The sequence below is a fragment of the Actinomyces radicidentis genome, assembly GCF_001553565.1.
In the GTDB taxonomy this organism is placed as follows: domain Bacteria; phylum Actinomycetota; class Actinomycetes; order Actinomycetales; family Actinomycetaceae; genus Actinomyces; species Actinomyces radicidentis.
In genome coordinates, this window is the sequence record NZ_CP014228.1 from 1,551,168 (window position 1) to 1,608,838 (window position 57,671).

General features: G+C 73.2%; 49 protein-coding genes and 1 pseudogene. 38 read left to right on the forward strand and 12 right to left on the reverse strand.

The window, feature by feature from the left end:
• The first annotated feature begins 111 nt into the window (after positions 1-111).
• The 3 genes from pstB to AXF14_RS06530 all read left to right on the forward strand — a co-directional run bounded on the left by pstB (position 112) and on the right by AXF14_RS06530 (position 2,596).
• Entirely contained in the window at positions 112-891 is a 780-nt protein-coding gene (pstB, locus tag AXF14_RS06520) for a phosphate ABC transporter ATP-binding protein PstB (protein WP_067941832.1), read from the forward strand.
• A gap of 198 nt (positions 892-1,089) precedes the next feature.
• Positions 1,090-1,494, forward strand: coding sequence for a PadR family transcriptional regulator (locus AXF14_RS06525; RefSeq protein WP_067941834.1), 405 nt, complete (start codon positions 1,090-1,092; stop codon positions 1,492-1,494).
• 64 nt (positions 1,495-1,558) lie between these two features.
• Positions 1,559-2,596 (forward strand): hypothetical protein, encoded by a 1,038-nt coding sequence (locus tag AXF14_RS06530; RefSeq protein WP_150118436.1) that lies wholly within the window; start codon positions 1,559-1,561, stop codon positions 2,594-2,596.
• 70 nt (positions 2,597-2,666) lie between these two features.
• Here the strand turns inward: AXF14_RS06530 and AXF14_RS06535 are convergent, their stop codons facing one another.
• Both AXF14_RS06535 and AXF14_RS06540 read right to left on the reverse strand, forming a co-directional pair.
• Positions 2,667-3,542 (reverse strand): hypothetical protein, encoded by an 876-nt coding sequence (locus AXF14_RS06535; RefSeq protein WP_150118437.1) that lies wholly within the window; start codon positions 3,540-3,542, stop codon positions 2,667-2,669.
• Positions 3,543-3,953: 411 nt separating this feature from the next.
• Complete coding sequence (locus tag AXF14_RS06540; protein ID WP_236755309.1) at positions 3,954-4,826, reverse strand: tellurium resistance protein TerC; 873 nt, start codon at positions 4,824-4,826, stop codon at positions 3,954-3,956.
• An 85-nt stretch (positions 4,827-4,911) separates the two neighbouring features.
• Between AXF14_RS06540 and AXF14_RS06545 the strand changes: the two genes are divergently transcribed.
• From AXF14_RS06545 to AXF14_RS06610, 14 genes and pseudogenes are all read left to right on the forward strand, one after another.
• The gene (locus AXF14_RS06545) at positions 4,912-5,583 is read left to right on the forward strand and encodes a response regulator transcription factor (protein WP_067941839.1); all 672 of its coding nucleotides are present in this window, start codon (positions 4,912-4,914) and stop codon (positions 5,581-5,583) included.
• A 605-nt stretch (positions 5,584-6,188) separates the two neighbouring features.
• Positions 6,189-6,809 carry a DUF47 domain-containing protein gene (locus AXF14_RS06550; RefSeq protein WP_236755312.1) on the forward strand — a complete coding sequence of 207 codons (621 nt, stop codon included), beginning with the start codon at positions 6,189-6,191 and terminating at the stop codon, positions 6,807-6,809.
• Between the two features lie 6 nt (positions 6,810-6,815).
• On the forward strand, positions 6,816-7,772 hold the full coding sequence (locus tag AXF14_RS06555; RefSeq protein WP_067941841.1) for an inorganic phosphate transporter: 957 nt from the start codon (positions 6,816-6,818) through the stop codon (positions 7,770-7,772).
• A gap of 80 nt (positions 7,773-7,852) precedes the next feature.
• On the forward strand, positions 7,853-8,599 hold the full coding sequence (locus tag AXF14_RS06560; protein WP_067941843.1) for a heme-binding beta-barrel domain-containing protein: 747 nt from the start codon (positions 7,853-7,855) through the stop codon (positions 8,597-8,599).
• Positions 8,599-9,801 (forward strand): CAF17-like 4Fe-4S cluster assembly/insertion protein YgfZ, encoded by a 1,203-nt coding sequence (gene ygfZ, locus AXF14_RS06565; RefSeq protein ID WP_067941846.1) that lies wholly within the window; start codon positions 8,599-8,601, stop codon positions 9,799-9,801. The genes AXF14_RS06560 and ygfZ overlap by 1 nt, the downstream gene beginning before the upstream one ends.
• 28 nt (positions 9,802-9,829) lie before the next feature.
• Positions 9,830-10,228, forward strand: a complete 399-nt coding sequence (locus AXF14_RS06570) for a DUF2516 family protein (RefSeq protein WP_067941848.1) — start codon at positions 9,830-9,832, stop codon at positions 10,226-10,228.
• Positions 10,228-10,698: a D-aminoacyl-tRNA deacylase gene (dtd, locus tag AXF14_RS06575; protein WP_067941850.1), complete on the forward strand. Its 471-nt coding sequence runs from the start codon at positions 10,228-10,230 to the stop codon at positions 10,696-10,698. The genes AXF14_RS06570 and dtd overlap by 1 nt, the downstream gene beginning before the upstream one ends.
• Before the next feature lie 84 nt (positions 10,699-10,782).
• Positions 10,783-11,685 (forward strand): ABC transporter ATP-binding protein, encoded by a 903-nt coding sequence (locus AXF14_RS06580; RefSeq protein WP_067941852.1) that lies wholly within the window; start codon positions 10,783-10,785, stop codon positions 11,683-11,685.
• Between the two features lie 59 nt (positions 11,686-11,744).
• Positions 11,745-12,602, forward strand: a complete 858-nt coding sequence (locus AXF14_RS06585) for an ABC transporter permease (protein WP_067941854.1) — start codon at positions 11,745-11,747, stop codon at positions 12,600-12,602.
• 29 nt (positions 12,603-12,631) lie between these two features.
• Positions 12,632-13,744 carry a sensor histidine kinase gene (locus AXF14_RS06590; RefSeq protein WP_067941856.1) on the forward strand — a complete coding sequence of 371 codons (1,113 nt, stop codon included), beginning with the start codon at positions 12,632-12,634 and terminating at the stop codon, positions 13,742-13,744.
• Entirely contained in the window at positions 13,741-14,442 is a 702-nt protein-coding gene (locus AXF14_RS06595) for a response regulator (protein ID WP_067941858.1), read from the forward strand. Before AXF14_RS06590 ends, AXF14_RS06595 begins: the two co-directional genes overlap by 4 nt.
• A gap of 84 nt (positions 14,443-14,526) precedes the next feature.
• Complete coding sequence (locus tag AXF14_RS06600) at positions 14,527-14,943, forward strand: hypothetical protein (RefSeq protein ID WP_067941860.1); 417 nt, start codon at positions 14,527-14,529, stop codon at positions 14,941-14,943.
• A 238-nt stretch (positions 14,944-15,181) separates the two neighbouring features.
• Positions 15,182-16,370, forward strand: a pseudogene (locus tag AXF14_RS06605) (ISL3 family transposase); the annotation flags it as partial.
• Between the two features lie 300 nt (positions 16,371-16,670).
• The gene (locus tag AXF14_RS06610) at positions 16,671-17,744 is read left to right on the forward strand and encodes an IS110 family RNA-guided transposase (protein WP_067938828.1); all 1,074 of its coding nucleotides are present in this window, start codon (positions 16,671-16,673) and stop codon (positions 17,742-17,744) included.
• Between the two features lie 302 nt (positions 17,745-18,046).
• Here the strand turns inward: AXF14_RS06610 and AXF14_RS13650 are convergent, their stop codons facing one another.
• Positions 18,047-19,369 (reverse strand): competence protein CoiA family protein, encoded by a 1,323-nt coding sequence (locus AXF14_RS13650; protein ID WP_150118438.1) that lies wholly within the window; start codon positions 19,367-19,369, stop codon positions 18,047-18,049.
• 421 nt (positions 19,370-19,790) lie between these two features.
• Between AXF14_RS13650 and AXF14_RS06615 the strand changes: the two genes are divergently transcribed.
• The 5 genes from AXF14_RS06615 (at position 19,791) to AXF14_RS06635 (ending at position 23,338) form a co-directional block, all read left to right on the forward strand.
• Entirely contained in the window at positions 19,791-20,399 is a 609-nt protein-coding gene (locus AXF14_RS06615; RefSeq protein WP_067941862.1) for a TetR/AcrR family transcriptional regulator, read from the forward strand.
• Entirely contained in the window at positions 20,387-20,950 is a 564-nt protein-coding gene (locus AXF14_RS06620) for an HXXEE domain-containing protein (protein ID WP_067941864.1), read from the forward strand. The genes AXF14_RS06615 and AXF14_RS06620 overlap by 13 nt, the downstream gene beginning before the upstream one ends.
• A gap of 129 nt (positions 20,951-21,079) precedes the next feature.
• Positions 21,080-21,814, forward strand: coding sequence for an NAD(P)H-binding protein (locus AXF14_RS06625; RefSeq protein WP_067941865.1), 735 nt, complete (start codon positions 21,080-21,082; stop codon positions 21,812-21,814).
• Positions 21,815-21,846: 32 nt separating this feature from the next.
• Positions 21,847-22,884 (forward strand): NADP-dependent oxidoreductase, encoded by a 1,038-nt coding sequence (locus AXF14_RS06630; RefSeq protein ID WP_335338911.1) that lies wholly within the window; start codon positions 21,847-21,849, stop codon positions 22,882-22,884.
• A complete protein-coding gene (locus tag AXF14_RS06635) occupies positions 22,871-23,338 on the forward strand; it encodes a MarR family winged helix-turn-helix transcriptional regulator (RefSeq protein WP_067941867.1) in 468 nt (155 codons plus the stop codon). The genes AXF14_RS06630 and AXF14_RS06635 overlap by 14 nt, the downstream gene beginning before the upstream one ends.
• Positions 23,339-23,477: 139 nt before the next feature.
• On the opposite strand, the gene AXF14_RS06640 is transcribed toward AXF14_RS06635, so the two are convergent.
• Positions 23,478-24,086: a TetR/AcrR family transcriptional regulator gene (locus AXF14_RS06640; RefSeq protein WP_211260065.1), complete on the reverse strand. Its 609-nt coding sequence runs from the start codon at positions 24,084-24,086 to the stop codon at positions 23,478-23,480.
• Between the two features lie 10 nt (positions 24,087-24,096).
• Positions 24,097-25,611 (reverse strand): MFS transporter, encoded by a 1,515-nt coding sequence (locus AXF14_RS06645; protein ID WP_067941871.1) that lies wholly within the window; start codon positions 25,609-25,611, stop codon positions 24,097-24,099.
• An 81-nt stretch (positions 25,612-25,692) separates the two neighbouring features.
• Here AXF14_RS06645 and AXF14_RS06650 point away from each other — a divergent pair, with 81 nt between their 5' ends.
• Complete coding sequence (locus tag AXF14_RS06650; RefSeq protein ID WP_067941873.1) at positions 25,693-26,274, forward strand: GNAT family N-acetyltransferase; 582 nt, start codon at positions 25,693-25,695, stop codon at positions 26,272-26,274.
• Positions 26,275-26,295: 21 nt separating this feature from the next.
• Here AXF14_RS06650 and AXF14_RS13655 read toward each other — a convergent pair whose 3' ends face one another.
• Positions 26,296-26,976 (reverse strand): helix-turn-helix transcriptional regulator, encoded by a 681-nt coding sequence (locus tag AXF14_RS13655; RefSeq protein ID WP_169798255.1) that lies wholly within the window; start codon positions 26,974-26,976, stop codon positions 26,296-26,298.
• Between the two features lie 18 nt (positions 26,977-26,994).
• On the opposite strand from AXF14_RS13655, the gene AXF14_RS14455 reads away from it, so the two are divergent.
• From AXF14_RS14455 to AXF14_RS14680, 11 genes are all read left to right on the forward strand, one after another.
• Positions 26,995-27,258 (forward strand): transposase, encoded by a 264-nt coding sequence (locus AXF14_RS14455; protein ID WP_169798256.1) that lies wholly within the window; start codon positions 26,995-26,997, stop codon positions 27,256-27,258.
• 148 nt (positions 27,259-27,406) lie between these two features.
• On the forward strand, positions 27,407-27,616 hold the full coding sequence (locus tag AXF14_RS14890) for an IS3 family transposase (protein ID WP_417861630.1): 210 nt from the start codon (positions 27,407-27,409) through the stop codon (positions 27,614-27,616).
• Between the two features lie 220 nt (positions 27,617-27,836).
• Complete coding sequence (locus AXF14_RS13670; RefSeq protein WP_150118440.1) at positions 27,837-28,145, forward strand: hypothetical protein; 309 nt, start codon at positions 27,837-27,839, stop codon at positions 28,143-28,145.
• A gap of 341 nt (positions 28,146-28,486) precedes the next feature.
• Positions 28,487-31,099, forward strand: a complete 2,613-nt coding sequence (locus tag AXF14_RS06665) for an ATP-dependent Clp protease ATP-binding subunit (RefSeq protein ID WP_084355419.1) — start codon at positions 28,487-28,489, stop codon at positions 31,097-31,099.
• Between the two features lie 285 nt (positions 31,100-31,384).
• On the forward strand, positions 31,385-32,797 hold the full coding sequence (locus AXF14_RS06670) for an MFS transporter (protein WP_067941876.1): 1,413 nt from the start codon (positions 31,385-31,387) through the stop codon (positions 32,795-32,797).
• A 32-nt stretch (positions 32,798-32,829) separates the two neighbouring features.
• Complete coding sequence (locus AXF14_RS06675) at positions 32,830-33,285, forward strand: universal stress protein (protein WP_067941878.1); 456 nt, start codon at positions 32,830-32,832, stop codon at positions 33,283-33,285.
• A gap of 379 nt (positions 33,286-33,664) precedes the next feature.
• Positions 33,665-35,572, forward strand: coding sequence for an MFS transporter (locus tag AXF14_RS06680; protein ID WP_084355420.1), 1,908 nt, complete (start codon positions 33,665-33,667; stop codon positions 35,570-35,572).
• A gap of 679 nt (positions 35,573-36,251) precedes the next feature.
• Positions 36,252-38,975 (forward strand): pyruvate, phosphate dikinase, encoded by a 2,724-nt coding sequence (ppdK, locus tag AXF14_RS06685; RefSeq protein ID WP_067941880.1) that lies wholly within the window; start codon positions 36,252-36,254, stop codon positions 38,973-38,975.
• Positions 38,976-39,203: 228 nt separating this feature from the next.
• Complete coding sequence (locus AXF14_RS06690; RefSeq protein WP_084355421.1) at positions 39,204-40,205, forward strand: AAA family ATPase; 1,002 nt, start codon at positions 39,204-39,206, stop codon at positions 40,203-40,205.
• Between the two features lie 161 nt (positions 40,206-40,366).
• Entirely contained in the window at positions 40,367-41,560 is a 1,194-nt protein-coding gene (locus AXF14_RS06695; protein ID WP_150118441.1) for a DUF58 domain-containing protein, read from the forward strand.
• Complete coding sequence (locus tag AXF14_RS14680; protein WP_067941884.1) at positions 41,557-43,959, forward strand: transglutaminase domain-containing protein; 2,403 nt, start codon at positions 41,557-41,559, stop codon at positions 43,957-43,959. Before AXF14_RS06695 ends, AXF14_RS14680 begins: the two co-directional genes overlap by 4 nt.
• A gap of 125 nt (positions 43,960-44,084) precedes the next feature.
• Here the strand turns inward: AXF14_RS14680 and AXF14_RS06705 are convergent, their stop codons facing one another.
• The 5 genes from AXF14_RS06705 to AXF14_RS06725 form a co-directional block, all read right to left on the reverse strand.
• Complete coding sequence (locus AXF14_RS06705) at positions 44,085-44,975, reverse strand: alpha/beta hydrolase (RefSeq protein WP_150118442.1); 891 nt, start codon at positions 44,973-44,975, stop codon at positions 44,085-44,087.
• Positions 44,968-47,460: a bifunctional lysylphosphatidylglycerol flippase/synthetase MprF gene (locus tag AXF14_RS06710; protein ID WP_084355422.1), complete on the reverse strand. Its 2,493-nt coding sequence runs from the start codon at positions 47,458-47,460 to the stop codon at positions 44,968-44,970. The genes AXF14_RS06705 and AXF14_RS06710 overlap by 8 nt, the downstream gene beginning before the upstream one ends.
• A gap of 91 nt (positions 47,461-47,551) precedes the next feature.
• Positions 47,552-48,703, reverse strand: a complete 1,152-nt coding sequence (locus tag AXF14_RS06715) for an alpha/beta hydrolase (protein ID WP_084355423.1) — start codon at positions 48,701-48,703, stop codon at positions 47,552-47,554.
• 1 nt (position 48,704) lies between these two features.
• Positions 48,705-49,913 carry a homoserine O-acetyltransferase MetX gene (gene metX, locus AXF14_RS06720; RefSeq protein WP_067941888.1) on the reverse strand — a complete coding sequence of 403 codons (1,209 nt, stop codon included), beginning with the start codon at positions 49,911-49,913 and terminating at the stop codon, positions 48,705-48,707.
• 29 nt (positions 49,914-49,942) lie between these two features.
• A complete protein-coding gene (locus tag AXF14_RS06725) occupies positions 49,943-51,298 on the reverse strand; it encodes an O-acetylhomoserine aminocarboxypropyltransferase/cysteine synthase family protein (protein ID WP_067941890.1) in 1,356 nt (451 codons plus the stop codon).
• A 521-nt stretch (positions 51,299-51,819) separates the two neighbouring features.
• Here AXF14_RS06725 and AXF14_RS06730 point away from each other — a divergent pair.
• Positions 51,820-53,400: a C40 family peptidase gene (locus AXF14_RS06730; protein WP_417862767.1), complete on the forward strand. Its 1,581-nt coding sequence runs from the start codon at positions 51,820-51,822 to the stop codon at positions 53,398-53,400.
• 239 nt (positions 53,401-53,639) lie between these two features.
• Here the strand turns inward: AXF14_RS06730 and AXF14_RS06735 are convergent, their stop codons facing one another.
• Positions 53,640-54,140: an inorganic diphosphatase gene (locus AXF14_RS06735; protein WP_067941892.1), complete on the reverse strand. Its 501-nt coding sequence runs from the start codon at positions 54,138-54,140 to the stop codon at positions 53,640-53,642.
• Between the two features lie 263 nt (positions 54,141-54,403).
• Here AXF14_RS06735 and dacB point away from each other — a divergent pair, with 263 nt between their 5' ends.
• The 3 genes from dacB to hpt are packed head-to-tail and all read left to right on the forward strand — an operon-like array spanning position 54,404 to position 57,576.
• Positions 54,404-55,801, forward strand: coding sequence for a D-alanyl-D-alanine carboxypeptidase/D-alanyl-D-alanine endopeptidase (gene dacB, locus AXF14_RS06740; protein WP_067941894.1), 1,398 nt, complete (start codon positions 54,404-54,406; stop codon positions 55,799-55,801).
• Between the two features lie 17 nt (positions 55,802-55,818).
• Complete coding sequence (locus AXF14_RS06745) at positions 55,819-56,982, forward strand: zinc-dependent metalloprotease (protein WP_236755324.1); 1,164 nt, start codon at positions 55,819-55,821, stop codon at positions 56,980-56,982.
• Between the two features lie 39 nt (positions 56,983-57,021).
• Complete coding sequence (hpt, locus tag AXF14_RS06750) at positions 57,022-57,576, forward strand: hypoxanthine phosphoribosyltransferase (protein ID WP_067941898.1); 555 nt, start codon at positions 57,022-57,024, stop codon at positions 57,574-57,576.
• Positions 57,577-57,671 lie beyond the last annotated feature (95 nt).

Sequence of the window (57,671 nt, forward strand, 5' to 3'; positions counted from 1 at the left end):
CCGGGGCCGAGCGCCCTCACCTCGAGCCCCTCACCACTGAGCCCCCGGCCGTGCCCCGCCCTGCCGAGACCTCGGCCGTGCCCCGCCCAGCCGTCACCTGAAAGGAACCCCGTGTCCAAGCGCATCGACGTCAAGCACGAGAACATCTACTACGGCGACTTCCTCGCCGTGCAGGACGTCAACGTCACCATCGAGCCCAAGACCGTCACGGCCCTCATCGGCCCGTCGGGCTGCGGCAAGTCCACCTTCCTGCGCACGCTCAACCGCATGCACGAGGTCATCCCCGGTGCCCGCGTCGAGGGCGAGGTCGTCGTCGACGGCGTCAACCTCTACGGCCCCGGCGTCGACGCCGTCCAGGTGCGCCGCGCCATCGGCATGGTCTTCCAGCGCCCGAACCCCTTCCCGACGATGTCCATCGCCGAGAACGTCCTCGCCGGCGCGAAGCTCAACAACAAGCGCATGAGGAAGTCCGAGGCGGACGAGCTCGTCGAGTCCTCGCTGCGCGGCGCGAACCTGTGGGACGAGGTCAAGGACCGCCTCGACCGCCCCGGCTCGGGCCTGTCCGGCGGCCAGCAGCAGCGCCTGTGCATCGCCCGCGCCATCGCGGTCAAGCCCTCCGTGCTCCTCATGGACGAGCCCTGCTCCGCCCTGGACCCGATCTCGACGCTGGCCATCGAGGACCTCATCAGCGAGCTCAAGACGGACTACACGATCGTCATCGTCACGCACAACATGCAGCAGGCGTCCCGCGTCTCGGACATGACGGGCTTCTTCAACCTGGAGGCGACCGGCAAGCCCGGCAAGCTCGTCGAGTTCGACACGACCGACACGATCTTCTCCAACCCGCACGAGAAGGCCACCGAGGACTACATCTCCGGTCGCTTCGGGTGATCCCCGCCGACCCCCTCGCGAGATCGGGACATCCTGACCTCGAGATCGGGACGTCCTGGTCCGGACGGCGCCTTCCCCGCACCCGCGGGGAGGGCGCCGTCGTGCGAGGAGGGGTCCGGCGCGCGCGACGGCGGACCCCGTCGAGGAATCGTCCTCGAGGAGGAGGGCGCCTCAACTAGTCATGTTTACGATTTAGTCATGGGACCTGACAAGATCGCGGCCGCCGACGTCGCCGGCTACCCGAGCACCTGGCTGCGCGGCTTCCTGCCCGCCGCCGTCCTCGCCGTCGTCGCCCGCGGCGAGACCTACGGCTACGCCATCGCCCAGGACCTCGAGGCCGCCGGCCTCGGACACGTCAAGGGCGGCGCCCTCTACCCCGTCCTCGCCACCCTCGAGAAGGACGGCCTCATCACCGCCACCTGGGCGGCCGGCGACGGCGGACCCGGCCGCAAGATGCTCGCCATCACCCCGCAGGGCCTGTCCCGCCTCCTCGCGCACCGCGAGCAGTGGAACGCCTTCGCCGACGCCGTCGGGGGAGTGCTCGCGCCCGACCCGACGGGCGCACCGGCGCCGGCCCCCGGAGACGGTGCCGCCCGCCCCTGAGCGGCCGGCCCCGACCCCGCCGCCCACCACCGACCCTGAACCCGTTCCACGAAGGAGTCCGATGATGCCCCCCCGACCCGACCTCTCCGCCCTGTCCCAGGCCGACCGCGCCTGGTACGACGAGCTCGGCGTTGAGCTCCTCCGCCGCGACGACGTCTCCGCGGAGACCGCCGGCCGCTTCATGACCGCGCACCGTGAGGCGATCCTTGCCCTGCGCGCCGACGAGGCCGCCGACGGCCGCGCCCCCGAGCCCCTCGACCAGGCCTTCGGCTCACCGGAGTCCGTCGTGGACGGGCTCGTCGCCGAGCACCCCGACGATGTCGCCCTCGACGCCGAGGAGCGGCAGACCGCGAACGTCCTCGCCCAGTGCTCCGGCGTCGCCGTCACGGTCGGCCTGTGCCTCGTGCTCGTCTGGCCCTTCCAGCACTTCCTCGGCGACGGCGCCCGGGAGGGCTTCGGTCTCGGCCTGCTCGTGCTGCTCGCGGGTCTCATCGCGCTCGCCGGAGGCTTCTGGTCCGCCGTCCGCAGCTACGGCCTCGGCGACGGGCGCGGGGCCGTGTTCGGGGTGCTCACCGCCGTCGTCGGCGTCGGTGCCGTCGCGGGCGCCCACCTCGTGACCGGCCTCGAGGAGCCCTGGTGGCTCGGGATGATCATCGGCGTCGTCCTCGTCGTCGGTGGATGGCACCTCGTCGACGCGGGCGGTGCGGGAGGGGAGCGCCCCTCGAACCCCGAGCGCTGGTACCGGGTCGCTGCGCTCCGCCTCGCCGTCGCGCACTACCTGCCCCGCGCCGTGAGGCAGGGCCTCATCGCCGACGCGTGCGAGCTCGCCGCCGGCGAACCCTGGGGCAAGCTCGGCTCGCCGTCGCGCTGGGCGGACGGCGTCGTCGAGTCCGATCCCGAGATCGCCCGCCGCTCCCACCGCGGCACCGGGATCGCCTGGCTCGTCCTCGTCCCGGTCCTCGCTGGCTTCGCGGTGCTGGCGGCCGTGTCGCACTCGGGAGCCCTCGTTGTCGCCGCCTGGAGCCTCTTCGCGCTCGCCGTGCTAGCGCGCGGGCTCGCCGAGCTCCGCCGCGCCGCCCGCCCCTCCGGTCCCACCCACTGAGTCCACCCCACCCCCGCCGAGATCGGGACATCCTGACCTCGAGATCGGGACATCTTGATCTCGACTGCGCTCAGGCGCGGCCTCTCCTGCGCTCGATCCGGGTCCGCAGGTCCGTGACGGGGCGAGCCTCGGTCGCGGTCACCGGGAGGAAGTTCCGAAGTCTCTGCACCATCCAGAGCCCGTCCCGCACAGTGGCCGGGTCGACGTGCAGGAGAGTGAAGCCCGCCTGATCAAGCTCCTCGTCCCGTGCCGTACGGGCCTCGAGCTCGGCCTCGGAGCCGCCGACCTCCTTCACGGCTCCGTCGATCTCAAGCCCGTGCCGAAGGCGGGCCCAGCCGAGGTCGAGGAACCGGGACGTCGTCGGCGTGGCGACGGGGAGCTGCGGCGTCGGCGGCTCGATCCCGAAGACCAGACAGAGTCGACGGGCCTCCGTCTCGAACGGGGACTGGGACCACGGGGAGGCTGCGTGGAGGACGGCGCGTGCTCGTCGCACACCTCGCTCGCCTGCCCGCCGCTCGAGCCGAGCGAGCACGGCGCTGCGCAGGGCTGAGGCGTCTGCGTTGATCTGCGCGGCCCGGTCCCAGGGGCGGTCGAGTGCGGCGCCCGGCTCGTGGACCACTCCGTTCGGGCCCACCGCTCCGGTGGCGACGGCGAGCAGGGAGTCGACCACCACGAGCGCAGCGTCCGGCTCGAGGAAGCGCGCGCAGTCCTCGATCGTCCGCTCGAGGCAGGTCGTGCGCAGCCCGTCGATCTGGACGACGTCGGCCGGGTCGACGCCGAGCTGATGTCTGGTGAGAGGGCGCTCTCGGCGAGCCCGTCGCCGATCCGCTGGGCTGAGGTCGCCGGCGGTCGGCTGGTCCGGTGCTGTCCGGCCGGCGGGTGGGCGCAGGCCATTGGTGCGGTAGCCCACGGAGAGGTGGACCGTGGTGGGCAGCCGCCACGTCACTGCTCCGTGGAGCAGGGCAGCACTCTCGAGGACGACGACGCCGTCGACCCCATCGGCTCGAACCGCTTCCAGGAGAGCCTGGTGCCGCGTCGCCGCAGCGAGCCATCCGGGTTGAAGGGAATCGGTCTCGAGATACACGTCGCGACGGACTCGGGTGACGGCGCCGGTTCGGGTGCCGTCCGTGATCGTGCGTCGACCGTGCGTCCTGGCGCGGAGGAGAGCGGACGGGAGGGAAGGGGCTGTCCTGGGCGGGGAAGCGGGGTGGGCGGCGCTGACCATGGGCTCATGGTCGACGGATGGCACGGGGGCGTTCCAGGCGGCTCAGCGTCCCTGTGGAGAACCGCCCGATCTCAGAGTCAGGATGTCCCGATCTCAGAGTCAGGATGTCCCGATCTCGGCGAGGGGGGGGCGTCAGCCGGCGACGAAGCCGCCCATGAGACGGGCGATCGCGTAGACCGGTGCGCCCAGCGCCAGGATCGGCACCATCGCGCTCGCCACCGCCGCGCGGCCGCCGGGCACCCAGCGGTGCGTCCACAGCACCCGGTTCGCCGCCGCCATGAGGACCCCGGCCACGAGCCCCACGAGCAGGCACGCGCCCGCGGACTGCAGGGCCGCCGTCGCCCCCGTGTGTGCAACCCCGAAGAAGCCGACCAGCGCCAGCACGCCGCCGACCATGGCGGCGACCAGCGCCGGCACCGCCACGGTGAGCGCCTCGAGGATCGTCGCGCGCACCTCGAGGGTGGTCAGCAGGGCCCCGGTGAGCAGCGCGATCGCGCACGGAACGATGACCGCGGGGTCCGCCGTCCCCGGCGCCAGCGCGCACCAGCCCGCCCCGGAGACGACGACGAGGTTCCCCGTCACCGTCGCCGAGAGGTCCTCGACGAGCTCCTCTCGCCCGTCGTGCCGCGTCATCTGCGCGACGAAGGAGCCGAGCACGGAGAAGGCCATGACGAGGCCCGCGGCCCCGAAGTCGTGCCGCCACGCCACCGCCAGCGCCGCCGCCAGCCCGGTCAGGGTGACGACCGTCGTGGCCCGATGGTCGTGGCTCGAGCGGACGAGCGCCGGCCAGCCCTGCGCGGTGAGCGGTACGAGCACGACGACGAGCGCGAGGCGCACGGCCACGGGCAGCGGCGCCGTGACGGCGAGGAGGACGGGCACGAGGCAGGCGAAGGCGAGGCGGGTCCAGCCCGGGTCGGCCAGGCCGGGCTCGACGGGCCGGTTGCCGCCGCGGCGCGTCCCGTAGTCCGCCGCGCTCGGAGCCTGTCTTGTGCCTGTCGTGTCCACGGAGCGCATCGTCGCACATCGGTTATGAGCGTTTGTGGTGTACTGAGCGGGTCCCCGCAGGACGGGGTGGAAGGAGCGAGCCGCCGTGCGCATCATCATGTTCACTCACGAGGCCGACGTCGCCGACGTCCTGCCCTCGGCCTCCTTCCTCGACTCTCACGTCGACTGCCTCGCCCCCACCCCCGCCTCCTACTCCGCCATCGACGACGCCGACGTCGTCATGCTCGACGCCCGCGGCGACCTCATGCGCGCCCGCGCCCTGTGCCAGCTCCTCACCGGCCCCATGGACTGCGCCCCGGTCCTGCTCGTCCTCGAGGAGGGCGGGGCCGCCGTCGTCCAGTCCGACTGGGGCGCCGCCGACTTCGTCATGGCGGCGGCCAGCCCCGCCGAGCTCTCCGCCCGCCTGCGCCTCCTGCGCCACCGCGCCCCCGCCCCCGAGGTCGAGGACGAGGACCGCATCGAGGTCGGCGACCTCATCATCGACGTCACCGCCTACACCGCGCGCATCCGCGGCCAGATCATCGACCTCACCTACAAGGAGTTCGAGCTCCTCAAGTACCTCGCCCTCAACCAGGGCCGCGTCCTCACGCGCGAGGCGCTCCTCGATGAGGTCTGGGGCGAGGACTACATCGGCGGCTCGCGCACCGTCGACGTCCACATCCGGCGCCTGCGCGCCAAGCTCGGCACCGAGCACGACCACCTCATCGGGACGGTCCGCAACGTCGGGTACCGCCTCGACCCGCCCGAGGAGGACTGACCACCGGCCCGGGAGGGACGACGGCGCCCCGCCGCGTCCCGGCCTGCACGTCCCGGACCGCGTCGGTGCCCTCCGGGGCCCGCCCCGCCCTCCGGGGGAACGCCGACGGCGTCGGCCGTGCTTTCCGCCTCCGCGGCGGGCGGACGCGTTCGTCCTCGGCCCCGCCCGCCTGTATCCTCGTTCGCGACGTCGGGTCGCGACGGGCCCCGGGCTCCAACTCAAGCCGCCACGAGCGGCATTCGCGCCGACTGGCGCTCTCCGGCCCGACGTCCTTCCTTCCGCCCCGCCCCGAGCACCGCTCGCGGCGGGGCGGCCTGCTGCCCGGGCGGGCTGCCCGCGTCCCGCTGCGGGCAGCCGCGTCCCACCCCGCGAGCCTGCCCGCACCCGGGCGACCGCGTCCGGGTGCCCTGGTCCGGGTGCCCTGGTCCGGGTGCCCTGGTCCGGGCGGCCGCGGACGGTCCCGCAGCGCCTCCGTAGCGGCCCGTGGAGGGCGCCCGACGCGCCCGGGCAACCTGTTCACCTTCGTGCGTTAACCTGCCGGTCGGCCAGTGCGCCGGGGACGGCCCCGCCGGGCACCGAGACCCACTGAGATCCGAGGAGTCAGCGTGCGCCTGCGCCCCCGCAACAATGACGCGGAGCTCCTGCACGCCCTCGTCGAGCTGGCGGCCCGCCTCGAGAAGAGCTGCGCGCTCATCGCCCGCGTCGCCGCCGCCGACCTCAACGACCGCCCCGAGCTGCGCGAGCAGCTCCACGCCGTCGAGTCCGAGGCCGATGAGATCCACCTCGGCTTCCAGCGCCTCGTCGCCGACACCTTCGTCACCCCCGTCGACCGCGAGGACCTGCGCCGCATCGGCGGACTCCTCGACGACTGCATCGACTACGTCGACGAGGCCGGCGACGCCGTCGTCCTCTACCAGGTCGGGGCCCTCCCGCCCGCCTGCACCCGTCAGGTCGAGATCCTCCAGCGCTGCGCCGAGCTCACCTCCGCCGCCCTGCCCTCCCTGCGCGCCGCCTCCTCCCTGCGCGAGTACTGGGTCGAGATCAACTCCCTCGAGAACGAGGCCGACCTCGTCTACCGCGCCGCCATCGCCGAGCTCTTCGCCACCGAGACGGACGCGATCCGCCTCGTCAAGGTCAAGGAGGTCCTCGAGCGCCTCGAGGCGGCCGCCGACGCCTTCGAGCTCCTCGCCGAGGGCGTCGAGCTGCTCGCCATGCGCGAGGGCTGAGCCGCCGTGGGCACCACCCTCCTCACCGGGACCGTCGTCGTCATCGCCCTGGGCTTCGCCTTCACCAACGGATTCCACGACGCCGCCAACTCCGTCGCCGCCACGATCGCAACCCGCGCCGTCACCACCCGCGGCGCCCTCGCCATGGCGGCCGTCCTCAACCTCCTCGGCGCCCTCCTCGGCACGCAGGTGGCGCTCACGGTCGGCTCCGGGATCGTCGACGTCGACGACGTCGTCGGGGTGCGAGGGCTCCTCATCGCCGGCTCCGCGCTCGTCGGGGCGCTCGCCTGGAACCTCCTCACCTGGTGGAGGGGCCTGCCGTCCTCCTCCTCCCAGGCGCTCATCGGCGCGCTCGCGGGCGCCGGCCTCGCCGGCGGAGCGCAGGTCCACTGGGAGCGCCTCCCGCAGGTCGCCGTCGCCCCCATGGTCCTCTCGCCCCTCATCGGGCTCGTCGCCGCCTGGGCCCTCACCAGCCTCCTGCGGGCCTGGCTCGCCGCCCAGCCCTACGGGCGCACCATGACGCGCTTCTGCCTCACCGAGGCGGTCTCCTCCGCGATGATGGCGCTCGGCCACGGCCTCCAGGACGCCCAGAAGACGATGGGCGTCATCCTCCTGACGCTCCTCGCGGGCGGCGCCACGGAGCTCGCCGCGGGCACCTGGATGGGCGGGCTGCGCATCATCCGCACCCTCGGCGGTGACATCGCCCCGATCGACGCCTCCCAGGGCTTCGTCGCCCAGTCGGTGAGCGCCGTCGTCCTCTACGTCGCGGCCTTCGTCGGCGGCGCCCCCGTCTCGACAACGTGCACCGCCGCCGCGGCCATCACGGGCGCCGGGCTCGCGCCGCGCAGCCGCCAGGTGGGCTGGGGGACCGTCGGCCGGATCGCCTTCGCCTGGTTCGTCACCCTGCCCGCCGCGGGCGCCGTCGCCGCTCTCCTCTCCTGGGGCCTCACGGCCCTCGTCTGAGGCGCGTCTGAGCCGAGGGCGAAGCGGGATCGTGCCGCCCGACACGGCGTCGCCGACGCCCGGCCACGTACCCTGCCGACATGGCTTTCACGCTCCCCGACGACCTGTCTCCCGAGATCTACCCGCTCGCCTGGCTCATCGGCACCTGGCGCGGCTACGGCATCCTCACCTACGGCGAGACGGTGCCCGAGCAGGCCGTCTACCAGGAGATGACCTTCGACCACGACGGCGGCCCCTACGTCCGCCAGACGACGACGATCTGGACCCTGGACGCCACCAGGAGCGAGAACCTCGACTTCGAGATGCCCGGCCTCGAGGGCGCCGAGCGCATCACCCCCGCCCAGGTGTGGTCCACCGAGACGACCTACTGGCGTCCCGTCGGCCAGGAGACCCCCGACTCCGACGACGCCGACACCAAGACCCCCGTCACGACCCTCGAGCTCGTGAGCAACGACCCCGCCGGCCACGTCGCCGTCTGGGAGGGCTGGATCCAGGGGCCGCGCGCCAACGTCGCCACCCAGGCCGTCGGCCGCACCCGCACCTCCGCCGAGGTCACCGAGATGACCCGCATGTTCGGCCTCGTCCAGGGGGACCTCATGTGGACCCAGGACATGGCCGCCTTCGGCGAGAAGGAGCTCAAGACCTACGCCTCCGGCCGCCTCGGCCGGGTCGAGGACCCGGATGATCCGGCCAACGAGCCGGGTGCGGCGCTGCGCAGCGCCATCGCCGAGGACGAGGCCCTGCGCGTCGGTGCCGGGGCCGATCTCGTCGACGGCGCGAAGGGCGAGGACGACGCCGCTGAGTCCTCCGAGGGGACCGGGGCCTGATGCGCCGCAGCCCGCTGCTCGACCGCGACGGCGCCGCCCCCAACCCGGAGGGCGACGTCGACGCGCCCGTCCCCGCCCACTACGGCAGCCCCCTGCGCGAGCAGAACGCCCTCGAGGCCGGCCGCGCGGTGAGCGCGCTCGCCCGCGACGTCGTCGCCGTCACCGGCCCGGACCGCCTGTCCTGGCTCACCACCCTGTCCAGCCAGGTCCTCACCGGGCTGACGCCGGGAGACGGCGGCGCGGAGACCCTCCTCCTCGACGCCCAGGGCCACATCAGCCACGCCGTGGCCGCCCTCGACGACGGCGAGCGCCTCCTCCTCGTCACCGAGTCCGGCGACGCCGAGTCCCTCGCCGCCTTCCTCAGCTCCATGCGCTTCATGCTGCGCGTGGAGGTCACCGTCCTGCCGGACGTCGTCGCCCTCGGCGCCATGGGCGAGGGGATCGACGCGCTCGAGGCCGCCGCGACGGCCGCCGACGCCCGCCTGGGCACCTGGCGCGACCCGTGGCCCGGTGTCACGGAGGGCGGCACCAGCTACGACGTCGGCCTGGACCGCCCGCACCCCGGCACCGGCTACCGGGCCGGCTTCGTCCTCGTCCCCGAGGACCGCGTCGAGGCCGTCGCCGTCGGCCTCCTCCGCGGAGCCCCGGCCCGCCCCGGTGCGTCGCGCTCGCTCGCCGGCTCGCTCGCCTGGGAGGCGCTGCGCGTCGAGGCCGGCCGCCCCCGCTGGGGCCGCGAGGTCGACGCCCGCGCCATCCCGCACGAGCTCGACTGGCTGCGCACCGCCGTCCACGTCGCCAAGGGCTGCTACCCCGGCCAGGAGACGATCGCCCGCACCCTCAACCTCGGCCGTCCACCGCGCCGCCTCACCGTCCTCCAGCTCGACGGCATGGCCGGCGAGCTGCCGCTGCCGGGCGCCGTCGTGCGCCTGGGGGAGAAGAAGGTCGGCACGGTGACCTCCGTGGCCCGTCACCACGACCTCGGCCCCATGGCCCTGGCCCTCATCAAGCGGGGCGCCCCCGCCGACGCGGCCCTCACCGTCGAGGTAACGGAGGACCCCGCCGAGCTCGAGGAAGGCGCCGCACCCGAGGTGCTCGGTCGCGTCGACGCCGCCCAGGAGCTCCTCGTGGCCCCGGAGGGGCGCGCGACCGTGAGCCCGGCCCAGCGGCCGGGTGAGGGACTCCGCAAGTCGCTTCTCCACTGACTCGTGACGCGCCGTTAGGGTGGCCAGCGTGAACGTCCTCGCCACCCTCGCCATGTACACCCAGCTGCTCGTCCACTGGGCGTACCTCGCGCTGCAGTGGGCGGCGATCCTCGTGGGAGTCCTCGCCTTCATCGACGTCATCCGCCGCCCGGCGGACCACTTCGTCGCCGCGGACAAGCGCACGAAGGGCTTCTGGCTGGGCGTCAACGCCGCCGGCTTCCTCGTCGTGCTGCTCCTCGGGGCCGGCTCGATGCTCGGTCTGCTCGGCTTCGTCGCGAACGCCGTCTACCTCGCCGACGTCCGGCCCGCCCTCGACTACTACAAGCCCGTGCGGGTCCGCTCGCGCGTGCGCCGCACGGACGGCTCGAGCCAGACCCGGCCGAACCGCCGCGGCGGCCGCGGGAACGACGGCGGCCGGCGGCGCTGATGCGCGCCGTCCTCCAGCGCGTCGACCGGGCCGCCGTCCGCGTCGACGACGGCGACGGGCGCGGCCCGCAGGTCGTCGGCGAGATCACCCGGCCCGGCCTCCTCGTCCTCGTCGGCGCCACGCACGACGACGGCCCCGAGCAGGTGGCGACGGTCGCGCGGAAGATCGCCGAGCTGCGCCTCTTCGAGGGCCCGGCCTCCGACGGCGAGCGGGGGAGCGAGGTGTCCGTGACGGACCTCGGCGCCCCGGTCCTCGTCGTCAGCCAGTTCACGCTCTACGCCGACGTCCGCAAGGGCCGGCGGCCGTCCTGGAACGCCGCGGCGCCCGGTGAGGTGGCCGAGCCCCTCGTCGACGCCGTCGTCGGCGACCTGCGCGAGCGGGGCCTGGAGGTGGCGACCGGCCGCTTCGGGGCCCACATGGACATCGAGACCCAGCTGAACGGGCCGGTCACCATCCTCGTCGAGGCCTGAGGCCCCGTGTCCACCGATCGGTGGACAGCCGTGTGAGCCGTCCGGTCGCTACCGGCGCGCGGTCCCGACGCCGAGGCTGGAACCATGAACGACACGACCGTCCGACCGGCCATCGAGGTCAGCGGGCTCACCAAGTCCTACGGCCCGAAGCGGGTGCTCGGCGGCCTCGACCTCACCGTCTCCACCGGCACCGTCCTGGCTCTCCTCGGCCCCAACGGAGCCGGCAAGACGACGACCGTCGAGATCCTCCAGGGGCTGCGCCGGCCCGACGGGGGTCGGGTCCGCGTCCTCGGCGAGGACCCGCGCCGCGCCGGTCGCGCCTGGCGCGCCCGCCTCGGCGTCGTCTCCCAGTCCTCCCAGGACCTCGTCCACCTCACCGTCACCGAGGCGGTCGCGTCCTCCGCACGCTTCTACGCGGAGCCCGCCGAGGTCGCGTCCACCATCGCCCGCGTCGGCCTCGCCGACGACGCCCGCACCCGCGCCGGCCGTCTGTCCGGCGGTCGACGCCGGCGCCTCGACGTGGCTCTCGCCCTCATCGGACGCCCGGAGCTCCTCTTCCTCGATGAGCCCACCACCGGCTTCGACCCCGAGGCCCGTCACGAGTTCTGGGACCTCGTCGCCGGGCTGCGCGACGAGGGCACCACGATCCTCCTCACGACGCACTACCTCGATGAGGCCGCCCACCTCGCCGACGAGGTCGCCGTCATCCTCGGTGGACGCGTCGCCGAGCACGGCACCGTCGCCGATCTCGGGCGCTCGGCCGGATCCGAGTGCCTCGTCTCCTGGGTCGAGAACGGTGCTCCCCGGGCCGAGCGGACGCACCGTCCGACGACGTTCGTCGCCGCGCTCACGTCGAGGCTCGCAGGGGCGGACGGCGAGGTGCCCGGGCTGGAGGTCCGCCCACCGAGCCTCGAGGACCACTACCTGGCACTCGTCGCCGCGCACGAGTCGCGGTCCGTCGACGCCGCCGGCACCACGGCGTCCTGACGCGCGCGCCGCCCGCGTCCGCCCCCGCCACGTCTCGCCGCCCCCTCGAGGAGAACCCCATGACCAGCACCGTCCCCTCCGCGCCCACCGTCGTCGCCCGCTTCCGCACGCGGCGGGCTCCGCGTCCCGGCGGCGCCCTCGCGGCCGTCGCCTCCCTGACCCGCACGAGCCTGCTGCAGTTCGTCCGCGAGCCCGTCGGCTTCGTCATGCAGTACCTCTACCCGCTGTTCATGCTCGCGATCTTCCACGCCGTCTTCCCCGGTGAGGTCGGTGCGGGCATCACCTACGCCCAGTACCTCCTTCCGGCCATGATCACGACCGGCGTCCTCACCACGTGCCTGCAGAACCTCGCCGTCGACGTCGCCGGCGAGCGGGAGTCCGGCGCCCTCAAGCGCCTCGCCGTGCAGCCCGTGCCGGCCGGGGCGCACGTCCTGGCGAAGTGCGCGTCGAACACGTTCCTGGCCCTGTCCAACGCCGCGCTCCTCCTCGCCGTCGGCAGGGCGTGGCTCGGGACCGACCTGCCCGACGGGCCCCGAGCCTGGGGCCTGCTCGTCCTGACGACGCTCCTCATGATCGCGACCTGCACCGCCCTCGGCCTCGCGCTCGGGCGCCTGCGCCCGACCGCACGCGCCGCGAGCGGAGTCGTCACGCCGATCGTGCTCGTCCTCCAGTTCGTCTCCGGGATCTTCTTCCCCCTGGCTCAGCTGCCCGGCTGGATGGTGACGGCCGCCTCGGTGCTGCCGGTGCGCTGGTCCGCCGAGCTCATGCGGGAATCCCTCCTCCCCTCGGGGTTCCAGGTCGCCGAGCCCACCGGGTCCTGGGAGACGGGGAAGGGCCTGGTGATCGTCCTGGTCTGGTTGGTGCTCGGCGTCGGCGCTGCCGTCGTCGCCGGACGACGTGACCGGGTCGACCGCTGAGGGGAGGAGCCGTGCAGGAGAATGGGGCCGTGCTGACTGAGGACCCGCGCGCCGCCGAGCGGGACAGGGCGCTGCAGGAGGACCGGCCCGGGCGGCTGGGGCGCGTCCACGTTCCGGAGAGCGGCGGCCGCCGGGTGGCCTCCCTCGTGGGCGCCTGGGCCTTCGCGGGCCTCACCCTGCTCCTGCTGACGAGGAGCCCGTCCGCGTCGGTCCTCTTCTTCGCCGTCTACCCGGTCCTCTGGCTCGTCACGAGGACCCGCTGGGGCGGAGCGACGGCCACGCTCGTCTTCTCCGCCGGCATCTCCCTGGTGCTCCACGCCGCCCGCGGTGAGACCTGGGGCGACGCGGCCGTCAACGGGGTCCTCTCCGCCGCCTTCTCCCTCTTCATGGGCCTGTGGTTCTGGCGGGTCTACGAGGTCTCGGGCCAGCGTAGCGAGGCCCTGGCCAGGGAGCGCGAGGCCCGCGAGGCCCTGCGCGCCGCCCAGGACGAGCTCGTCGCCGCCGAGCGCGAGGCGGCGCGCACGGCTGAGCGGGAGCAGTGGGCGCGCGACGTCCACGACACCCTCGCCCAGGGCTTCGTCTCCGTCATCACGCTCGCGCAGGCCGCGGGCGGCGAGCTCGCGCGCGGCGACGCCGACGCCGTCGCGCGGCGTCTCGTCCAGCTCGAGGAGGTCGCCCGGGACAACCTCGCCGAGGCGCGCGCCCTCGTCGCGGGGCAGGGGCCGGCCGACCTGCTCGCAGGCGACCTCGCCGCAGCCCTCGCCCGGCTCGTCGACGAGCAGCGCCGCCGCGGGCGGACCGCCTCGCTCGACGTCGAAGGGCTGCCGACAGGGCTGCCCCGCGAGACCCAGGTCGTCGTCCTGCGCGTCGTTCAGGAGGCGTTGAGCAACGTCACCCGGCACGCGGGCGCGGACGACGTCGCCGTGGCCGTCACGACATCGGGCCCCGGCGCCTTCGCGGAGCTCGTCATCACCGTCGAGGACGACGGCCAGGGGACCCGGGGCACCGCTGAGGGGACCGGGCTGACCGGGATGCGGGCCCGCGTCGAGGCGCTCGGAGGCACCGTCACGGTCGACCCTGCGCACGGCCCCGACGCCGACGGGTCGACGGGCACGCTCGTCGAGGCGAGGATCCCCCTGTGAGCACGAGCCCCATCCCGACCGGCGCAGGACCCGGCACCGCCTCCCCGATCCGTCTGCTCGTCGTCGACGACCACCCCGTCGTCCGCTCGGGGATCGTCGGCATGCTCACGGGCGAGCCGGACCTGGAGGTCGTCGCGGAGGCCTCGGACGGCGCCCAGGCGGTCGTCGCCGCCGTCGAGGCCCGTCCGGACGTCGTCCTCATGGACCTGCGGATGCCCGGGACCGACGGGGTCGAGGCCACCCGCCGGATCCTCGCGGAGCCCGAGGCTCCCCGCGTCGTCGTGCTGACGACCTACGACACGGACGGCGACATCCTGCGAGCCGTCGAGGCCGGAGCCATCGGGTACCTCCTCAAGGACGCCGCCCGGGAGGACATCCTGGCCGCGGTGCGCGCCGCCGCCCTCGGCCGCTCCTCCCTGAGCCCCGCGGTGACGAACCGGCTCGTCGCAGCCGCGCGGCGCGGGCGCGGCGCGGCGGCCGCAACGGGGGAGGGGCCCGTGGCCCTGTCGCCGCGCGAGACAGAGGTGCTGCGCGCCGTGGCCCGCGGGCTGTCGAACGCCGCGATCGGCCGCGAGCTGTACATCAGCGAGGCCACGGTGAAGACCCACCTCCTGCGGATCAACACCAAGCTCGGCGTCGAGTCGCGGACCGCGGCGGTCACCGAGGCGGCGCGCCGCGGCCTCATCGAGATCGCCTGACCGACGACGACCGCGGTCGGCTCCAGCGCGCGGACGTGCTCCGTGCCGGCACGGCGCGTGGTCACGGCGGTGATAATCGGCGCCGTGAGTCGTCGACGCCGATCCCTCCGCCGCCTGTCCGCGCTCGTCGTCGTCCTCGTCCTCGCCGGCGTCGTGTGGGCCGTCGCGGCCCGGCCCTGGCGATCGCCCGCGGCGAGGGCCTGCGGCGACGTCGAGCACGCGTGGAACGACTACGCCGCGGCGATGAGCCGCTGGCCCGCGAGCGGCCTACCGGACGCGATGCTCCGGCAGCGTCTCGACGACGCGACGAGCTCCCTCAGGGCCGCGGCGGCGGACGCCGACGGCGTGGAGCCGGTCTCCCTGCGCGAGGCCCTGGGCGCGCTCGACGAGGCGGCCTCCTCAGGCGGACGCGGGCTGGGGCGCGCGGCCTCCGACGTCGCCCTCCAGTGCGGGGCGGCGGGCGTCGACATCACCCTCAAGGGCTACAGCGTCGACGGCTGAGGCGCGCGGCCTCCACGACGAGGGCTCGTGTAGGTTCTCGCCCGGTCTGTCAGATGTCCACGGCTCTGACCTGCATGTTCTCCCTCCTGGTCGCGGCTCGTTTCTCGTTCAAGTTGGCAGCAATCCGGCTCTTCGCAGTTGAGGGGGTGGGTGGTTGAGCGCGTCGTTGCGGGGGTGAGGGTCGAGGTCTCCCGATGATGGAAGTTCTCACACTGACCATCTGCCGGAAGACCTCGACGTGCTCCACGCTACCTTTGCGACCCCTGATCTGACCGTGTTCTGCCGACTGGACGAGCTTGGTCTGGTCGCGGTGGGGCAGTGTCCCCAGTCGGACCGGGCGGTGATCGAGTGCCGGGTTGCGGAGCCGGATCCGTGGTGTCGGGGTTGTGGCAGCCAGGGGCTTTGTCGCGGGACTGATACGCGGTTGCTCGCGCACGAGCCGTTCGGACACCGCCCGACGACGCTGCTGGTCCGGATCCGCCGATACAAGTGTTCCGGCTGCGGGCGTTCCTGGCGCGAAGACCTCACCGCGGCGGCGCCCGCGCGAGCGAAGCTGTCTCGTCGCGGGATGCGGTGGGCGCTGGAGGGCATCGTGGTCGACCATCTCACGGTCTCGCGTGTAGCCGCGGGCTTGGGGGTGTCCTGGCACACGGCGAACACCGCGGTCCTCGCCCAGGGCAAGCGGGCACTGATCGATGACCCAGCCCGGTCCGTGCGGCGTCGCGGTGATCGGCGTCGACGAGCACGTCTGGCGCCACACCCGCCGCGGCGACAAGTACGTGACCGTGATCATCGACCTCACCCCGGTGCGGGACAAGACCGGACCGTCACGGTTGCTGGACATGGTCCAGGGGCGTTCCAAGAGCGTGTTCAAGACCTGGCTCGCCGCCCGTGCCCAGGCCTGGCGCGATGGTGTCGAGGTTGTCGCGATGGACGGGTTCACCGGGTTCAAGACCGCTGCCGCCCAGGAACTCCCCGACGCGGTCGCGGTGATGGACCCGTTCCACGTCGTGAGATTGGCTGGCGACGCGCTCGACGAGTGCCGCCGCCGCGTCCAGCGTGACGCATTCGGGCGCCGCGGAAGGAAGGAGGATCCGCTCTACAAGGCCCGCCGCACCCTGCACACCGGAGCCGGGCTGCTCACCGAGAAGCAGCAGACCCGCCTCGAGGAGCTGTTCGCCGACGAGCAGCATGTCGAGGTCGAGGCGACCTGGGGCATCTATCAGCGGATGGTCACCGCCTACCGGGAAGCTGACCGGGGACTCGGGAAGTTCGTCATGCAGCAACTCATCGACTCCCTCACAAGCGGTATCCCGGCCGGACTTGTCGAACTGCGCAAGCTCGGCCGGACACTGAAGCAACGGGCCATCGACGTGCTCGCGTTCTTCGACCGGCCCGGCACCAGCAACGGTCCCACGGAGGCGATCTGTGAGTCTGGAATCGGCCGGTCTGGGACTGGCTGGTCATGATGGATGTCGGCCGTGTCGACCGGGGTGTGACTCTCGAAGCAATTGGCCCGCTTGCGGTGTCTTTCCGTTGAATTGTCCGCCCGGGTCGGCGCGGCCGGCGCCGTCCGGCCCACCTCGGTGGCCTCATCAGGAGACTGCCCGACCCCTGCGGGGTCGTGGCCCATCACAGATTCGCCCCGACGTGACCTCTTCCCGGACCGGTGCCGGCCGCTCAGCGACCGTGACCCTGTCGGTTTGAAGAGAGGAGCGTCGATCGCCATGGCTATCGTCGCGCATGCCCGCCCGTTCGTCATCGGCGTGGATACCCACGCCCGCAACCACGCCATCTCGATCCTGGCCTGCCCCACCGGTGAGATCGTCGATGAGGCCCAGTTCCCCGCCACCGCAGCGGGTCTGTCACGAGCCGTGTCCTGGGGCGGACGACGCACCGGCGGCGACGCCGGCGTGCTCTGGGTGATCGAGGGCACCGGAACCTACGGGGCACGCCTGGCGCGCGCCGCATCGGATGCTGGATACGCGGTCGTCGAGGCCCCGCGCATGAACGCCCGCGCGAACCGCGGCATCGGCAAGTCCGACCCGTTGGACGCCCGCCGCATCGCCGCCGCAGCGCTCCCGCTCCAGGACACGCAGCTGCGCGAACCGCGCGCTGACGACGGTATCCGCGCCGCCGTCAAGGTGCTGCTGGCATCTCGTGATCACATGAGCACCGAGCGCACCGCGACGATCAACGCGCTCACCGCGCTGCTGCGAGTGGTCGACCTCGGAATCGACGCCCGCCGCCCGCTCACCGCGACGCAGATCGTCACGATCGCGGCATGGAGAACACGCGACGAAAACCTCGCCACCGCTACAGCCCGAGGCGAAGCCACCCGTCTCGCCAAGCGCGTCGCCGCACTCGACACTGAACTCAAGGACATCACCAAGCGGATCACCGATCTCGTCCGCCAGAGCCCTGCAGGCACGCTCCTTGACCAGCCCGGAATCGGGCCGGTCACCGCCGCCGTCGCGTTGACCGCCTGGTCGCATCTGGGTCGCATCAGATCCGAGGCCGCGTTCGCCAGCCTCGCCGGTGTCAGCCCGATCCCCGCGTCCTCGGGCAACACCGTCCGGCACCGCATCAACCGCGGCGGTGACCGACGCCTGAACCGCGCCCTCCACATGGCCATCGTCACCCGCATGCGCATGGACCCCCGCACCCGCGCCTACGTCGAGCGCCGCACCGCCGAAGGACGCAGCCTCCGCGAGATTCGTCGCTGCCTCAAGCGATACCTCGCCCGTGAGATCTACCGACACCTCAACACCGCAGCCCGGGCCCAGCTCAAGACGACTTGACAGACATAGGAGATTCAACGGGCGCCTCGAACACCTCCGCGGCTCCGCCCTGGGCTTCCGGAACCTCACGAACTACATCTCACGGAGTCTGCTCGAAGCCGGCGGCTTCAGACCCCACCTACACCCTTGATTACGAAGAGCCAGCAATCCCTTGGTTTGTGTGCACGGCGTGTGCAGATGGTGCTCGGTCGCGGTTCCCCTCGGAGATGCCTGCGGGACCATGACACTGCCTGTGTAGGTGGGAGTCAACGATCCCCTCAGAGCGCTGGTAGGGCTTGGGGGGCGCTGGTTGGTCCTGCTGGTCAAAGTCTGCGGAACCAGGCAACGACGCGATCCCAGACATTTCGGCGGGCAGGTTCTCCTAGTTCACTCGGTGCAGCTGACTCCGGCGAGTCAGGTTCTGGGATGGGTGCGACGGGTTTCGGAGTCTCGGACGGTGTCGCAGGGACGGTAGCGAGCCAGGGGTTGACCTTCTCGTCACTTGCTGTGGGTGTGAGCCAGGGGTTGACTTGCTCCAGGGGCTCAGGGCAAGCGGACTCGGTCGACTGCGGCTGCTCCACCTCCACCGGCGCCTCCGGTGACGAGGTAGGAGCCACGGGTACGGGCACAGGCACGGGCGTGAGCGAGTCAGTGTTCCCGGCCGCCGGCGTAGCCTTACGGGCATTGATCTCGGCGAGTGCGGCACGGCGGCGCCTTTGCTCCTCGTGCCACTTGGTGAGGTCGGATCGCAGAACCCAGACAGGTCGGGTCTCCATCCTCGGGCCGTCCAAGGTGCAGACGGGTACAGGCTTGAGGATTCGTTCGCCGCTTGCGATCTGGCGAAGGACGGTCTTGGCGGACATACGGCACTCCATGAGCGCCTTGCGCTTTGCGTTGTACCGGACGGTTGATCCGCTCACGAACAGCAGTGGGAAAGTATCTGGGGCGTTGTGAACCCAGGGGGCAACCGGCTCGTACGTCTTGCTGTCGAGCGCTGCGAGATACATGGCTCCACGCTGGCGGACCTCGCGGTCAAATGCCCGGCGTCGATCGGATACCTGGTCGGGCGCCGGCATCGGCCCATCCTCCGGAAAGAGCCAGATGGTCTTTGCGGCGCCCGCCAGCGTGCGCGAGCGGGTCCTCTCCCTAAGGGCGGTGTTCCATCGCTGGTATTCGAGCACGATCCCGCTCTCGGGCAGGTACACGTCACCGTGTGTGGGCGTGTGTTCCACGATGGCCTCGAGGTCGAGGCTCTCAACGATGCGTGCGAGGCGCCTCTTCACCCACTTGTGCTCAGGGCCCTCAGGGCCGCCACCGAGGCCATGGGGACGGACAGAGGCTGGGTCGGTTGAGATCTCGACGACGTCGTCCTTGCAAATGCTCTTTGGGTAGAGCTTGAACACTCGCGTGGTTGGTGTGACCTGGTGTGCCACAAGGCGTGCCCCGCAGGTGGGGCACGCCAGGGTGAGCTTCCTGTTCAGGTGCACCAGGTCCCAGTCCACGTCGTCATAGGCGTAGACCCGGCGGCTCCGCCCGCCGTCTGGCGGGTTGATGAGGAGAGCCTCGAGCTTGCCGCGTACGACAGCGTGCCGGTTGTGGTCTCTTCGTTTGTCCGGCCGGCGACGCAGTTTGGACTCGCGTTCCACGCTTGGTTGTGTATACGGGCGGTTGGATTCAGAGGAATTCAGGGTGGCCATGGCTCAGTCATACCGTCGGGTACTGACACGAATTCCGCGCCCTTTACAGCCTTGCGGCTTGGTTGCAGCCGCACCAGGCCGACTAGCGCCGGGTGGGGACCTTGTCCAGTGAGCGCCTAGCCCGTCGGCTCGATGGCGTTGCGGTGCACGGCCACGATCCAGGACGCCGTCCCGGTCCACGTCAGTTGCCTTCCGGGCTCGCAGACCTCGATCGTCGAGTGCAGCGGCATGCCGTTGCGGCGCCACGCGAAGTGCGCCCCCGGTGCGGTCGACGCTGCCCGCGTGGACGAGGTGGGTGGCGTGGAGGAGATGGGAGTTGCGTGTCATGCGGGCACGCTAACGCGTCCGTGTGTTGCGTTAGGATCCTCGCATGGACAGCCCCGATCAGTCGCCCGCACCAGTGGGCACGGTGCGCCCTGGCGGGCGGACCTCGCGCACCCGCGACGCCGTCCTCGCCGCCGCGCGCCGCATCCTCGCCTCGGAGGGCGCCGCGGGCATGACGATGGAGCGGCTCGCCCGCGCCTCGGGCGTCCACAGGACGTCGATCTACCGGCGCTGGGGAACGCTCGCCGGCGTCGTCGCGGACCTCGCCGCCCAGGTCGGCGAGGGGCTCGACCATCCGGAGACGGGCACGCTCGAGGGTGACCTGCGCGCACTCACCGACCAGCTCGCCTCCTGGCTCGACGGCGACGGCCGCGCCCTCGTCCGCGCGCTCCTCGCATGGCCGGACCCGGACGTGCGCGCCCACCTAGACGCCTTCTGGAGCGGGCGCCGGCGGATCCTTGCGGAGGTGCTGGGAGCCCACGGGGCCGCCGTCGAGGCCGAGATGGTCGCCCGCGTGCTCGCCGGAGCCCTCTACTACCAGGCGCTCCTCGAGGACGAGCAGCCCGACGCCGCAGCGGTCCAGAGCGCCGTCGACGCCGCCGTGGCGCTCATCGACGCTCGCGAGACGCAGGGGGCCGGACCGTGCGCGCCGTGACCGTGGGCCGCGCGCCCGACGACGTCACCCTCGCCTGCGTCGGGCTCCTCGCTGCGTGGGCCGTCAACGACGTCGAGGAGCTCCTCACCATGCGCGAGGACTCCGCCGCGCTCCTGGCTCGTGCGCCGCGATGGATCCCGGTTCCGGACGGCCTGCGCGCCCACGGCCTCACCCAGCGCCACGTCAACGCGAGCATCGCCGCCATGGGCGCGCTCATCGCCGCGGCCAGCGCCGACGGTGTGCGCAGCCGCGGACAGTCCGTCCTGTTCCAGAGCACGCTGCTGGGCTTCGGCCTGCACGGCTTCGGCCATCTCGTCCAGGCTGCCGTCGGCCGGCGCTGGACCACCGGCGCGCGCACGAGCCCGACGGTCGTCATCCCGTACTGGCTCTGGGCCTCCCGCGTCCTGCGCCGCCAGGGTGTCGACCCGACGGCGCACGTCTCCTGGCCCCTCGCGGCCTCGACCCCTCTCGTCATGGCCGCGGTCCACGCCGGCACCGCCGCCTTCGCAGCCATCGCGCTCACCACCGCGAAGAAGGCCGCCGCGCGCTGACGGAGCTCCACGACGCAGACCCACTGGCGTGAGCTGGGCACCTCGTCGCGCACGACGTGGCCCTTGCTGAAATAGTACGAATATAGGACTATCGTGATCTAATAGTACTTGGGTGGACAGGAGAGAGATATGCGTGTGGTCGTCTTCGGGGCCGCTGGCCCGACCGGTGAGCTGCTGGTGCGTCAGGCCCTGGCGTGGGGCCTGGAGGTGGTGGCCGTGACGCGCCGTGCAGGCGCGTACCCGCTCAGTCACGACCGCCTGGCGGTGGCGCGGGCCGACGCCACCGACCCGTCACAGGTCGAGGCCGCGGTGGCCGGTGCGGACGCCGTGGTCTCGGTGCTGGGCACCAGGTACAGCCGCGAGCCCATCACGCTGTACTCCACGAGCGCCCGCGCCATCATCGCCGCGATGAGCCGCCACGGTGTGCGGCGCCTGGTGGTGACCTCCTCGTCGGCGGCAAACCCGTGGGTCGACCCCGGCTGGTCATGGATCGAGCGCAACGTCGCCCGACGGATCCTGGACCGCTTGGGCGCCACGCTGTACGAGGACATGCGCCGCATGGAGCAGATCGTCCGGGCCAGCAACCTCGAGTGGACCATCATGCGACCCCTGGGCCTGGCGAACATGGAGGCCCCGACCCAGTACGCGGTGCAGGTGGACCACATCGCCGGCAAGCAGACCGCCCGGCGCGACCTGGCCGCCGCCATCCTCGACGAGCTCACCCCCGCCGCCCCCGACGCTCAGGCGCACGTGGGCAAGTGCGTCGCGGTCGCCACCACCAACAAGACGGTCAGCCTGCCGGCCACCATCTGGCGAGAAGGCATCCGCCCCAAGCTGCCCACCCGCTTCCGAGCCCAGCACTGACGGCCACGAGCAGCCCCATCGAGAAAGAGCCCATGATGACCAGAGCCGTCCAGTACGACCACTTCGGCGACCCGGAGGTACTGCGGATCGTCGACGTCCCCGCACCGGAACCGGCGCCAGGGGAGGTGCTCATCGCCGTTCACTCGGCCGGGCTGAACCCGATCGATGTCAAGACCGTCGCCGGAGCGTTCCCCGTGCGGCCCGCCGAGGCGCTGGGCCGCGTGCGTGACCCGCGCCGCTGGCTGCGCCACTCCTTCCCCCGCACGCTGGGGCGCGACTTCGCCGGCACCATCACCTCCCTCGGCGACGGCGTCACGGGCCTGAGCGTGGGGCAGGAGGTCTGCGGAACGCTGCGCAGCGCCCCCACCCAGGCCAGCGCGCGCGGGGCGGTCACCGAGCTGCTCGCAGCCCCCGCCAGCGACGTCATCCCCAGACCCGAGGCCCTGCCGGTCGCCGTCGCGGCCTGCCTGGGGGTCGCCGCGCAGACCGCGTGCGGAGCCCTGCGCGCCCTCGACATCGAGCAGGGCGACACCGTGGTGATCAGCGGCGCCTCCGGCGGGGTCGGGTCCCTCGCCGTCCAGCTCGCCGCACGACGGGGAGCCCGTGTCATCGGCATCGCGGGCCCGGCCAGCGCCGACCGCCTGCGCGCCCTGGGCGCCGAACCCGTCAGCTACGAGAGCGACATCGCGGCGCAGATCGCACGCGCCGCCGCCGAGCGACCGGTCACGAAGCTCCTGGACTGCCACGGCGGCTACGCGCGTCTCGGCCTCGACCTCGGACTGTCCGGACGCAGCATCGCGACCCTCGTGCCCTCACCCCTCGTGGTGCTCAGGCACGTCCGCTTCACCGGCTCACGCCACGCCCTGCCCGGCGACCTGGAACAGGTCGCCGACCTCGCGGCGGCAGGCACACTGGTGACCCCACCGACCACCCCCATCCCCTTCGACGCCCACGCCATCCGACAGGCGTGCAGCCGGCTCCTGGACGGCCGCGTCACCGGGAAGCTGGTCATCAACCTGACCGACGACAACCATGACAACCAGGAGGGCCCCTCCCATGGAGCTGCATGAGCAACGGCTCATCCAGGCGCTGCGCGCCATGAACAGCGAGCTCGCCGCCAGCAACCGCGCCGTCGCCGCGCGACTCGGCCTCAACGAGTCCGACCTGGCCGTCCTCGACCTGCTCAACCGCGAGGGCCCCACGACCCCCACCGTGCTGGCCCGCCGGACCCGGATGAGCCCCACCACGATGACCAACGTCCTGCGCCGGCTCGCGCGCGAGGGGTGGGTCGAGCGCCGCGCCAGCCAGACCGACCTGCGCTCCGTGACCATCCACCCCACCAGCGTCGACAAGCTCGCCGGCGTCTTCAGCGCCGCCAACCGCGACCTGCTCGACCTGATCGACGGCCTACCGGACGGACAAGCCGACCAGGTCATCACCTTCCTCGCCGACGCCACCCGCATCATCCACGACTCGGCACAGACCCTCGACGATACGACAACCCCCAGCAAACCCTCCCCATGAGCAGTCGCCAGAGCCTGTGGCTGGTGGGTGAGGTGTGAGGCGGGGCTGCGACGGCCGGGCAGCCACACCGCGCCGGAAGCGTGAGCAGGCGGCTCGAGGAGACGCCTCCGCGGACGATCCTTCGCCCGGCGCGATGCTCTCAGGCCGTGGCCGGGCTCGTTGCCGGGACCCGGATCGCTCCCAAAGCCTCCTGGATGACGCCGGTGAGTGACTCGGCGTCGGGGAAGCCGGGCCGGTCGCGCCACTCCAGCAGGCCCTCCAGGCAGGCGCCCACCAGAGCCCTGGCCTGGACGCGGGCGCTGAGCGCATCGGTGGGCAGCTCCTCGGCGAGCGTGGTGGTCCACGTCGAGGACTTGGCCCACATGGCCTGCTCGAGCTCCGGGGTGGAGGCCACCAGGTTGATGCGGGCGGCCAGGCCGTCGAGCCAGTCGTCTTCCTCGGCTACGAGCAGGGAGACCAGACCGGAGACGGCCTCGCCCGTCGGAGCGCCGTGGCTGGCCAGGGCGTCAGCCATCAGCCCCAGCCCCTCGCGCAGCGCCGGGGTCAGCGACACCGACACCACGGTGGCCTCCTTGGTCCCGAAGTACCGGTAGACGGTTATCGGGGCCACCTCGGCGGCCTGGGCGATCTGCTCGACGGTGGTGGCCGCGTAGCCGTGCGCCTCAAACAGCGCCAACGCCGCCCGACGGATCGCCCGGCGGGTGGCAAGCTTCTTGCGTTCACGCAGTCCGGGCGCAGGCGATGTCACGACACCGATTCTAGGACCGGCGCACGCTGCGCCGGACCGCCGCCAGGGCCGCGATGACGGCCACGACGCCGCTGGTGGCGGCACAGATCACCAGCACGCAGTCCATGGCGTGCACGTAGGAGCGGTCGGCCTGGGCCAGGACCGTGCTCACCCACGCCCCGGAGGCCTCGGCCAGGGCCAGGTGCGCGGAGGAGATCGTGTCGGAGACCGCCTGGACCACCTTGTCGGGCAGGCCCGCCGGCAACGAGGAGACCCCGTTCGTGTACACGGTCCCCGACACGCTGCCCAGGGCCGCGACGCCCAGCACGGAGCCGAACTGGCGCACCGTGTTCAGCAGCGCCGCACCCGCCCCCTCAGCCTCAGCGGGCACCGCGTCCATCGCCGTGGCGATCCCGAAGGACTGCGCCAGACCTAGCCCCACGCCGGCCACCACCAGCCCCCACACCAGCGCGCCGGCGCCACCGCCGGCGGCCGTGCGGGCCGCCAGCGCCAACCCGGCCGCGACCAGGCCCAGCGCCACCGACATCACCCAAGCGTGAGCCCCCGGACGGTGAAGCACCCTCGAGGCGGCCATCGAGCCCACGACCGCCGAGGCCGCCAACGGCATCAGGAGCATCCCCCCGCGCACCGCCGAGTTGCCCAGCACCGTCTGCAGGTAGCTGGGGGCCACGAACAGGATCCCGAACAGCACGAAGTTGACCAGCATCAGCTCCACCGCGCGGGCCCGGAAGCGCCCCACGCCCAGCAGCCACAGGTCCGTCAGCGTGTCCAGGCGGTGCAGGTCCAGCCCCGCGTAGACGGCCAGCACCCCCACCCCGGCCACGATCGGCACCCACGTGGACATCCTGGTCCAGGAGTGCTCGGCGTTGATCAGCCCCCACGTGATCAGCGAGAACCCCAGCGCCGAGGTGAGCACCTGCGCCCACGGCAGGGCCCGGCCGTCATGGTCCGACCGGGCCCCGGCCGGCACCAGCACCAGGCAGCACACCAGCACCACGGCCGCCGCCACCGCGTCCAGGGTGAACATCGAGCGCCACCCGTGAGCGTCGATCATCATCCCGCCCACCAGCGGCCCCAACGGCGCACCCAGCGCCCCGGCAGCCGTCCACACCCCCGTCGCCAGGCCCCGCTGCGCGGCGGGGAACATCCTCGGGATCAGCGCCAGCGACATCGGCGTGAACACGCTGGCCCCCACGCCCATCAGGACCCGGGCCGTCATCAACCAGCCCACCGACCCCGACGTCGCCCCCACCAGCGCCCCGGCACCGAACACGAGAGCCCCGGTCACCAGCGTGCTGCGGTGACCCAGACGGTCACCCACCGCCCCACCGGGCAGCAGCACCGCCAGGAACGCCAGGTTGTAGGACGACACGATCCACTCCAGCTCGCTCGTGCCCGCCCCCAACGACGCCGCCAGGTCCGGCAGCGCGACGTTGATCATCGTCGTGTTCATGAACAGCATGACCATCCCCAGGCACAGGGCACCCAGGCCCCACCACGGACGGTGTAGCGTACTGACTCGCATATGTTAGACACTAACACTTGCGAGTGGCACTCACTTCGTGGGCGGCGCCCCGCCGACCACGACCGCCCCTAGGAGGCCGTCATGCGCCGACCCGTCTCGGTCCGCGTCTACCGTCCCGGGCACCTTCCCCAGTCCCTGGCCCGTCAGCTGCTGTCCCTGACCAGGCGGTGCGACGAGGACTTCGTCCCGCCCCTGTCCTGGCGCCACCAGCTCGGTCAGGACCTGCGCGGCCTGGGCCCGCGCGACGCGGGCGGTGTGGAGGACTACGTCGACTCCCTGCTCGAGCTGGCCCACCTGGTGGTCCTGATCCAGGACGGGCGCCTGGTGGGCTACTGCGCCTACTACTGGCCCTGGATCTGGAGGGGTACCGAGCACGTCTACGTCTCCACCGCGGTGGTCGCCCCCAGCCACCGCGGCAGGGGGCTGAGCACGCGCATGGGGCGCCGGGGCGTCGTCCAGGCGCTGCGTCGCCGCGTGCCGCTGCTGGCCAAGACCTGGTCGACGAACAAGGCCTCCATGGGCGCCCTGTCCCGATGGGGGCGGGTCGACAAGATCGTGCCCGACGAGCGCGGCGCGGGTGTCGACACCGTCTACTGGCGCCTGGAGACCTCCCGGCCCCAGGCCGTCCTGGTGGCGCTACTCACGGGGTCGCGCACCGCGTGATCCGCCCCGGGGCACCGTGCCTCAGGGCAGCTGGCCCGACATCCTGGCGATCTGGATGGCGGCCTCGCGGTCGTGCACACCCAGACGCTTATAGACGGCCTTGGCGGTCGAACGGACCGTCTCCACCCCCAGGACGAGCTCCTCGGCGACCTGCGCCATGGTCAGGCCCCGGCTCAGGCACTCCAGCACCTCTCGCTGGCGCGGAGTCAGTGGCTGGGCGGCCGGGGCGTCCGCGTTCCCGACCCTGAGGCCCTGGTGGGCTGAGATCTCGGCGGGCAGCTCAGCCAGGACGTGGGAGCGCGGCGGGTCCGGCAGCAGGGCCAGCAGTCCCGGCTGGGCCGCCAGGGCGTCTTGGCGGGCGGTGAGCTCGTGGAGCCCGTCGCGCTTGGTGTCCGCGGACATCGTCATCAGGCCGGCGCGAAGCGCCTGCGCGACCATGACCCATCGGGGGTTGGCGGTGCCCGAGGAGATCAAGGCGGCGGCCATGCGGATGCAGTGGTCGGGCTGGCCCGCCAGCACCGCCAGCTCGGCGTCGATCAAAGCAGTGGCGTCGGGCGGCAGGTACACGTGCGCCGCGCGCTCGGCCGCCTCCTGGGTGCGGCCCTGACGAAGGTCTGGATCGTCCCGGGTGTGGTGGAGGGTCTGAATCCACGGAAGGATGATGACCATGCCAGCACCCAGGACGTATCCCGAGGAGCTCAAGGAGCGAGCGATTCGCCTGTGCCTGGACGCGCTGAAGGACCCCGAGCGGGCCAAGGGCTGCCTCGACGTATCGGTGAGGAGCTCGACATCAACGGCGAGACGCTGCGCGGCTGGGTCCGCCAAGCCCAGGTCGACTCGGGAGCGCGAGCCGGGACCACCACGAGCGACGCGGAGCGGATCCGCCAGCTCGAGGCCGAGAACCGAGAGCTTCGCAGAGCCAACGCCATTCTGAAGAGCGCCTCGGCTCTTTTCGCGGCGGAGCCAGGCCGCCCCACTCGCTGACCTACCAGTTCATCGACTCTCACAAGGAGCAGTTCGGGGCCCGTGCCGATCTGCAGGGTCCTGACCAGCTCAGGCCTGCACGTCGCCAAGGTGCGGCTACTACGCCGCCCGCAACCGCTCGCCCTCGCGCAGGGCGGTGTCAGGCGCGGTGGTTGATGAGCGCCTGCGAGCGTTGCGTGAGCAGTCCTTCAACGCTGCTCTGGGGTCGCGTAAGACCTGGCGTCTGATCAACGCCGCCGAGCCGGCCCTCCGGGTGGCTCGCTGCACCGTCGAGCGGCGCATGCGGGCCCTGGGGATGGTCGGTATCGGGCCGGGACGCTCGATGCGCACCGCACGGCCCGCGGCCTGCTCACGCTAGCCCGAGGACCTGGTCCGCCGCGACTTCACCGCCGAGCATCCGAATCGGCGGTGGGTCGTGGACGTACGCCTACATCCGCACCTGGTCCGGGTTCTGCTACACGGCCTTCGTGACGGGGCCTCTACTCCCGCCGGACCGTGGGGTGGTCAACCTCCAGCCGGACGGGGCACCGACTTCGTCCTCTTGGCTCTCGAACAGGCCGTGTGGCAGCGCAAGGACTGTGACGGGCGCAGCCTGGCCGGGCTCGCGCACCACTCCGACCACGACTCAACGTCACCTGTCCATCAGGCACGCCGATCGTCTCCTGAGTGAGGGAATTGAGGCGTCCACCGGCGCGGTGGGTTCCTCCTACGACAACGCGGCCGCCGAGGCACTGAACAAGTCCTACGAGTGCGAGCTCATCTGGACCCGCTCATGGAAGGGCCGAGACGACCTCGAGGCCGCCACCACTTCGTCGGCGAGCGCGTACTCCCAGTCTGACGCGACCTCCTCGCCACTGGCGGAGCAGAACAGGACCTCAGGCATGTGACCCGGCACACCCCGAGGACGCCCTTTGGTCAACTAGACGAGAAATATGACGTGCCAATGAGAATTTGACACAGAACGGCCAGGAAGGATGGGAATTTACAGCTCGTCCCCGCCCCTCGGACCGGCTCCGTCACCGGACTGCGCCGGTGGACCCCGTAACCCTGAGCCTCCTCGGCTCAACCCTTCTCCACGCCCACTGCGAACAGTGGCATGCCGCCCCCACCCCCGCGGTTAGCCTTACCAGCACGTGCCAGCGCCCTGTCTCCGGCGGCTCTCCGAGCCTCCCCGTGCGAGACCGCCGGGCGCGCCCACCCGAAAGCACGTGCCGAGGAGAAACCAGCGATGTTCGAACGCTTCACAGACCGCGCCCGCCGCGTCGTCGTCCTGGCCCAGGACGAGGCCCGCGCGCTCAACCACAACTACATCGGCACGGAGCACCTCCTCCTCGGCCTCATCCACGAGGGCGAGGGGGTCGCCGCCAAGGCCCTCGAGTCGATGGACATCTCCCTGGACGCCGTGCGCGCCCAGGTCGTCGAGATCATCGGCGAGGGCCAGTCCGCCCCCTCCGGCCACATCCCCTTCACGCCGCGCGCCAAGAAGGTTCTCGAGCTCTCCCTGCGCGAGGCCCTCCAGCTCGGCCACAACTACATCGGCACCGAGCACATCCTGCTCGGCCTGCTGCGCGAGGGCGAGGGCGTCGCCGCCCAGGTCCTCACGAAGCTCGGCGCGGACCTGTCCACGGTCCGCCAGACCGTCATGCAGATGCTCTCCGGCTACGAGGGCAAGGAGACCGTCAACGCCGGTCCCGCCTCGAAGGAGGGCACCCCCTCCGGCTCGGCGATCCTCGACCAGTTCGGCCGCAACCTCACCGCCGCCGCGCGCGAGGGCAAGCTCGACCCGGTCATCGGCCGCCACAAGGAGATGGAGAGGGTCATGCAGGTTCTCTCCCGCCGCACCAAGAACAACCCGGTCCTCATCGGCGAGCCCGGCGTCGGCAAGACCGCCGTCGTCGAGGGCCTCTCCCAGGCGATCGTCCACGGCGACGTCCCCGAGACCCTGCGCGACAAGCAGCTCTACTCACTCGACATGGGCTCCCTCGTGGCCGGCTCCCGCTACCGCGGCGACTTCGAGGAGCGCCTCAAGAAGGTACTCAAGGAGGTCCGCACCCGCGGCGACATCGTCCTGTTCATCGACGAGATCCACACCCTCGTCGGTGCGGGCGCGGCCGAGGGTGCCGTCGACGCCGCCAGCATCCTCAAGCCGATGCTGGCCCGCGGCGAGCTCCAGACCATCGGCGCCACCACCCTCGAGGAGTACCGCAAGATCGAGAAGGACGCCGCCCTCGAGCGCCGCTTCCAGCCGGTCACGGTCGAGCAGCCCTCGATCGAGGAGACCATAGGGATCCTCACCGGCCTGCGCGACCGCTATGAGGCCTTCCACCGCGTCGTCATCACCGACGACGCCATCGAGGCCGCCGCCAAGCTCTCCGACCGCTACATCAACGACCGCTACCTGCCGGACAAGGCGATCGACCTCATCGACGAGGCGGGCGCGCGCCTGCGCATCCGCCGCATGACCGCCCCGCAGGAGCTCCGCGACATCGACGAGAGGATCGCCGAGGTCAAGCGCGAGAAGGAGTCGGCGATCGACGACCAGGACTTCGAGCGCGCCGCGGCCCTGCGCGACGACGAGCGCCGCCTCACCGAGGAGCGCTCCGAGAAGGAGAAGGCCTGGAAGTCCGGCGACCTCGACCAGGTCGCCGAGGTCGACGAGAACCTCGTCGCCGAGGTCCTCGCCATGTCCACCGGCATCCCGGTGGTCAAGCTGACCGAGGCCGAGTCCGCCAAGCTCATGAACATGGAGGCCGAGCTCCACAAGCGCGTCATCGGTCAGAACAAGGCCATCGAGGCCCTGTCCAAGTCGATCCGACGCACCCGTGCCGGCCTCAAGGACCCCAAGCGCCCCGGCGGCTCCTTCATCTTCGCCGGCCCCACCGGCGTCGGTAAGACCGAGCTGGCCAAGGCCCTCGCCGAGTTCCTCTTCGACGACGAGGACGCCCTCATCCAGCTCGACATGTCCGAGTTCGCCGAGAAGCACACCGTCTCGCGCCTCTTCGGCGCCCCTCCGGGCTACGTCGGCTACGACGAGGGCGGCCAGCTCACGGAGAAGGTCCGGCGTCGCCCCTTCAGCGTCGTCCTCTTCGACGAGGTGGAGAAGGCCCACCCGGACATCTTCAACTCGCTCCTCCAGATCCTGGAGGACGGGCACCTCACCGACTCGCAGGGCCGCCTGGTCGACTTCAAGAACACCGTCATCATCATGACGACCAACCTCGGCTCGAAGGACATCGGCAAGGCCGTCGCCACGGGCTTCCAGTCCACCGAGGGCGGCACGATGGACTACGAGGAGATGAAGGCGCACGTCAACCGCGAGCTCAAGCAGCAGTTCCGCCCCGAGTTCCTCAACCGCGTCGACGACCTCATCGTCTTCCCGCAGCTGACCAAGGAGGAGGTGCGCGAGATCGTCGACCTCATGGTCGCCCGCCTCGACAAGCGCCTCGCCGAGCAGGAGATGACGATCGAGCTCACCGACGCCGCCAAGGAGCTCCTGGCCGAGCGCGGCTTCGACCCGGTCCTCGGCGCCCGCCCGCTGCGCCGCGCCGTCCAGCGCGACATCGAGGACGCCCTGAGCGAGAAGATCCTCTTCGGCGAGATCGAGCGCGGCCAGAAGGTCGTCGTCGACGCCGAGGGCGAGGGCATCCTCGGGGAGTTCACCTTCCGCGGGGAGCCCTGGGACCCGAAGGTCGGCTCCGACCCGCTCGAGAACGACGACGCCGCGATCGACGGCCTCGGCGCCGCCCCGGTCTCCGAGGTCGAGGACGGCACCTCGCCGGCGGCCCCGGTCGCCCCGACGACCCCGGTCACGTCCGACGGCGCCGCCCCGCAGGAGGGCTGACGACGCGCTGAGGCCGCGCCGCCGACCGGACCCCGGTCCGCCGACGGCGCCGCACCGCTCACGGAGGGCGGGCACCCGTGGGGGTGCCCGCCCTCCGTCATCGTTCCGCAGCGCTCTCGAGCGGGAGGGTGCACCTGTGTATGCCAATCGATGGTCCCGAACGCTCCCTAGGACGTCGTCGATGCGCGTACAGTCAGCGGACGACGTCCCCGGCCGCGTGACGATCCCCTGCTCGCCCGCGCGCACCGGCGGCGTCCTCCCCCGTCCCCGGCCCAAGGACCCCTCATGGCGCAGCAGACGCGCAGCGGAGTCGTCGACACCGCGCACAAGCCCCTCATGAGCACGACGCAGATCCTGCTCATGAACCTCGGATTCTTCGGGATCCAGTACTCCTTCGGCATGCAGCAGAACGCGATGTCGCCGATCTACCAGTTCCTGGGCGCCTCGCCCGACGAGCTGCCGATCCTCAACCTCGCCGGCCCCGTGACGGGTCTGCTCATCCAGCCCATCATCGGTGCGCTCTCCGACCGCACCTGGTCCCCGAAGTGGGGGCGCCGCAAGCCCTTCTTCATCATCGGCGCCATCGGCTGCTCGGTCTTCCTCTTCCTCATGCCCTTCGTGACGGCCGTCTGGATGGCGGCGCTGTGCCTGTGGCTGCTGGACGCCAGCAACAACACGGCCATGGAGCCCTACCGCGCCTTCATCGCCGACCGGCTGCCACGCAACCAGCTCGCCAAGGGCTTCCTCGTCCAGTCCCTCTTCTGCGGCGCCGGCTCAGCCCTCGCCGCCGGGACCCTCTCCGTCCTCGAGGTCACGCTCAAGGGCGCCACCGCCGCCGGGATCCCCTACTGGATCTTCGGCGCCTTCATGGTCGGCTCCGTCTGCTCCATCTCCACGGTCCTCGTCTCGGTCCTGTCCACCAAGGAGCTCCCGCCGACGGAGCTCGAGCTGGCCGAGCTCGAGCGCAAGAAGAAGGAGGAGGGGCCCTTCGGCTTCGTCCAGGACATCGTCGTCGCCATCACGGAGATGCCCCGCGGCCTCAAGAAGCTCGCCTGCGTCTACTTCTTCCAGTGGTACGCGATGAACGTCTTCTGGCAGTACCTGGGCCTCATGTGCGCCGTGAAGTACTTCGGCGTCGACATCACGAAGCCCGGCTACGCCTCCACCGAGGCCTTCTCGCACGCCTCCGGCTTCGCGACCGGCCTCATGGTCGCCTACTACCTGTCCTGCACCGTCGTGGCGCTCTTCCTGGCCCGCGCCTCCGCGGCGATCGGCCCCAAGCACGTCCACACGATCTCGCTGCTCATCGCTGCGGTGAGCTTCTACCTGCTCACCCACCTGGGGTCGGTAGGCCACACGACGATCCTCTACCTGCCGATGATCGGCATCGGCATCGCCTGGGCCTCCATCAACGGCATCCCCTACGTCATGGCCACCGAGATGATCCGCCACGAGCGCCAGGGCGTCTACATGGGCGTGCTCAACATGATGATCGTCATCCCGATGCTCATTCAGACCTTCACCTTCGGCTGGGTCTACGACCACCTCCTCGGCGCCAGCCCGGTCAACGCGCTGCTGTTCGCCGGGGCCTTCCTCGGCGTCGCCGGCCTGCTCATCCAGTGGATCAACGTCGAGAAGGACGCCGATCCGCTCGCCCGCGTCGGCGTCGTCGAGACCACCCCGACGACGGTCGCCTGACCGCGCCCCGCCACGAACCAGGAGGATCCACCATGTCCTACTCGACTATCGTCGCCGGGGTCGCGGACCTCGACGCCGACACCACCGTCCTCGAGCGCGCCTGCGCCGAGGCCGTCGCCCACGACGCGACCCTGCTGCTCGTCGCCGGCTTCGACCCGGTCAGCGCCCGTGACCGCGCCCGCACCGCCACCGAGGCGGGGCCCGAGCTGCGCTTCCACGAGACCACCCTGAGCGAGACCGAGGCCTACGACGTCGTTGAGCGGGCCCGTGAGCGGGCCGCCGCGGCCGGTGTCGCCGTCGTCCAGGGCGTCGTCGTCGAGGGGCGGGCTGTCCCGGCCCTCACGCTCGTCGCACTCGAGTCCCAGGCCGACCTCATCGTCGTCGGCTCGCAGGGCTCCACCACCTTCACCGGCCGCCTCTTCGGCGCCGCGAGCATCCAGGTGCTGCGCAAGTCCCACTGCGACGTGCTCGTCGTCCAGCAGGCCTGAGGAGCCGCGCCGCATCCTCTGAGGCCCGCGTCACGACGCCGTTCCGAGTTCGTGAGCCCGCTCCCGGGCTCCTCGGGACGGCGTTCGTGCGCGCGGCGGGGGAGTCGTCGCACGTCACGATCGGTTCACGGTGGGCGTGACCGCAGCCGCGTGGAGGACGCGTCTCATACTTTCTGTTATGGTTCCGGACCATTCGGGGTCATGCCGTATCGCTCAGTGCCTCACCCAGCGCACGCGGTGAGCGAGGTGGCCCCCTCCCTCACGATCCCGAGCCACTGCTCCCGACCGTCCGGCTGGCCGGGCCCTCCGCGGCGCCGCACCGTCGGCGCGGGTGACCGAGCGGCCCTGGCAAGACGGGTCGCGTGAGGAACGGAATCGTATGGACAGCACGCCCACCCAGTCGAGCAAGCCTCCCGCACAGAGGGTCGACGTCAACGCCGAGAAGCGTGCCCGCAAGGCGCAGGAGAAGGCGGACCGCACGGGCAAGCCCCGCGCCGCCAAGGCCGCCCAGAAGGCCGAGCGCGAGCGCCGCCGCCTCGCCAACATGCGCCGCCGCCGGCGCCTGCGCACCGACGACGTCACCGTCGTCGAGGAGTCCGCGCTCCGCAAGGCGATCGTGGGCGCCGTCGTCGGCAACATCATCGAGTGGTACGACGTCGGCGTCTACGGCTACGTCTCGGTCCTCATCGGAAAGGCCTTCCTGCCCGGAGCCTCGACGACGGTCCAGAACCTCTTCTCCCTCGGCGTCTTCGCCGTCACCTTCATCGCCCGCCCGCTCGGCGGCGTCATCCTCGGATCGCTCGGCGACCGCATGGGCCGCAAGCAGATCCTCGCCTTCACCCTCACGATGATGGCGCTGGCGACCTTCGGCATCGGCGTCCTACCGGCCTGGTCCGTGCTCGGCGTCGCCGCGCCGATCCTCCTCATCGCCCTCAAGCTCATCCAGGGCTTCTCCACCGGCGGTGAGTACGCCGGTGCGACGACCTTCGTCACCGAGTACTCACCGGACAAGAAGCGCGGCTACTACGCCGCCCTCCTCGACTGGGGCTCCTACATGGGCTACGCCCTCGGTGCCGGCTTCGTCACCATCCTCATGGTGACCCTCCCCGAGTCCACGATGGACACGTGGGGCTGGCGCTTCCCGTTCATGCTCGCCCTCCCGATGGGCGCCATCGCGGTGTACATCCGGTCCCACATTGAGGACACCCCGGCCTTCCGCGGCTCCCAGGCCGACGACGAGTCCGGGGACGTCGACCTCGCCGCGGCCGAGACCGACCTCATGAAGTCCGAGGAGGGCCCGCTGCCCTTCAAGGCGATGGTGACCACCTACTGGCGCGAGCTCCTCACCGTCTTCGTCCTCGTCGCCGGCGCGAACTCCGTCAGCTACGCCCTCACGTCCTACATCCCGACGTACCTCACCTCGACGCTCGGCTACGACGCCGTCCACGGGACCCTCCTGTCCTTGCCGGTCCTCATCGGCGTCGCCTTCCTCATCCCGACGATCGGTGCCCTCGCGGACCGCATCGGGCACAAGCCGATCCTCTTCTCCGCCGCGGCGGTCACGATCCTCTTCGCGATCCCCGCCTTCCTGCTCATGCAGCAGGGCAAGATGTGGATGACCTTCCTCGGCCTCGTCGTCCTCGCGTACCCGACGGCCGCCTACGTCGGCAACCTCGCGGCGACCCTGCCCGCGATCTTTCCGACGGCCCACCGTTACTCCGGCATGGGCATCGCCTACAACATCGCCGTCGCCCTCTTCGGCGGCACCTCGGCCTTCATCATGGAGGCGATCTCCGCGGCGACCCACTCGGCCACGACGCCGGCCGTCTACCTCATAGTCACCTCCTTCTTCGGCCTCTTCGCCATCGCCCGCCTCAAGGAGACGGCCCGTCGGCCGCTGCCCGGCTCCATGCCGGCCGTCACCACCGAGGAGGAGGCCGCTCAGCTCGTCGAGACCCAGGAGGAGAACCCCGACCTCGACGTCAAGGAGATGTTCGCCTCCGCCCCCGCCCACCTCGTCGACCAGGACCCGTCCGTCGCCGAGGCGCAGGCCGAGGTCGAGGTCGCCCTCGCGGCGGAGGAGAAGGCACGCGCCCACCTGCGGCGCGCCGAGTCCGCGACCGCCGCGGCGCGCCGCGCGATCGTCGCCGCCCGCGAGCGCGAGGCGGGCCAGGTGCAGGCCGTGCGCGCCGAGCTCGTCGACGACGGGCAGGGTGCGACCGCCCTCCGCGAGGACGGTCCGCACTCCATCGCCGACCTCGGCGAGGAGCCCTCGATCCCCGAGTGAGCACGCACCGGCCCGAGCACGTCTCGAGCCGTGACAGGGGCGCCGTCCGGACCACGTGTCCGGGCGGCGCCCCTCGTCGTGCCGGGACCGGGCGCGGTGCCGCACCGTGCCCCGCCGCCGCCGTCCGTCCGCCTCAAGGACGCGCGCCCGGACATGACGGTCCTCGCCTACCGCTGGCTGTCCTCCGTGCGCGTCTTCGAGCCGCCCGAGCGCCGCGCCTGCGGCGTTGGCCGCGACCGCGCCCGCGAGGCGGGGTGGATCGCCCGGCGCGGCGGCGCCGTCGACCACGCGGGACTGCGGGAGTCCCTCGGGGCGCTCGTGGCTGAGGCGGGCGAGGCGCTGCAGGCCTCGGTGCGCCTCCTCGTCCCCGACCTCGCCGAGTCGCGGCGCGAGCCCGGGCGCTGGGCCGCCGCGTGGCGCGACCCGGCCGGTGGGGGCCCGCGCAGACCGGTGACGACCCGTGTGAGCCGGCGAGGGCGCCGATCGCGGGACGCTCGCAGGACGGGGCACGGACGTCCGCTCATCGGCGTCATGACGCGGATAGGGCGAGGGGCCCAGGCCGCGATGAGGCGAATCACCCACCTGGTCGGTGTGGTTTGGGCCCTAGACGACCGTCACAGTAGTGTGGCCCTCGACAGCACACACCCCTTGACTCACAAGGAATGCGAAAGAGGCGACGATGCCCAAGTACGTGTACCGCTTCAGCGAGGGCGACAAGGACCAGAAGGACCTCCTCGGCGGCAAGGGAGCGAACCTCGCCGAGATGACCCGCCTGGGACTCCCCGTTCCCCCCGGCTTCACCATCACCACCGACGCCTGCCGGGCCTACCTCCACGACCACGAGGTCCCCGACGAGCTCGCCCCGCAGGTCACCACCGCTCTGCGCGAGGTCGAGGAGGAGCTCGGCCGCGAGCTCGGCGCCGCCGAGGACCCGCTCCTCGTCTCCGTGCGCTCCGGCGCCAAGTTCTCCATGCCCGGCATGATGGAGACCGTCCTCAACATCGGCCTCAACGACGAGTCGGTCGAGGGCCTCGCGGCCGCCGCCTCCGACGAGCGCTTCGCCTGGGACTCCTACCGCCGCCTCATCCAGATGTTCGGCAAGACCGTCCTCGACATCGACGGCGAGCACTTCTCCCGCGCCCTCGAGGCCAAGAAGGGCGACCGCGGCGTCAACCTCGACTACGAGCTGCCCGTCGACGCCCTCAAGGAGCTCGTCGCCGAGTACAAGACGATCGTCCTCGAGCAGGCCGGCCTCGACTTCCCCCAGGACCCGCGTGTCCAGCTCGACATGGCCACCGAGGCCGTCTTCCGCTCCTGGAACACCGAGCGCGCCCACATCTACCGCCGTCGCGAGAAGATCCCGCACGACCTCGGCACCGCCGTCAACGTCTGCACCATGGTCTTCGGCAACATGGGCGACACCTCCGGCACCGGCGTCTGCTTCACCCGCGACCCCTCCACCGGCCGCTCCGGCGTCTACGGCGACTACCTCATCAACGCCCAGGGCGAGGACGTCGTCGCCGGCATCCGCAACACCCTCACGCTCGCGGACCTCAAGAACATCGATCGCCAGAGCTACGACGACCTGCGCGCCGCCATGCGCAAGCTCGAGACCCACTACCGCGACCTGTGCGACATCGAGTTCACCATCGAGCGCGGCAAGCTCTGGCTCCTCCAGACCCGCGTCGGCAAGCGCACCGCCGCCGCCGCCTTCCGCGTCGCCACCCAGCTGGTCGACGAGAAGCTCATCACCATGGACGAGGCCCTCACCCGCGTCACCGGTGACCAGCTCACCCAGCTCATGTTCCCGCAGTTCGCGGACTCCGCGGCGAAGGAGCTCCTCACCCGCGCCAACCCGGCCTCCCCGGGCGCCGCCGTCGGCCACATCGCCTTCGACAACGCCGAGGCCGTCGAGCGCGCTGAGGCCGGCGAGTCCGTCATCCTCGTCCGCCGCGAGACCAACCCCGACGACCTGCCCGGCATGGTCGCGGCCGCCGGCGTCCTCACCGCCCGCGGCGGCAAGACCTCCCACGCCGCCGTCGTCGCGCGCGGCATGGGCAAGACCTGCGTCTGCGGCGCCGACCAGCTCGATGTCGACGCCGAGACCAAGACCGTCCGCGTCCTGGGCCGTGAGGACGAGTTCGTCCTCACCAGCGAGGACGTCATCGCCATCGACGGCCAGACCGGTGAGGTCTTCCTCGGCGACGTGCCCGTCTCCGACTCGCCCGTCATGACCTACCTGCGTCGCGGCCTCGAGGAGGCCCTCGACCGCGCCGGCGACGTCGACACCCGCGAGCTCGTCACCTCCGTGGACCGCCTCATGCGCCACGCCGACAAGGTCCGCCGCCTGGGCGTCCGCGCCAACGCGGACACCCCGGACGACGCCCGCCACGCGATCCACCGCGGCGCCGAGGGCGTCGGCCTGTGCCGCACCGAGCACATGTTCCTCGGCGAGCGCAAGCAGTTCGTCCAGAACCTCATCCTCGCCGAGACCGACGAGGAGCGCGAGCACGCGCTCGCGGCCCTCCTGCCGCTGCAGAAGGGCGACTTCGTCAAGATGTTCGAGACGATGAACGGCAAGCCCATGGTGGTCCGCCTCATCGACCCGCCGCTGCACGAGTTCCTCCCCGACCTCACCGAGCTGAGCGTCAAGGTGGCCGTCGACCGCGCCAACGGCGTCCTCGACCCTGCGGACGAGCAGCTGCTCGCCGTCGTGCGCCGCAACCACGAGGCCAACCCGATGCTGGGCCTGCGAGGCGTCCGCCTCCTGCTCACCATGCCGGGCCTCATCGAGCTGCAGGTCCGCGCCATCGCCGAGGCCGCCGTCGAGCGCCTCAAGGCCGGCGGCGACCCGCACCCGGAGATCATGATCCCGCTCGTCGGAAGCGTCCGTGAGCTCCAGATCGCCCGTGAGCGCGCCGAGGCCGTCCTCACCGAGGTCTCCGGCAAGTCCGGTTACAAGCTCGACTTCCCGATCGGCTGCATGATCGAGCTGCCGCGCGCCGCCGTCTCCGCGGACACCATCGCCGAGGAGGCCGACTTCTTCTCCTACGGCACCAACGACCTCACCCAGACGACGTGGGGCTTCTCCCGCGACGACGTCGAGGGGGCGTTCTTCAAGGAGTACCTCGAGGAGGGCGTCTTCGGCGTGTCCCCCTTCGAGACCATCGACACCCGAGGCGTCGGCCGCATGGTCGGGCTCGGCGTCGAGCGCGGTCGCAAGACCAAGCCCGGTCTCAAGATGGGCGTCTGCGGCGAGCACGGTGGTGACCCGGAGTCCATCGACTTCTTCCACCAGGTCGGGCTCAACTACGTGTCCTGCTCCCCGTTCCGCGTCCCGGTCGCCCGCCTCGAGGCCGGCCGCGCCGCCGTCTTCTTCCCCGAGGACGACGGCGAGGAGTGACGACGTCGCCGCTCGCCTGAGCGCGCACGGCGCACGCCGCCCGCGCTGATCCGAGCACCGCGCCACCGACCGGTCCCCGGCCCCCTCCCACGAGGGGGCCGGGGACCGGCCGAGTACGCACCGGCCGGCCGCAGGGCCACCGCCGCCGGTCGCGGTGCCGGCCCCGACGTCGAGAGGGGCCGAGTCCGGGACCCGATCGTGTCCGGGCCGCGTGCCACAATCGCGCCCATGAGCCCCACCGCCCCCGCCGCCTCGCACGGCTCCACCGCTGCGTCGGCACAGCCCCGGACCGCCGCGGAGCTCGGCCGCGCGCTCACCGAGCAGGTGGGCCGCGTCGTCGTCGGGAAGCAGGAGGCCATCGAGACCGCCGTCGCCACCTTCCTCGCCGGCGGCCACCTCCTCGTCGAGGACGTCCCCGGAGTCGGCAAGACGACCCTCGCCCTCGCCCTGGCCCGCAGCCTCGACCTCACCGTCAACCGCATCCAGCTCACCGCTGACCTGCTGCCCGCCGACGTCACCGGCGTCAGTGTCTACGACCAGTCCACCCGCGAGTTCCGCTTCCACCCGGGACCCGTCTTCGCCGGCGTCGTCATCGCCGACGAGATCAACCGTGCCACCCCGCGCACCCAGTCCGCGCTCCTCGAGGCCATGGGGGAGGGGCAGGTCAGCGTCGAGGGCCGTACGCTCGCGCTGCCGGACCCCTTCCTCGTCCTCGCCACCCAGAACCCCCTCGACATGGAGGGCACGTACCGCCTCCCCGAGGCGCAACGCGACCGCTTCATGACCCGCCTCTCCCTCGGCTACCCGGACGCCGACGCCGAGGCGGCCATGCTCCTCGACCGTGCCGGAGCGGACCCGCTCGACGCCCTCCGCCCCGTCGCGAGCGAGGCCGAGGCCCGGTGCGCCCGCCGCGAGGTCGCACGCCTGCGCGTGCCCAAGGAGACGGCCCGCTACACGGTCGCCCTCGTCGCCGCCACCCGCGCGAGCGAGGACCTCGCCCTCGGGGCCAGCCCGCGCGCCGGCCTCCAGCTCCTCGCCCTCGCCCGAGCCGTCGCCGCCATGGACGGGCGCGCCTTCGTGGGCCCCGACGACGTCGCCCGCTGCGCCGCCCGCGTCCTCACCCACCGGGTGCTCCCCGCGGGGCGCTGGGCGAGCGCCGCCGCCCATGAGGCCGCGGCCGCCGCCCTCGAGCGCGTCGTCGCCACGACCCGGGTCCCGGGACGCCGGTGAGCAGCCTGGAGCCTCACCCGTCCGACCCTGCCCGTCGTCCACGCGACGGCCGGGCGCGGAACCGGACGGTCCACCGGAGGACCGGCCGGGCGACCGGCTGGTGCGGGGCCCTGCCGACCTCGACGGGCTGGTGGCTCCTCGCCCTCGCCGTCGCTCTCGGCGTGGCCGGCTACGCCCTCGGCACCCGCGTGGCGGGCGCCGGCCTCCTCACGGACGCCGCGATCCTGCTCGGCAGCGTCCTCGTCGTCGCCCTCCTGAGCGCCTGGGTGCTCGCCGCCCGCACCGGCCCGACGGGCACCCTCCCCGGACCCGACGAGGTGCCCGCCGGCCGAGCGGTCTCCTGGACCCTGCCCCTGCGCGCACCCGGTGACGCCCCGATCGACCTCACCTGGCGGGCGGGCGGAACCGCGCGTGCCGCAGCCCCCGCCGGTCTGAGGACGCCGGCACTCGACGGCGCCGCCGCACTCGTCCTCGACCTCCACGACCGGGGCCTCCTGCGGATCGAGGCCCGCCGTCTCAGCCTCACCGAGCCACTGGGCCTCGCCCGCGGGCACCGCGCGCTGCGCGGCGTCACCGAGACGGTCGTTCTCCCGCGCCCCCTCACCGTGCCCGGCGAGGTGCTCGGCGCCCTCGTCTCCCGCGAACGGGGTGACGGTGCCCTCCAGTCGTCCCGCACGCGCGGCGGCGGCGAGAGCGGCGACCTGCGCCCCTACCGCCCCGGTGACCCGCTCGCCTCGATCCACTGGCGCCAGTCCGCCCGCACCGACTCCCTCCTCGTCACCGAGCGCGAGGACGAGGAGAGCCCGAGCGCCGTCATCGCCCTCGACACCGACCCCGACTCCTACCGGGCGGCGTCCGCGGCGCGCGCCCAGGACGGGACCCCGCGGACGGCGGACCCCCGGAGCACCGACGGCGGGGACCACCACGGCGCGGCCCGCGACCGCGAGCGCGCCATCCGCCTCGCCGCAGCCCTCCTCACCGAGCTCGCGGCCGCGGGCAGGCGCGCCGAGCTCCTCATCGACGGCCTCCCCGCTGAGGAGTCTCCGAGGGGCGGCGGCCAGGACGGGGCCGACCGCGGCTCGGCACGCCGCGCCCTCGCGCTCCTCCCGCGCGCCGACGAGGACGCGGCCGAGACACGCGCGCCGGCCTCCACCGCACCGGCCGGCCGAGTCCTCGGAGCCGCGCCCCTCACCCACCGCGCCGTCGGCGACCTCTCCGCCGACGCTCCGGAGACCGTCGACCTCCTCATCACCGGCGCCGCCGGCCCCGCACCCGACTCCGGCGGGCTCGGCGCCGACCTCCTCGTCCGCGTCCAGGACGGCGCCCTCCGCCTCGACGAGGGGAGCCGCCCGTGATTGCCGCCGCACGCCGCCACGGGCGAACCCACACGGCCCCGGGAACCGCCGCAACACGGCCCGTCGAGGCCGCCCCGGCCCGCTGGCAGCCCCTCATCGCCTCGCTCATCGTGCTGGCCGCATGGGCCCTCGTCCTCGACGCCCTCGCGCCGGTGCTCGCCGCGGGCGCCTGGCGGGGGCACGCCCTCGCCGTCGTCACCCTCGCCCTCGTCGTCCCGGGCGCCGCCCGGACCGCGGCGCCCCGTCGTCCCCTGACGGGAGTCCTCCTCGGCCTGCTCGCCGGCGCCGTCGGCCTCGTCCTCGTCGCGCGCGACGGCGGCGTCCTCGGCCCTTGGCTGACCGACCCCGGCGCCGCGCTCCAGGAGGCGGGCGGCCTCGCCAGGAGCACGGTCCCGCCCATGACGGTGACCGGCTCCTTCGAGGTCGTCGTCCTCGTCGCCTGCCTCCTGCTGGGGTGGGCCTGCGCCCTCATGTCCGCCGGGGGAGCGGACCAGGTTGGCGGCACCGCCCTCGTCCCCGGGCTCGCGCTCCTCATGCCGCCGGTGCTCGCCGCCCGCAGCGCCCCGGGCCGCACGGTCGCGCTGCTCGCCGTCTGCGTCCTCCTCCTCATCGTCACGGGCGCGCCCCCGCGGCGCCCCTCGCGATCCCGCCCCGTCGCCCGGCGGCGACGCGTCCTGCTCGCGCTCCGCTCCGGGGGAGGGCGCCTCCTCGCCGTCGGGCTCGCCCTCGGGCTCACCGCTCTCCTCCTTCCCGTCGTCCCCGAAGCCGTCGTCGTGACACCCGCCCAGACCCGGGGCGGCTCGACGAGCGCCGACCCCACGATCACTCTCGGGCACGACCTCGTCAGCGGGGACGACCGCACCGTCCTGCGCTACACCGACGAGACCGACGGCGCCCCCGCCCACCGCTCCCTGCGCCTCACCCTCGCCGTCATCCGCGACCTCGACGGCACCACCTGGCAGCCCCTGGACGCCACCGTCCCCGCGTCGAGCGTCGACACCCTCGAGGACGCCGACGGCGACGGAGCCCTCACGGCTGGCGGCGCCGTCACCGCCTCCGGGAGCGACCCGAGCGCCGTCGGGCTGGAGCGGCTGCGCATCACCGACGTCGCCCTCGCCACCGACCGCCTCCCCACCCTCCAGTCGACGGCCCTCGTCACCGACGCGGCCGGCACCCGGACGAGCGACTGGCTGTGGGTGAACGGCACCTCCACGGCCACCACCACCGCCGATCCGCTCGAGCGCGGCGAGTCCTACACCGTGCTGGGCTGGACGAGCGTCGCCGGCCAGGACCAGGCGGCCCAGCGCCCCGAGGCCGCCACCCCCAGCGCCGCCGCCCTCACGCCCTACACCGCGCTGCCCGCCGGCTCCCCGGCCGAGGTCTCCTCCCGGGCGCAGGAGGTCGTCTCGGCGGCCGGCGCCACCGCCCCCGAGTCCCAGGCGACCGCCCTGGCCGCCTGGTTCCACGGCAACGGCTTCACCTACGACGAGTCCGCCCCCGGCTCCTTCGACGGCGAGGACGCCTCACCCATGGACACCGTGCGCGCCTTCCTCAGGGACCGCTCCGGCTACTGCGTCCACTACGCCGCAACCTTCACCCTCATGGCCCGCAGCCTCGGGCTGCCCACCCGCGTCGCCGTCGGCTACGCGACCCGCTCCGACGGCGCCGGCACCGCCGTCACCGGCGAGGAGCTGCACGCCTGGCCCGAGGTCTGGATCGCCGGACAGGGCTGGACCGCCTTCGAGCCCACCCCCGGGGGCGCCGGAGCCCGCGCCGACCAGGCCGACGCCACTGTCGGGGAGCCGACGCCGAGCACGAGCCCGAGCACCGCCGCGCCCGAGCGGACGGCGAGCACCTCCGCGCCCGCGTCCTCGGCCGCCGCGGCCGCGGCGGCCGGTGCCGACGGTGGGCGCGCTGAGGGACCGTGGCCCGTCCTGCGGGCCCTGGGCGGGATCCTGGTCGTCGCCCTCGTCCTCCTCCTGCCCGCCGCGGTGCGCGAGGCGGAGCGCCGCTCCCGGCGCCGCCGGACCGCCGAGGGGCCGGCACGGGCCCGCGCCGCCTGGCGCGAGCTCCTCGCCGAGGCCCACGACCTCGGGCTCCTCAGCGCGTCGACGCCGCTGCGCGCCCAGACCCCGGAGGCTGCGGCGGAGGCCCTCGGCGCGGCGGTGCCGGCCGGCCTCACCGCGGCTACCCGGCTCGCCCGCGCGGCCACCGCGGAGCACTACACGGACGAGGCGCCCACGGGAACCGATGACCTCGCCGCGGGCCTCGAGGAGGCCGTCGCCGCCCTGCGCGCCTCCGCGTCCGCCCCGCGCCGGGTCCTCGCCCGCCTCGTGCCGCGCGGTCTCGCCGTCAGCCTGCGTGAGCGCCGGCAGCAGCCGCCCTCCGCACGGGGCTGAGCCCTCCACGGGGCTGCGGCTGCCGCGGGGCCCGGCCCTCCGGCCGAGTGCGCGGACCCGGGCCGGGACCGGCTCGGTGGCGTCCTGTCGGCCCGGTGCCGGCCGTCGGCGGAGCGCCGGCGCCCTCAAGCCCCGAGCCCCAGCCTGCCGGCCAGCCAGCCGGCCTGGTCGGCGAGGGCCCGCGACCACACGGACCACTCGTGCCCACCGGTGTAGGTGCGCGTCGAGACCTCGATGCCCGCCGCGCCCGCCGCTCGGGCCAGCACCGGCGCCGCCGGGGCGTAGCGGCGGTCGGAGCGCCCCGCTGAGAGGACCCCGGCGACACCGTCGTACGCGCCCGGCCGGGCCGCGGCCCACAGGCTGAGGGGATCGTTCGTCTCGAAGGCCACTCGGTCCCCGCCGAAGCCGACGGGCACGGTGAGCGCCGGCGGCTCCAGGCACGGGTGCTCCTGCGCGCTCATGGCGAGGAAGGTCCGGAAGGGGCCGCGTCGTCGGGCGATGACCTGGAGGGCGCAGGTGGCTCCGTTGGAGACTCCGCCGATCGCCCAGCGCGCCGGGTCCGCGGTCGCGGCGGTGTGCCCGCGCAGCCACGAGGGGACGTCCTCCTCGAGGTACGTCGCCGCCGCGCCGCCGCGGGGCGTGTCCGAGCCGAGAGGGTTGCGCCACGGCGAACCGAGCTGGTCGACGACGAGGACGATCGGCGCGATCCCGTCGTACAGGGCGGCGAGCGCGTCCATCGTCTCCACGAGCCCTCCCCGCGTCACCCAGTCCTCGGGGGAGCCGGGCTGGCCGGACATGAGGACGAGCACCGGGAGCCCGGAGCCGTCGGCCCCGCCGGACGGGGCCGAGCCCTCGCCGGAGCCGGGGCGGATCTCCGGGTCCGGGTGCGCCGGCGGCAGGTAGAGCCGCGCCGGACGCGGGGACAGCGGGCGCAGCCCCGCCGGGGCGCTCGCCGGGACGCGGACGCTCAGGACGCGGCCCACGGGGGACGGGCCCCGGCCGCGGACCTCAGTCACGGGAGACGAGGACCTGTGCGAAGCGGGCCGCCTGGGCCGGCGTGATGTCCGGGACGTAGGCGCGCGCGATCGCGAGGCCGACCGTGGGCAGGTCGACGACGTCGGGCACCGCCAGGTACATGGGGACGCTGCGCGGCTTGAACTTCCTCTTGAAGGAGTGCAGCGAGCCGAAGCCGTAGGCGGGCTCGAGCAGGCCTGCCAGGAGGTCGAGGAGTGGGTCGAAGCGCGAGGCCCCGGCGTCGTCGACGCCCTCCGGGGCGGGCGAGTGCGCGAGCGGCGCGCCCGACAGGGAGAGGAAGCGCAGCCCCTCGGCCTGGGCGTCCTGGGCGGCGCGGGCGATGAGGTACTCGATGCTGGGGCGCCACCCGCCGTCGCGCTTGCGCATGACGTCCAGGGTGAGGCCGACGAGTTCGCCCTCCTCGTAGACCGGCATCCAGGAGGTGACGGCGTGGACGGTGCCCTCCTCGTCGACCGCGAGGAGGAGGCGGGTCTCGTCGTCGTCGATCTCGGCGAGACCGCCCAGGGTGAAGCCCATCTCCGGCAGGGCCTTCTCCCCGGCCCAGCCCCGGGAGATGGCGCGGATCTGGTCGCGGCGGCCCTCGGGGGCCTCGCGCCAGCTTGTCCACACGGCGGTGATGCCCTCGCGGGAGGCGTGGTTGAGGGCGGTGCGCACGTCCTGGAAGGCCTTGCCCTTGAAGGCGAGGTCCGGCAGGTCGACGACGGCCTCCTCGGCCACCTGGAGAACCGTCCAGCCGCGGGCGCGGGCGACTCTCATGGCGGGATCGTGCACGGAGTAGAGAGCCGGGATGAGGCCCGTCTCGCGGCAGAAGGCGGTGAAGTCGTCGACGGCGCCCTCGACGTCCGCGGCCGCGCAGGCCGGGTCGGACAGCGTGAGGGCGACGCCGGAGCCGGTGCGGTAGGCGAAGCCGGTGCGGCCGTCGGCCGACAGCCGGGCCTCGTTGCCGGGCCAGGTGAGCATCCAGCCCAACGAGCCCGCGCCGGTGGAGCGCACGAGGTCCTTGAGGTCGTCCCGGGTCGCTCCGCCCTCGGCCGTCGGGGCGAGCATGGCGACGAGGGTGGCACCGGCGCCGACGAGCCAGGCGATGGCCGGCATGCCCTGGACGGCGACGTGGGCGAGGACCGAGCGCGCGATGAGCTGGGGAGCGAGGAAGGGCTCGGCGGAGCTGGGCAGGAGCCGGGTGACGTAGTCCCAGAAGAGGTCCCAGGCGTTGCCCTCGGGGCTGAAGCCGTCGGCGTCGGCCAGGCCGATGACGACGGCGGCGCCGGCGCACACGGCGGCGGTCGCCGCCCACACCCCCAGTGCCCGGCGCAGGACGCCGCGGCTGGTGCGCTGGTCGAGCTCGCGCCAGGTCCAGGCCACGAGGAGGACGACGAGGAGGTTGAGGACGAGCGGGAGCGCGAGGTGGCTCGAGACGAGCCAGGGGCCGGAGGAGGGGATGACGACGGCCTCGTGGCCCACCTGACCCGTGGCCACGGACAGGACCGAGGTGACGGCGAGGAGGACCTGGAGGGCGATGGTGCCGATCGCGGCGGTGCGGCGTCCGCGGCGCAGGCCCTCGGCGAGGGCGAGCTGGAGGAGGACCGGCATGAGGGCCAGGACGACGGAGCCGATGCCGCTCAGCGCGTCCTCGCCGCCGGCCAGGCCGATGCGGGCGCCGGACAGGGGCCCGGAGGCGGCCTTCGAGATGACCGAGAGCCCCATCGTGAGGGACCAGCCCGTGACGAGGACGGCGAGCACGGAGCGCGAGGAGCGGGCCGTGGCGGCGGCCGTGGAGGGGCGTGCGCTGCGCCAGGCGACGGCGCCCAGCAGCGTCCCGGCCAGGGCGGACAGGAGACGGGCGACCTCGCTCGCCGTGCCCGTGACGGCGGCGACGAGGGCCAGCAGGCCGAGGAGGAGGAGACGGCTGCGCCAGCGCCAGCGGCGCCCCATGAGCTCTGAGGCCCCGCCGAGCGCTCCGGCGAGCAGGAGGGCGACGCCGCTGACGGCGCGCTCCTCCATGCCTTGCCCCCAGGTGGGCCAGATCGCCGTGAGGGCGGGGTGGAGGAGGACGACACCGCCGACGCCGATGACGTGCCCGACCAGCGCGGCCAGGGCGAAGCGGCGCGAGCTCTCGTAGCGCTCGAGGAGGACGCCGGCGGTGAGGAGGGCGACGGCGCCGATGAGCGGGCCGAGCACGCCCGTGCCCATCCACGCGGTCAGCAGCGCCCAGGGGCGCTCCGTCCCCTCGAGCGGGGCTGCGAGCACGGAGCCGCCGGCGACGGCACGGGACCCGCGCGCGAGGAGCTCGATGACGCGGGCGAGGACGAGGAGCGCGGCGAGGGAGAGGCTGACCGGCCCGGTGGCGCACCAGGACCACGCCGCCCGGGCCGGTCGGACAGCTGCGGCCGCCGCCCGGCGCAGGGGGCCGGGCGCCGTGTCCTCCGGCTCCTCGGGCTGGGACACGGTCGGGGTGCTTGCTGCCATGGCTCCATCCTGGCGGGTCGGGCGCCCTGGGCGACTCCGTCTCGAGGCGGATGCCGGTCGCGTCGCCTCGCCCGGGAGGAGGGCGGGCGCCTCACCGCAGGACGTAGGCGCCGAGCCACCGGCGCAGCGCCGACAGCGCCTGCTCGCGCACCGGCGGCGCGGACAGGACGACGTCGTGGACGGCGCCCTCGAAGCGCGCGACCGTGACGAGTCCGCCCAGCCCGACCGCGCGGCGGGCGCAGGCGTCGCCGTCGACGAGCGGGTCGGCGCGCCGGGAGTCCTCGGTCCGGGTGAGCGACAGGTGCGTGCGCGCGGCGGACATCGTGAGCACGGGGCAACGGACGTCGAGGCCGTGGGCGACCCGCGCCTGCCCCTCCATGACCGCGAGCAGCCATCCGGGGCGGAGCGGGGATCCCTCCAGGGGTCGCCACGGGTCGACGAGCGGGTAGCCGACCACCCAGGGGTCCTCGGCCCATGCCGGGTCCGGCACCGGGCCGTCGGCGGGCGTCCACCCGCGGGCGACGTCGAGGACCTTCGCCGGATCGGAGGCGGGCAGCGGCAGGGGGCGGCGCGGGTCGCGGCGCCCCAGGGTGCGCAGCACGCGGGAGCCGAGGACGCGCACGAGCGGCGAGCCCTGGATCTCGAGCCAGGGCCCGTTGAGCACGAGGGCGTCGACGGCGCCGGGGTGGCGGTCCGCCCACAGGGAGGTGATGAGGCCGCCGAGGGAGTGCCCCATGAGGACGAGCGGCAGCCCCGGGTGCGCGGCCCGCACGAGGGCGAGGGCGACGCCGAGCTCCTCGTCGTAGGCGGAGAGGGAGGTGGTCCAGCCGAGCATCTGCCCCGCGCGCAGGGAGCGGCCGCAGCGGCGCAGGTCGAGGGCGTGGAAGGCGCCCCCGGTGCGGGCGACGTCGCGGGCGAGGACCGTCTGGAAGAAGTAGTCGTTCCACCCGTGGACGTAGAGCATCGCGAAGCGCGGCGAGCTCGGCGTGCCCGGGAGGGCGTGCGGGTCCTCCGCCGGGACGTGCCGCACGAGGGTGGCGACGGCGCCGTCGTCCTCGGCGTCGGGGCGCAGCGGGATCGTGCGCTGCTGGAAGCCGGGGCCGAGGTGGTCGGGGGACCACTGGTCCGTGGGCGCCGGTTCCGGGGCGCCGGGGACCGGGCCGCGCTCGCGGCCCGCGGCCGGGCGGGCGGGGCCGTCAGCGCCGTCGCGGCCCGTGCCGGGTGCCGTGCCCGTGCCGCTCACCTCAGGCTCCCGCGAGGAAGTCCCGGAGCATGGCGTCGACCTGCTCGGTCTCGATGAGGAAGCCGTCGTGCCCGTGCAGGGAGGTGATGACCTCGCGGCGCGCGTCCGGGATGGAGCGCTCGAGCTGGTCGGCCTGGGCGGGCAGGAAGAGCCGGTCGGAGTCCACGTTGGCGATGAGGGCGCGCGCCGTGATCGTGCCGAGCGCGGCCTCGGTGCCGCCGCGCTTCTGGCCGACGTCGAAGACCATCATCGAGTGGGTGACGATGAGGTAGGTGTTGGCGTCGAAGCGGGCGAGGAGCTTGCCCGCGTGGTAGTCGAGGTAGGACTCGATCTGGTACCGGCCGCCGACGGCGGGGTCGCCGTCGCCCTGGTGCGCGCGCCCGAACCGGGCGTCGAGCTCGGCCGCGGAGCGGTAGGTCGTGTGGGCGATGGCGCGCGCCAGGCCCAGGCCTCGCACGGGCCCGATGGAGTGGGAGTAGTAGTCGCCGTCGAAGAAATAGGGGTCCGCGACGATCGCGAGCTCCTGGAGGTGGCACCAGGCGAGCTGGTCCGCCGTCGTCGACGCCCCCGAGGCCAGGACCGCGAGGTTGCGCACCCGCTCGGGGCGGGAGACCGCCCACTCCAGGGCCCGGTGGCCGCCCAGCGACGCCCCGAGGACGAGGTGGAAGGCCTCGATGCCGAGGGCGTCGGCGAGTCGGGCCTCGGCGGCGACCTGGTCGCCGGTGGTGAGCCAGGGGAAGCGCGAGCCCCACGGGCGGCCGTCCGGGGCGATCGAGGAGGGGCCGGTCGAGCCCTGGCAGCCGCCGAGGAGGTTGGCGGCGACGACGAAGTGGCGGTCGGTGTCGATGGCGCGGCCGGGGCCGACGAGCTCGGACCACCAGCCGGCGGTGGGGTGCCCCGGGCTGGCCTCGCCGGTGACGTGGGAGTCGCCGGTGAGGGCGTGGAGGATGAGGACGGCGTTGTCGGCGTCGGGGGAGAGGTCGCCCCAGGTCTCGAAGGCGAGGACGGTGCCGGGCAGGGTCTCCCCGGACTCGAGGGGCAGGTCCCCGATCTCGAGGAAGCGGCGGTGCCCGGGGTCGTCGCCGGGGCGCCAGGCGCCGGTGGGGGAGCCGGCCTGCCGGTCGACGAGCTTGGCCGAGGCGGTGCCGACGCCGGGCCACTCGGTCCACGTGCCGTCGGTGCCGGGTTCGTGCTGGTGCTGCGCGGTCATGCTGCTGGGGACTCCGGTGGTCTCGTGTCTCAGGCCAGGGACTCGAGCGCCTGCGCGAGGTCGGCGATGATGTCGTCGACGTGCTCGATGCCGATGCTCAGGCGCACGGTCCCGGCGTTGATGCCGGCCCTGGCCAGGCCCGCCTCGTCGAGCTGGGCGTGCGTCGTCGTGGCCGGGTGGATGGCGAGCGAGCGGACGTCGCCGATGTTCGCGAGGTTGGAGAACAGCGTGAGGTGGTCGATGAAGGCCGCGCCCCCCTCGCGCCCGCCGGCGAGGTCGAAGCCGAAGACGCTGCCGGCGCCGCGCGGCGAGTACTTCTGCTGGAGCGCGTGGTAGGGCGAGGCGGGCAGGCCCGAGTAGCGGACCTCGGCGACCTCGGGGCGGTCCTGGAGCCAGGTGGCCACCTTGAGGGCGTTGTCGACGTGGCGCTCCATGCGCAGGGACAGGGTCTCGACGCCCTGCTGGAGGAGGAAGGCGTTCAAGGGGCTCGCGGCGAAGCCGAGGTCGCGCTGACCGGCCGTGTGCGCCTTGAGGATGAAGGCGACGTTGCCCAGGGGGCTGCCGACCCCGAGGTCCTTCGCGTAGACGAGGCCGTTGTAGGAGGGGTCGGGGGTGTTGAAGTCGGGGAAGCGCTCGGGCTGCGAGGCGTAGTCGAAGCGTCCGGAGTCGACGATGACGCCCGCGACCGAGGAGCCGTGCCCGCCGAGGAACTTCGTGGCCGACTCGACGACGATGTCGGCGCCCCACTCGATGGGGCGGATGAGGTAGGGGGAGGCGATGGTGTTGTCGACGACGAGCGGGATGCCGAGCTCGTGGGCGGCGGCCGCGATGGGCTCGATGTCGAGGATGTCGCCGAGCGGGTTCGGGATGGACTCGCCGAAGAAGGCGATGGTGCGCTCGTCGGCGAGGGCGGCCCATGCACGGGCGTCGCCGGGCGTCTCGACGAAGCGCACGTCGATGCCGAGCTTGGGCAGGGTCTGCGAGAGGAGGTTGACGCTGCCGCCGTACAGGGAGGGGGAGGCGACGATGTTGGATCCCGCGCCGCCGAGCGTGAGGAAGGTGAGGGCCTCGGCGCCGAGGCCGGAGGCGACGAGGTGGGCGCCGACGCCGCCCTCGAGGGAGGCGATGCGGCTGGCGACGGCGGCGTTGGTGGGGTTGTCGAGCCGCGTGTAGATGGGGCCGAGGGAGCTCAGGGCGAAGCGGTCGGCGGCCTCCTGGGCGTCGGGGAAGACGAAGGAGGTGGTCTGGTAGATCGGCAGGGCCCGTGCGCCGACCTCGGCGTCGGGGGTGTGGCCGGCCTGGACCTGGCGGGTCTCGAAGCGCCAGCCGGTGGGGTTCGCGGCGGTGGGCAGGCCAGGGGCGCCGTTGGCGGGGGTGGTGGTCATGGTGCGTGCGTCCTTCGTCGTCGAGGGGACGCGGGCCGACGGTGCTTCGCGCGTCTGCGCGGCGGGGCGTGCCTGTCGGGGTGCGCCGTCCGCGTCCCAGTGGAGGGGGGCCGGGGTGGTCCGGCGGACGTGCACGTGGGCCGCGTGCGGGGTGCCCGGGCTGCGGCGGCGTGCGCGTCAGCGGGGCATTCGACGGGTGGCGCTCGGGGCGCCGGTCGGGACGGTCGGCATGGCCTGGACCCTACCCGGCGTCCCGCCCGGTGTCCTCCGTCCGGCCGAATGCTGGGCCGCTCGACCCTCTCCTCCGGAATGACACCGGTGTCGTGAGACGACTCACATCCGGGGAATCTCGGCGTGTTGTCAGGGATTCCTGAGGCTTGAGGGGTATTCGCAACGGCTGGTGCAGCTGTGAATGCTGTTCATTCTGTTTCGTGATGTGGTTCGTGTGACTAATGTGCCTTCCAACCAGGAAGCGCGTCCGTCAAGGCGACGCGCCGTAGCACCACGGAGGACTTGTGAGCCTGCCTTCCCGTACGCGACTCGACCGCGGCACCGCGCGCACCAGTGCGCTCGTCGCGGCCGTCGTGCTCGCAGCCACCCTCACACCGGTCGCCGCAGCCGACCCGGTGAGCCAGGACGACATCGACCAGGCCAAGGCGAACGAGGCGACGACGTCGTCGTCCATCGCCGACCTCGAGGCCCAGATCGCTCAGCTGAGCGTCGACTCGGACAACGCGCAGGTGGCCGCCCAGACCGCCAACGAGGACTACCTCACCGCGCTCGACGAGCTCGACGCCGCGACGGCGGACGCCGCGACGGCCCAGACGAACGCCGATGAGGCGGCCAAGAAGACCGAGGCCGCCCGCAGCGACCTCGGCCAGGTCGTCGTGCAGACCTACCAGGACGGCGACGGCGCCCTCAACGCCCTCACGCCGTACCTGTCGACCGACTCCTGGGGCGACGTCTCCGACAACGACGTCGCCCTGACCCGTGCCGGCGAGAACACCGACGCCGAGGTCCAGAAGGTCGAGGCCCTCCAGGCCGTCGCCGACACGATGCAGTCCATCGCCGACCAGAAGGTCAGCGAGAAGAAGACGGCCGCCGACGACGCCGCCGTCGCCAAGACCAAGGCCGAGACCGCCGCGACGAACGCCGAGACGGCCGTGACGACCGCCGAGACCGAGCGCTCCAGCCTCATCACCAAGCTCGCCGAGCAGCGCAACACGACCACCGAGCTCGAGACCAAGTACCAGGACCAGCTCGAGGCCGAGCGCAAGGCCCGCGAGGAGGCCGCCGCCAAGGCCGCCGCCGAGAAGGCTGCGCAGACCCAGGCCGCCAAGGACGAGGTCGCCAAGGCCCAGGAGGCCGCCAAGGACGGGCAGATCGCCGAGTCCGAGGCCACGCCGTCGGCCAGCGCCGCCCCCGCCGAGGAGGCCGCCCAGGAGGCCGCGGCCGAGCCGACTGAGGAGGCGACCCAGGAGCCCACCACTGACGCCGATGCCGACGCTCAGGCCAGCGCCAAGGCCGAGGCCGACGCGAAGGCGACCGCGGACGCCGAGGCCGCTGCCGTCGCCGAGGCGCAGCGGAAGGCGGAGGAGGAGGCCGCGGCCCAGGCCGCCGCGCAGAAGGCGGCGGAGGAGGAGGCCGCGGCCCAGGCCGCCGCCGAGGCGGCCGCCCAGGCCGCTGCCGAGCAGCAGGCCGCCGCTGAGGCCGCGGCGCAGGCCGCCGCCTCCGCCAACAAGGCGGACACCGCCATCAGCGCGGCGCAGTCCTACCTGGGCGTCCCCTACGTCTGGGCCGGCGAGTCCTACTCGGGCCTCGACTGCTCGGGCCTCACGATGCTCGCCTACCAGCAGGCCGGCGTGTACCTCACGCACTCCTCGCGCGTGCAGTACGGCCAGGGCACGGCCGTCCCGCTGTCCGAGGCCCAGCCGGGCGACCTCATCTTCTGGTCGCACAACGGCACCCAGGCCGGCATCTACCACGTCGCCATCTACCTGGGGGACGGCCAGGTCATCGAGGCGCCGAACGTCGGCATGACGGTGCGGATCACGAGCCTCTCCTACGGCGGCGGCATCATGCCCTACGCCGTGCGCCCCTGAGGCGCCTCCCCGATCCTGTGAACGCTTCCGTTCCCGAGAACAGGATCTGAACCGTCCACTCAGGTCCTCCGACGCCGTCCGGCCGCCCCTCTTGCAGCAGCCCGGACGGCGTCGGCGCGTCCCCGGGGCGCTCGGGACGGGACCCGCGGACGAGCCGGGAGGGGCCGCACCGGTCACGGTGCGGCCCCTCCCGGCTCGTCCTGGCGGAGGCGCGCTCAGCGCCGGCCCCCGCGCACGGCTCAGTGGCCCTCGCGGGCGATGCGCTCCTGCTCGCGGTCGTAGGAGCGACGGATCTCCTCCTCCGCCTCCTCGCGCCCCACCCAGTGGGCGCCCTCGACGCTCTTGCCGGGCTCGAGGTCCTTGTAGACCTCGAAGAAGTGCTGGATCTCGAGGCGGTGGAACTCGCTCACGTCCTCGATGTCGGTGCGCCACGAGGCGCGCTGGTCGGCGGAGGGGACGCACAGGACCTTGTCGTCGCCGCCCTTCTCGTCGCGCATGCGGAACATGCCCAGGGCGCGGCAGCGGATGAGGCAGCCGGGGAAGGTCGGCTCCTCGAGGAGGACGAGGGCGTCGAGCGGGTCGCCGTCCTCGCCGAGCGTGCCGTCGATGAACCCGTAGTCGTCGGGGTAGCGGGTCGAGGTGAAGAGCATGCGGTCGAGCTTGATGCGACCGGTCTCGTGGTCCACCTCGTACTTGTTCCGGTTGCCCTTGGGGATCTCGATGGTGACGTCGAACTCCACGGGAAGTCTCCTTCTGAATGTCGTCTCCGGCCGTCTCCCGATCCGGTCGGTCTGCCTCGCCGTCGTCGCCCCGGGGCGCCGACGGGCCGCGGCGTCGCGTCGGGAGGGCTGGCCGCAATGGCACTAGTGTGGCGCACGAGAGCCCTCCCCGCGGCCGACTCGCCCCAACGGGCGGTCAGGGCGCGCCCCCGCGGCGTCCCCGCGGAGGCGGTCTGACGCCGCACCACGGGCCCCGACACCGTCCCCGACGTCCCGGAGGCCCCGTGCGCAAGGCAACGATCGCAGGACTCACCGCGGCGACCCTCGTCGTCGCCGGCGGCTTCTACGGGCTCGCCGACGCCCTCGACGTCGCCCCCGGCTTCCTCACGACCGCACCCGCCGGCCCGACGGCGGCCGCCTTCCCCACCGCGGAGGCCGGTGCGGGCACCGCGCCCACCGTGGCCGGCCTCGACGCCGACGCCGCCGCGCCCTCGAAGGCGGCCCTCGCCTCCTACGCCGACGACCTCGCCGCCGACGACCTCATCAAGGGCGCGACGACGGGCGTCTCCATCATCGACGTCGCCACCGGTGACGAGCTCCTCGACCACGACGGCACGAAGGCCCTCACCCCGGCCTCCTCCAACAAGGTCCTCACCGCATGGACCGCCCTCCAGGTGCTCGGCGCCGACCACCGCCTCACCACCTCCGCCGTCCTCGACGGCAGCACCCTCACCCTCGTCGGCGGCGGCGACGTCCTCCTGTCCTCCGACAAGGGCGACGCCTCCGCCACGGCCGGCCACGCGGGTCTCGGCGACCTCGCCCGCGCCGCCGCGAAGACGCTCAAGGCCCAGGGTGTCACCACGGTCTCCGTCCGGCTCGACGACACCATGTTCTCCGGGCCCACGTGGAACGACGGCTGGGAGTCCGGCAACGAGGCCTGGGTCGCGCCGGTCCAGCCGATCATGATCGACGTGAGCGCCATCACCGAGGGCGCCGGCTACCCCGCCGACCCCGCCATGGAGGCCGCCCAGGCCTTCGCCACCCACCTCGAGGAGGCCGGCATCACCGTCGACGGCGACCTCTCCCGCGCTGCCGCCCCCGACGGCGCCGCCGAGGTCGCCTCCGTCAGGTCCGCGCCGCTCGAGGACGTCCTCGCCGTCTCCCTCAAGGCCTCCGACAACACCATGACCGAGGTCGAGGGGCACGTCGCCGCCGTCGCCGCAGGCAACGAGGGCAGCTTCGAGGGCGCCGCCGCGACCGTCGAGGCGCAGCTCAAGGAGGACGGCTTCGACACCTCGGGCCTCGTCCTCAAGGACTCCTCCGGCCTGGCCAAGGCGGACAAGGTCCCCGCCCGGCTCCTCGCGCAGGTCATCGCCCGGGCCGCCGGCTCCGACGGCGGCACCGTGGGCCGCACCCTCATCGGGGACCTCCCCGTCGGCGCCCTCGACGGCACGCTGGACGACCGCTTCAACGGGGCCGTCGGCGCCGGGACCGTTCGAGCCAAGACCGGCTCCCTCGACCAGGTCTCCTCCCTCACGGGGACGGTCGTCACCAGGGACGGGCGCCTCCTCGCCTTCTCCGTCATCATCGAGGGCTTCGAGTCCGGAGGCTTGGGCAACGCCCGTGTCGCCATGGACCAGGACCTCATCGGCCCGCTCGCCGACTGCGGCTGCCAGGGCTGAGGGCCGTGGCGGAGCACGTGCCGGAGCCCGCGGAGGCCTCCGGCTCCCCGGTGGACTGGGAGCGCGCCCTGCGCCTGGCCCGCGCCGCCACGCCGCCCGGGCCTCGCGCGAGCGCACCGGAGCGCGCCGCCCTCGTCTCACTCCTCCACGAGGCCGCCGCCGAGGCCCCCGCCCGCGTCGGCGCCCTCACCGGCCTCGAGCGCGAAGCCCGCGCCGTGGGACGGTCGCTCGACGTCCGCGTCGTCGACCGCGACGCCGCTCGGCGGGCCGCCGTCGACTCGCTCCGCCGCCTCGTGCCGGCCCCCGGATCGACCACCCCCGAGGACGCGCGGACCAGCCCCACCGGGCCGGCGAGCGCGCAGGACGTGGTGAGCGCGGGGGCCGCTGGCACGCGTCCGTCGGTCCGCCGCGCCGCGAGCACCGTGCTCGGCGCCGGACGGGCGCTCGCACGGCGCGCCGGCGCCGTCGCCGGGCCGGGGCTCGCCGCCACGGAGGCGGCCACCGCCCTCGGCGCCGTCTCGACCCGCCTCCTCGGCGAGGTCCTCCCCGCGACTCCGGACCCCGCGGCCGCGACGGACGCCCCCGACGGCGCGGTCCGCGCCCCGAGGATCCTCCTCGTCGCCCCGAACGTCCTCGCCCTCGCCCGCCGCGACGACCTCGACCTCGCCGACCTCGCCCACTGGGTCGCCCTCCACGAGACCGTCCACGCCGTCCAGCTCGCCGCCGCGCCCTGGCTCGCCGCCCACCTCGCCGACGCCGTCGCCGAGGTCGTCCGCGCCGCCGCCGCGCGGGACACGGGCGGGGCTCGCGAGCGCGCCGCCGCCCTCTCCGCCGCGCTCGCCCTCCTCGAGGGCCACGCCGAGGCCGCCCTCGACTCCGTCGGGCCCGAGGAGATTGGGAGCGTCCACCGGCTGCGCGCCGTCGTCGGCCCGGCCCGGTCCGGCGCGCTCGCCGACGCCCTCGCCCGCCTCACCGGGGTGCGCGCCAAGGGCTCCCAGCACGCCGACGGCGCCGCCTTCGTCCGCGCCGTCCTCGCCGACGCCGGAACCGCGGGTCTCGCCGCCGCGTGGGCCGCACCGGAGAACCTGCCCCGACCGGATGAGCTCGCCGCGCCCGAGGCCTGGGAGGAGCGCGTCCTGGCCGGGGGCCGGCAGCGGTTACCCCGGCCGCCCGCCGCGTGACACAATCCCGACGTACCCGCACCCGCAGGAAGGCACGACATGGACGCCGCTGACATGGGGGAGGACCTCGCGCAGGTCCTCATCACCGAGAAGGAGATCGGCCAGCGCCTCGACGAGATGGCGGCCCAGATCGACGCCGACTACGAGGGCAAGGACATCCTCCTCGTGGGCGTGCTCAAGGGCGCCGTCTACGTCATGGCGGACCTGTCCCGCCGGCTGCACCGCTCCGCCCCCATGGACTGGATGGCCGTGTCCTCCTACGGCTCGGGAACCAAGTCCTCCGGCGTCGTGCGCATCCTCAAGGACCTCGACGCGGACCTCACGGACCGCCACGTCCTCATCGTCGAGGACATCATCGACTCCGGCCTCACCCTGTCCTGGCTCGTCGGCAACCTCTCCAGCCGCGGCGCCGCCAGCGTCGAGATCGCCACCCTCCTGCGCAAGCCCGAGGCGGCCAAGGTCGAGGTGGACGTCAAGTACGTCGGCTTCGACATCCCCACGGAGTTCGTCGTCGGCTACGGCCTCGACTACGCCGAGCGCTACCGCAACCTCCCCTTCATCGGCACCCTCCGCCCCGAGGTCTACGGGGGCTGAGCCCTCCCGGCCGGAGCCCGTGCGCGCACCGGCCGGCGCGCGACGCCGGTGGCCCCTCCGTGACGCCGCCACGCCCCCGGCGAACCGTGACGCCG

What these genes read in the sequence shown, in the direction of transcription:
- AXF14_RS06525 (WP_067941834.1), top strand. Translation starts at nt 1,090, where the DNA reads ATGGGACCTGACAAGATCGCGGCCGCCGACGTCGCCGGCTACCCGAGC.
- AXF14_RS06530 (WP_150118436.1), top strand. Translation starts at nt 1,559, where the DNA reads ATGCCCCCCCGACCCGACCTCTCCGCCCTGTCCCAGGCCGACCGCGCC.
- AXF14_RS06560 (WP_067941843.1), top strand. Translation starts at nt 7,853, where the DNA reads ATGGCTTTCACGCTCCCCGACGACCTGTCTCCCGAGATCTACCCGCTC.
- ygfZ (WP_067941846.1), top strand. Translation starts at nt 8,599, where the DNA reads ATGCGCCGCAGCCCGCTGCTCGACCGCGACGGCGCCGCCCCCAACCCG.
- dtd (WP_067941850.1), top strand. Translation starts at nt 10,228, where the DNA reads ATGCGCGCCGTCCTCCAGCGCGTCGACCGGGCCGCCGTCCGCGTCGAC.
- AXF14_RS06580 (WP_067941852.1), top strand. Translation starts at nt 10,783, where the DNA reads ATGAACGACACGACCGTCCGACCGGCCATCGAGGTCAGCGGGCTCACC.
- AXF14_RS06585 (WP_067941854.1), top strand. Translation starts at nt 11,745, where the DNA reads ATGACCAGCACCGTCCCCTCCGCGCCCACCGTCGTCGCCCGCTTCCGC.
- AXF14_RS06610 (WP_067938828.1), top strand. Translation starts at nt 16,671, where the DNA reads ATGGCTATCGTCGCGCATGCCCGCCCGTTCGTCATCGGCGTGGATACC.
- AXF14_RS06615 (WP_067941862.1), top strand. Translation starts at nt 19,791, where the DNA reads ATGGACAGCCCCGATCAGTCGCCCGCACCAGTGGGCACGGTGCGCCCT.
- AXF14_RS06625 (WP_067941865.1), top strand. Translation starts at nt 21,080, where the DNA reads ATGCGTGTGGTCGTCTTCGGGGCCGCTGGCCCGACCGGTGAGCTGCTG.
- AXF14_RS06630 (WP_335338911.1), top strand. Translation starts at nt 21,847, where the DNA reads ATGATGACCAGAGCCGTCCAGTACGACCACTTCGGCGACCCGGAGGTA.
- AXF14_RS06635 (WP_067941867.1), top strand. Translation starts at nt 22,871, where the DNA reads ATGGAGCTGCATGAGCAACGGCTCATCCAGGCGCTGCGCGCCATGAAC.
- AXF14_RS06645 (WP_067941871.1), bottom strand. Translation starts at nt 25,611, where the DNA reads ATGCGAGTCAGTACGCTACACCGTCCGTGGTGGGGCCTGGGTGCCCTG.
- AXF14_RS06650 (WP_067941873.1), top strand. Translation starts at nt 25,693, where the DNA reads ATGCGCCGACCCGTCTCGGTCCGCGTCTACCGTCCCGGGCACCTTCCC.
- AXF14_RS06665 (WP_084355419.1), top strand. Translation starts at nt 28,487, where the DNA reads ATGTTCGAACGCTTCACAGACCGCGCCCGCCGCGTCGTCGTCCTGGCC.
- AXF14_RS06670 (WP_067941876.1), top strand. Translation starts at nt 31,385, where the DNA reads ATGGCGCAGCAGACGCGCAGCGGAGTCGTCGACACCGCGCACAAGCCC.
- AXF14_RS06675 (WP_067941878.1), top strand. Translation starts at nt 32,830, where the DNA reads ATGTCCTACTCGACTATCGTCGCCGGGGTCGCGGACCTCGACGCCGAC.
- AXF14_RS06680 (WP_084355420.1), top strand. Translation starts at nt 33,665, where the DNA reads ATGGACAGCACGCCCACCCAGTCGAGCAAGCCTCCCGCACAGAGGGTC.
- ppdK (WP_067941880.1), top strand. Translation starts at nt 36,252, where the DNA reads ATGCCCAAGTACGTGTACCGCTTCAGCGAGGGCGACAAGGACCAGAAG.
- AXF14_RS06690 (WP_084355421.1), top strand. Translation starts at nt 39,204, where the DNA reads ATGAGCCCCACCGCCCCCGCCGCCTCGCACGGCTCCACCGCTGCGTCG.
- AXF14_RS06710 (WP_084355422.1), bottom strand. Translation starts at nt 47,460, where the DNA reads ATGGCAGCAAGCACCCCGACCGTGTCCCAGCCCGAGGAGCCGGAGGAC.
- metX (WP_067941888.1), bottom strand. Translation starts at nt 49,913, where the DNA reads ATGACCGCGCAGCACCAGCACGAACCCGGCACCGACGGCACGTGGACC.
- AXF14_RS06725 (WP_067941890.1), bottom strand. Translation starts at nt 51,298, where the DNA reads ATGACCACCACCCCCGCCAACGGCGCCCCTGGCCTGCCCACCGCCGCG.
- hpt (WP_067941898.1), top strand. Translation starts at nt 57,022, where the DNA reads ATGGACGCCGCTGACATGGGGGAGGACCTCGCGCAGGTCCTCATCACC.